The organism is Candidatus Saccharibacteria bacterium, assembly GCA_012965045.1.
GTDB lineage: Bacteria > Patescibacteriota > Saccharimonadia > Saccharimonadales > DTSZ01 > DTSZ01.
Genome location: DTSZ01000001.1, coordinates 488,152 through 545,822 on the forward strand (window position 1 = coordinate 488,152; position 57,671 = coordinate 545,822).

Here is a 57,671-nt window from a genome sequence, read left to right on the forward strand (position 1 = left end):
TTGGTCAACTATTGGACCGGGGTTGGTTTCTACGAATTCTTTCAAAAAATCTTTTATTCCGACCTTGCCGACAAAACAAATACCCATGCTTTCTTTTTTGCCGGCGGTTACTAAGCCACGTTTTTTAGCTTCGGCTTTTACGTCAGTTTTAAGCATGTCGCCAAGAGGAAACAACGTCTTTTGCAAGGCAACTTGCTCTACTCGGTATAAAAAGTATGTTTGATCCTTAAAATCATCACGAGCCTTAAAAAGACCATGTGTTCCGGATGCACTCTCTTTCTCTGACATCGATGAAATACGATGAAGATTTGATGCACGCAAGGAAGTGTGCAAATTAGCACTCTGACTGAGTACAGCAGAATCTGAAGAAGTAGTTCGCGATGAGTCGTGTGGCGCAGCCGGCTGTGCCGTGTTGGCAGACACGACGCTCAGAGGAAGAGAGCGGGCATAGTGTCCGGTTGCAATCAAATCAGCCCCTTGCTCCATAGCCGTATCAAAATATAATCTAAATTTAATCTCTTGATTACACATTACATCTGGATTTGGAGTTTCGCCGCGCTTGTAGGTGTCGAGCATGTAGTCCACCACCTTTTCGCGGTAATCATTCTGGAAATCAAACATTTCAAATGGAATACCCAGCTGCACCGCTACCCGCTTAGCGTCTTGGTAGTCGTCCCGCCACGGGCATTCCCAGCCGCCAATATCTTGAGCCCAGTTTTTCATAAAAACGCCAACCACGTCGTAGCCCTGCTCTTTTAATAATGCAGCGCTAACTGATGAATCTACACCGCCACTTAAACCGACGAATACTGTTTTCATAACAGAGATGAGTGTAGCACAAAACACCCACCTATATTTCTCGTCCATACCTCTCCCTCTCCTCACCCAACCGCTACCCAAAAGCTCTTGCACTAAAACTGATTTAAAACTGTTTTAAATCAGTTTTAGCGATAGATGACGGCTGCGGACTGTAACGTTGATGTTTAGTTACATGTTTTATATGGGTATATGCCTGGGGTTGTATCGGTCTACGCATAGTAAATGCCTAGCTATGTGTTTGGGTTTATAGGGTTTTTGCTTAGATGAGTGGCAGGGACTAAGGACGGCCGAGAACTCGATACACTTCATCGAGCGTTGTCTGGCCGAGTAATGCTTTTAGTAGTCCGTCTTGCACAATAGTTATCATGCCCTTCTCTACTGCAAAGTTATGAATATCAAGGGCTGAACCGGCTTGTTTTACAATAAAATCTGCCATGAGCTCGTCGACTTGCATTTGTTCAGCCACCACTACCCTGCCCTTGTAGCCAATATTATTACAGGTAGCGCAGCCATGGGCGGTATAGAGCCGTGGTTCGTGCATAGCTTTGCCTTTAATGGCGTCTGGTACAGTTTGCATATAGCCAAATAACTCTTTTAACTCTGCCTCATTTGGTTTTCGCGGCTGTTTACAAGCATCGCAGACTCTGCGCACCAATCGTTGAGCCATAACCAACCGAATAGCTGACGCCAGCATTGAATTTCGACCAATCATATCGGTTAAACGACTTACTGCGGCGGCTGCCGAATTAGCATGGAAGGTTGACACCACGAAATGGCCAGTTAACGAGGCTTGCAGTGCGGTCGCTGCGGTGTCTGGATCACGAATTTCGCCGACCATAATAATGTCTGGGTCTTCTCGGACCACGCTGCGCAAACGCCCAGCAAAGGAGTCACCGCGCGAGCTGTCGACAGGAATCTGCGTAACCCCCCGTAACTCATACTCCACCGGGTCTTCTAAGGTAACGATTTTGTTATTGTCGCTGCGTAGTTGATTTAGGATCGAATACAGCGTTGATGTTTTACCCGACCCGGTTGGACCAACAGACAGCAACAAACCATGCGGTTGTGCGACGATCGAGTCCACGACCGCTTGCTGGTGCGGCAGCATACCCAAATTTTCAAGGTTTAAATATTCTTCTTCGATGGTAAACAACCGTAAAACAATGTCGTCACCACCGACTGCTGGAATAATTTCAATACGAATATTAAGTGTTTTGGTCTGGCCGTTTTCATCCTCCACATCAGTGCTTATGTGACCAGTCTGGCCATACTCACTCATCACATTGGTGTCGCCCTTAATTTTAATATCACCAAGAATGCTGCGGTAAGCTAGGGCATCGATTTTGTCGACAGGCTGCAGCCGTCCGTCAATTCTAAACCGTATGCGGGCAAAATCGTCTTCTGGTTCTATATGAACGTCACTGGCATGAGCCCGAAAAGCTTTGGTCACCAAAAACTCCAGCCGTTTCTTGCCTTCGACCTTCATTAATGACTGATTTAAATCTTTAAGTGGGTCAATTTCTGGCTCATAGACTTGCTTGAAACGACTAAACATCTCTGCAAATCCAGTTTGAGAAATCATTCGTAGATCCAGGTTTTCGTTGATGTACCGCTGCTTTAAAGCGCGTAAATAGGTCTGCGGCGTCCGCTCGCTAAATGCCAAGCTAACCCCAAAATTTGTACGGCCGAGTGGAATTACTTTGTTCTCCTTTATCTCGGTATACGGTAGTAAATCTTCATTTACCTCTGGTTCAGGTAAGCTACGGGCATCGCTATACCGCGCGCCTATTCTATAGGCTAAGCGCTCTACTTGGTCTTCTTCTTGGTCTCGTTGGTACTGATTCATAAGCTTAATTCAAGGCTGCAATATAGCCGCTCAATTGGTCAAGGTCAAGCTGATCAGCAGACTGAATAAACACCAGTAGTTTATTTTTTGTAAATATAACCGTCTCAATGCCATCTAAAACTGACACCCCTCGGTAGGCGTGCACATCTTCGCCTACACTAATTTTTTCTGTGGCTGCAAAACCTTCAGCTAAGTCTTTTACGTTTGTATCGGGGTCACCTAAAAAATCGCTTGGCAGTGACTGCATGCTAACAGTTACGCCGACTCCGCCAATGGAATCGACAAAACTAGACACCCCTTTGTCAGGATCAAAACGAATGTTTTCTTCGGTAACTTCAGCAGTGGCTGGCAATAAGTAATCGGTCGGCTGCGCAGTGGCCGCAGCAGCCGAGCCAGTTGTGGCTGCTGTGTCGGAGGTTGAAGAAATTTCCGGCGTTAGCTCTTGACTAGACGATCCAGTAAGCGGTCCGTAAGCAACCCCTAAATAGACGACTAAAGCCGCTCCAGCGATATAGCCAAGGTGCTTAGCCTCAAATTTTAATACAATCCAGTCTGTTAGTTTTTTTAGTTGAGTTTTCGGCACAAAATTTTTTAGGTCTTTGGCCTGAGCTCTAAGTTCCTTGGTAGTTAATTTAGCCTTAGCTTTATAAAACTGCTTTAATTTGTCGGCGTCACCACTGTCTTTTAGGTCTTTTACAACCAGCTGGCGTACAGCTTTTTTAAAAGCTTTTTCGTCAGCATACAGCCAGCGCAGTGCCTTAATTTGTTGTTTATCTACCGCCATGTTTTTCTCTCGTTCAGTATGGTTTTATTTTAACACAAGCACCATCGCACCGAAGCTGGTTGGCTGGTACTGTTCAATTTTTTAAATGTCATAGTAAACCTCAATGACCATATGATCTGCTCGACCAGTATTTATACCTGTTAGGTTAAATAGCCTAAATTCTGCACCAAAGCTTGATGAATTAATGTCGTCAGGTGTCCAGGTCGTCCCCCACAATTCAGTGCTGTCACCTATCCAGACCATCTGGTCAACATCAGTTAATGTTGCTCCTGGATTTGATGATGCTGGTGTGCCGCCCTTGATCATGCGAACGCTATCGATCGACACATTGCCGCTGTCGGCAGTGTCAGACGCCTCAATGCCGACACGTATGCCAGTTATATCGGCAGAGGTTGGGATATTAAATCCAAAATCTGTTCCGCGCAGATAGTCAGTTGTGCCGACAGTGGCAAATATCGCCGTGGCATACGAATCGTCTGAATCATCTACATTAGATGCACTAGTCCAAGAGACATTGCCCGATGAATCAGTCGTGAATGTGCTACCACTAAATGGATCGCTGACTTCATTGGTAGTGAATGGAGTATCGAGCGGTTGCTTTTCACCACCAGTAAAGGTTTTACCATGCCGCAGGCGCTTGCTTGGGTCTGACGTAAAGAATAGCGACAAGTCGTCAATAGTTGGACCACGAGCAATGTCGTCTGGATAGCCATAGGTTCTTGAACTATCTATCTCGATTGTAAAATAAAAGTACCGAGCAAAGTTAGTGTTAGACCCAGCGCCGTCAAGCGGTAGATATGATTCTGGTTGACCAAGGGTAGCTTCACCGAAATCAGTATCAACACCCCAAGAGTTCGCTGCATCCGTCGAAGACCGATAGGCAACTTCCCAACGTGAACCGATTGAGTTATCGAGTCCGTTTAACAGCCATTTAGTTGGGAATACGTCAGTATCGGTGTCAATTAAACGCGAGTAGCGTGCAACTTGTGGTTGCGAGCGAACGCTACCGTAATAATGCTGGGTTGAGGTCAATTCACTGCCACACCCACCGCCAGATACGTACACCTTGCCGTCTGCATAAGCCACCGCTGAAGAATATCTGTCGCCAGTAAATTCAATGTTTGTTTGATACCACTCACCAATACCAGTTGGATTGTTGCCCGTAGCAATTGTTGTATTAGCACTCATTGGTGCGACGTAGGTATTGTTGGTGCATGTGCTAGTAGCCGATCGACCGCCAACAATATACATAAATCCATTAACAGCAAAACCCTCTGCATCGCTAACTTGCCGCGGCAAGTTAGTACTAAAAGTCCACGGGTCAAGCGTACCGTCGCTGTTTATTTGCGTGAACTGCACGTCGCTCAAGTAATTAGTCCCGTCATTACCGCCAATTACATACAGGTTGTTGGCGTAGGCAATGGCAGTTGCGCCACTCCGCGCCACGTCAAACTGGTCGGTGTCAGAGCTCCAAGCAGTGGTAATGTTTCCGCCACTACTAAGTTGCGGCGAAATGTAGATGGTATTTGTTTCTGAGTTTGAATCATCAAGGCCGCCAGTTACAAACAGACGGTCGTCCCAAACCGTGGCGCCATGGCGCGTTCTGTCACCAGGTAGTCCATTGGTTGCCGTCGCCCAAGTCGTAACGTCACCCGGACCACCGCCGTTGCCGGCAAAGTTACCAAAGTCCACCGACTGCACCCAGCCTTCTTGGTTATTGCCGCTGTAGCTTTTGTTCATGCTGATAGAGTTTGACGAATCATGATAATGACTCCAGCCCGCTGTACGCGAATAGGCTGTTCCTGTACCACTGTCTGAGTAGTAAAACAACGGGACTCGATAGCCTTCCGAAGTTGTTATATTACCAGCCGTCGACACATTCTCGCTGACAATGGCATTGTCGACTGATTGGCTAAAGCTGGTTCCATAATTTGCTTGGCTCACAAACTGGTAGTCAGTAGCTATGTTCGAGTGGGCCATGACATAGACTGTGTCATCACGTACATCAGCACCAGCTGAATGGTGTGAACCAAGGGCTACGGTTGTTTCTGAAGTATTTTCATTAACACCATCACCTAAAGTTAGAATCTTACCAAACGAACCATCACCTAAACCATTTTGCTCTGATGTACCGGGAGACTTCCACAGCCAGGTGTTATCGCGGGTGGTCGATGTAATAGACTGGGTTGTGTATTCACTGGTTGCGTCTGCCCCTGCACCACCAGCATTCCAGTTGTCAAAATCAACTTCTTGAACCGTCCAGTTACTCCCCCACTCCACCACATAGACTGTCACATCGGCTGCTGCGGCGGTGCCGGCACTACTGTCTCGTTCAATTCTAATTTGGTTAGTACTATTTTTGCTAATACGCACGCCAGCTGTGGGGCTGAAGTTATTTTGGTTTGATTCTGACGTACTCAACCCACCGCCAAGATAACCACCAAAGGGTACCGTTCGGCTGTTATGAGCAGATGCTAGGGTGGTGTCAGTTAATAAGTTACCATTGGCCAGCGACACGTCTAACACCTCGCTTAACTCAAAACCATCAGTTGTACAACTACTAACACATTCAACGACGGTGACAGAACCAACCCAATCCTCGGCACCGCTGCCTTTTTCTAAGCGAATTTCGTCGCTACTTGTTGTGGCCGTCAGATCGCCAAATGGATCGCCGTCTACCCGCACTTGTGAGTGGTCTGGTCCACTGGTATTACCTGAATCATCGCCACCAGCGACCATCACAAAATAATCAGACTCAAGGTCTTGCTCCAACGAGAGGGTGTAGGTTGTCCCCGTAAATTCACCACCTGCAATTTTATACTGTGTAGTACGTATTGTGTCCGGCGTAGCAGCGCTGGAGGTAGGGGTTGCGTAATAGACCTCGGCTTTTTCGTCGCCAGCGGTGTCTTCACCACCAATGTAATATAACGAACCACCAGCGGTTTCTAGCTGTCCATAGGCCCGAGCTGCAGGAAGCGCTGCTGTGGTGTCAGCCCACGGGCCAATAGTTCCGTCAGCCGCTAGTGTCGCAAACTGGACATTATTTGTGGCTGTGCCACTATTTTCGCCACCAGCTACATATATTTTTCCGTCTAAAATGGTTGCGGTAGAGCCTATTCGGCTGTTAAGAGTCTCAAAATCTCCCGTCGATTCTGTATAGTTCGCTGGCGCGCCAGAGTCGTTGTTATATAACTGAAAGGTTTGGATCGATGGCTCAAAACTCGAACAACCACCTGGGCTTGCACCATTATCACAACCACCAATAACGTAGGCGTATGAATTTGATACCGTCATACTCAAACCCCAACGTTGCGTAATCTCAATGTTAGATGTCGTATAGGGATCTATGCTGCCGTCGCTCACGTCAATTTTAGCCCATTCAATAAATGGCAAGGTTCCAGAACCTGCGTCGAATCCACCAACAGCGTATAAGTGTCCGTTGTAGCCAAAACCGCTACCGCGGCGGCGGGGGGTACTTAGTAGGTTCGGTTCTTCGTTCCATATACCACCACTTATGGCCACAATATTATTGCTATCATCAATCTGGGCAGATATTGTTTCGTCTCGGTCTCCGTTGTTTTCGTCAAGACCGCCAATAAGATATAGCCTGTTAGCATATAGCGTACCAGTATGAGCGCCGATGCCTTGATTGCCACCGGCTGCTGGGTCTGAGTCAATTTGTAATTGCCCCGATGTTGTACAACCACTCACCGCCCCCGAGGTAGCAATATTGCATTTATATGTTCGGGTTGAGTATCGATCGCCACCACTCGCAGAACAACCAGCGCCACTCGTCGCCTCACAGCCGCCAAGAATATACAGATTACCCGGAACCGACCCAGCATTATTAGGATTAGCGCGAGAAAACGCATAGACATACGCTACATCCTCGGCGCCAATACTTGTTAAGTCGTTACTGCTCCAACCCCCGTTAAGACTGCCGTCATCATTAACGTCGTTGTAGTATATGTCGGTATTATTACCACCTCCATCTAAGCCTCCTACAACATAAATACGATTATTGAAGGTTGTAACACCCGCAGCCGCAACTCCGCTGGTTCCATTTACACGATTTGAACTGTCAACGCACCATGCCCCTACCCGGGTATGAGGACAAACCGCTGGTTCGTTTAACGACCCGTCGCTCCCAACTTGAGTGTAGGATACATTGCCGCTCGCCCCCGTACAGGCAAAGTTAGTACAGCCACCAATGACATATAAATAGCCGTTCAAAATAGTGGTCACATTCAGCATCTGACCGCCCTGGCCAGAGCCATCGCCCGTCGGCGGAAGGTCACAGTCTTGCGGCGTTCCGCCAGAACACGACCCAACACCATCGGCATCGGTAACTCGCACAGTTGACACCTCGCCCGGAGGATTAATGACTGCCTTATCAACTGAACTTAACGACAAATTACATTCGCCACTCGTGTCATTCGGCAAACTACAGCCGCCGACTCTATAAATATTATTACTCCAAGCATGAAGCCCATAGCCTATGCGGTCATTTGTTATGGTGCTGATGGCGCTCCATTCGTTCAAACTACCGTCGGCGTTGATACTCGCTAGCTGCACCTCTGTTCCGACCGACTGGCAATTACTGCCACTCAGCGACGTACAGCCACCCATCAAATAAATGTACGCTCCAAAAATTGTAGTGTTCTTGCCACCAGCTGTGGACCGACCAGTAGTGAATCCATTCGTCTGCACCCAACTGCCGGCCATAGTTCCATCATCAGCGAGTTTTACGTAATGAACAGTGTCCAGCAGCGTGCCGTTTTGATTACCACCTAACACATACAGAAAGCCGTTATACACTTCTGCAGATAGTCCTTCACGGGCCGTCGGCAGCGCGTTCATACCAGTAGTTGTAATTGTACCCAAGGTGCCTGTTGGTTCGAAGTCAGCATAGCGTACTGTACTTATTCCTCCCGGCGAGGCATTTGTTTGACCGCCAAGAATATATAGCCGGTTATTGTAGGCTACTGCCGAGCTATAGCTCAGTTCTGTCGGCAAGGAGGTGTCCTGATACCAATATACCCAGTTAGCCTTATCTGGATCAGTTGGATGCCATAAGCTTGGTTCGCCATTTGCACCAAGCTTAGAAATATACACCGTAGATTGACGAGTGCCAGTGTCATCTTCGCCACCAATTACATATAAAAAGCCATTGTAAGCAACCATGCTAAAACCACGTCGTTCATCTGGTAAATCGTAATCAGCGTCTGTGCACCAGTCCGTACATACCCCAGCCCCTGGATTTGGACTTTCCAGTTCGCCGGTAGTGTCATTTATGCTCGCCCAATAGACAGAACTTTCGTAGGAATTGGTAACACTTGAATAATAGGTAATAAGCACTTTGCCGTCAGTACCGGCTGTTCCACTTGAGCTCGTAGCTCCACCCGTACCGCCTTGACCAGCAGAACCTCGGTCAGGGTCAGAAGAGTTTGCGGGTGTCGAACCGGTACCGCCTTCTGTAGAATCACTGCTGCCGGTTGTATAGTTTGATCCACCACCACCGCCACCACCGCCGGCATCACCAGCGCTCGAACCAGACCCGCCACCGCCGCCGTAGTATCCAGACCCGCCGCCGCCGCCAGCCCCGTAGCCATTAGCATTTGCGTCACCGTCACCACCGTCACCGCCGTTATTGGTACCGCCGTTATTTTTGCCGCCGTCAGCACCATTGCCGCTGCGACCATCTGCGCCATCGCCACCAGTCTCCGAGCCACCAGAAGAGCCAGAGTTGTTGCCGCCCGTACCACCGCTGCCGCCGGCACTGGTTGTGCCTCCACCACCGCCGCCGGCGTCACTCGAACTGTCACCATTGCTACCATCAACACCATCAGCGCCGCCACCCGGACCGCCATCCCCGCCATCTACAGAAGATGAGTTATCACCACCACCGCCACCACCGCCGCCAGCAGCTATAATTAGCGGAGTGCTACTTCGATTAACCTCTGAATGTCCACCACCACCGCCGCCGTCACCAGACAGCGAACCACTACCACCACTACTAAAGTCTCCTTCTTGACCAGCACCACCCACAACTACGTTTAAGGTTTCAGACGGTGTAACTGTAAGTGTTGTTGTTGAATATCCGCCACCGCCGCCGTCTCCACCATCACTAACATCACCACCACCACCGCCACCACCGCCAGCTCCCCAAGCTTTAACAGTAATCGTAGATACGCCAGCTGGCACATTAAAGGTGTCATTGCCTGCAGTTGTATATTCGGTTGTAGTTGGCGTGCCTGAACTATTCACGCCGCCTATCTGGTACACATAGCCACCAGCGACAGCGGTTCCGCCATCGAACCGGCTTTCATTCAGAGCCATAGTACTATCCCAAGTGTCGATTCGCGCTCCAGTGGTAAAGGCTTTCTGAATTAATTCGTTGCTAACGTCAAAATCGATATTAGTTTCGTTATTACCGCGCATTAGCTTGGCAGCGGTTTCAACGTAAATACTTGGGTCAATCGTTAATGGATAGTTGGCGTCTTTTAAACCACTAGACTTAAGTGTGATAATGTCGCCATCTAAGTCAAAATGAGACTGAGTGTTAGTGTGGCTCTTACCAGTCTCAACAATAAAAGGTGCTGGTATGGTAAAAATGATTTGATTTTTTTCACCGTTTTTTCGGGCATCCTCTAATAGCTGTTGGTCATCTTCAGTTTCAGCGGCTACGTCACCAAGCAACGCAGGGTTTACGCCGTAAATTCCAATCGACCCATCACTTTCAAGTCGCGCTTCTAGGCCTTCTGGTGTGTCTAGTTGGTACGAAAATTCAATATTATCAGACGGGTGGCTGTTTAAAATTATGTCTTCTTTAATGCCAATGGTAGCAGTGGTGTAAACCAAATGACCGTCAACATTTTCGATGTCATATAAAATTCTGTTGCCGTCGCGTGCACCCTCATTAATTTCAAAATTGGGGATGAGCGAAACTGTTTGAGAGGTATAGGGGTCGGTAACAGAAACTACGCCACTGGTGTCGCTTTTAATACTAGCTTTTATACGAGGTATGCCATAACTGGAGCTACTAAGGCCATCGCCTTGGTCGGCGGTATAGCTTTCATTGTATTCGTAGCTGCTGGTTTCTGGCTCGTAGGCAATATAGCTATTAAGCGAAGATTTTTGTTCTGGCAAAAGAGCCTCGGCCTGTTCGCTAAGACGTATGCTTTTTGGAGCCATGAACAGTGACACTAATATAGTTAAGGCAACAAACAACGCAAACACTACATTTAGCCCCACAAAAACGGTATTCTGTTTTAGTGATCTTCTTTTAAATTCTTTAAAGTCAAAATTATAGAATTTTCGGACGTATCTGTACGACCGAACAAATGCAAAAACCACCCAATCGTACACATCAATTGGACGAACTTTTTTTAAACGAGAAAGTTTATATAAAACCCTCTCTTTTAATTTTTTTACTACTCCCGATCCCCGCATTTTTTTACTACGTTTCTGTTGTTAAATGCTTATCGTTAGTTTACCAAAATTTACAGTAGTCGTAAACAGTAAAGACGGGGCAAGGATAGTCCTAACAAAGGGCGCTATTGTTAGAACTGTTCCTGCCCCGTCAATTTTGTTTTTGGTTTTATTATTTGTCTTTGTTTTACATGGTCATACCACCCCTTCTAATCGTTTGTGTATGTAAAGTTAATGTCGCTTACGTAGACTGCTTCGTTGTCACTAGCAATCATATTCAGTTTGAAAATTAATCGGTCGCCACCAGCAAAACTACAACTGTTTTCGTTCGCTGCGTGCGCCACAACTTGCCACGTGTCTGAAGCAGTTGTCACAGTTGTGTCACTGCCACATTCGGTAATTGCGCTGTCGGTACTTCTGAATAGTTCGTAAGTGACATCTGCTACGGTGTGATCAGTTGAGCGAGCCTCAAGCGTGATTGTGTCGTTGGTTAAGAAGCTGTCAAAGGTTTCTGGTAACTGGAAAGTAATGTAAATACTGTAGGTTTGGTCAGTAGCCTGTGGAGACGTCCATTCGTAGTAGTTACGAGCCTCACCGCTAGCACAGAAGCTAGTGTTTACACTGACGCCGCCGCCGTTACCACAGAAGTCTGCAGTCATTGTTCCGACACCATTACCGTTTAAGACCGCACCAGCGTATTCCGGAGTAAGGGTTATTACGTTGTTTGGAGGGCTACCACACGCACCCCAACCATCAGCCTCGTAACATTGAATTCGGCCAGTGACAGTGTCGTAATACATGCTTCCTAAGTATGCTTCGTTTCCGTCTGCAACTGGAGGAGCACTTGAGCGGTCAAGCGTAAACAATGTAACCGGGCCACCGTTTATTCCGCCACCGATTTGCACGTGGTCTGGCTCTGAAGTTGTGTCGTTTTCGACGACACTAAGGTTGTCTATGTAAAATTGCCTAGAAGTTCCGTCAGTGTGTCGAACAATAACAATTGGATCGGTAGCTGTGGTTGCATCCGTCGTAAATGTACAGGTGATCTTAGTAAAGCCAGTGGTAACTAGGGTTGTCCCACTGTAGTTTCCGCAAGAGACAGTATTTGAGCCACCATCTCGTGAGTACAAGACTTCAAGCGTTGAGAAGCTACCAGAGCTTGAAGTACCCGTGAACGAAACTTGGTATGTTGTATTAGTTAATGGGTTGGAGCTTAGACTGTTTTCGACACCAGAGTTCGCTCCAAAGGTCAACACCTCTACAGAGGCCAAGCCTGTGGCAATATTAGATGAGCTACCCACATACCGACTGACGACAGCAGAACCGTGATCAGACCAATCAGAAGTGAATGACGATGAATTTTCTGCGCCACCATTCGAAGCAAACTCAGGTGCAAGGTTGTTTACGCTAAACAAGTTGGTGCCAATAGAACTTTGGACTTCGAGAATACCACCGACGATCGGGGTTGTGTCGTTGTTTCGGATGGTAAGACCGTCTGCACTACCACCAGGAGAAGCTAGAACAATTTCTGCACCACCTGCACTTGTAGCAGTGTTGTCGTAGGCAGCCTGCAAGTCGGTTGAGCTAGACGCACCCGCAGCTGTCCAATCTGTACCGTTCCATACCATTGTCGCTGTAGTGCTTGGCTTTAATGTGACTTCGTTTCCGGTGCCGCCAGCGTTTACTACAAGGGTCATGTCGTAGCTACCAACGTTGGTTACGTATACCACGCGACCAGTTGTAGTGTTGGTTGGGTCGGTCAAGGTAGCTTCGTAGCCAGACGCATTACTGCTTATCAAAATCGTTCCGTAGCTGTCGATGTTGCTTTGGGTAATGTTGGCGCTACCAGTGAAGTTTTGGACAGCTGCCGCGTCAAATGCGGTGGTGTTAACAACTACCAACCCTTGTACGCCAGTACCAGTGCCGGCTCCACCACTTAGTACTACATCGCCGCCGTTAGCGTTGCCCGTTCCTGCAGCTGAGCCACCTTGTAGTTGTAGTTCTCCGCCAGCAAATGCGCTGCCGCCAGCTCCAGCATTTCCTGCACCAATTACTAAATTGTATCCAGCAGCGTTGGTGCCTGTTGTCTCTACTTTTATTGTCTTGTTCGCATCACCACTGAAAGATAAGTCGTAGCTTGGTCCGCTTGTTCCTAGGCCAACTCGACCATTGCTGTAATCAACAAAGAGTGAACCGTCACCCAAGCTAACGTCGCCGTCAGTTTCTACCCGTAATGAGTCATAGCCACTGGCTCCATCGTCCACATATAGTGTGAAGAAGCTCGCAGAAGAATCGAGACCAAGTTGATACCACGGGTCGCCAGCACTCGCAGCACCTGCACCTGAAAACTCTATCGTAGAGAGGCCATTGTCGTCAGAACGCTGCAGGCGAAGTCGAGCGTCTTGAGCACTACTGCCAGAACCCACCCCTTGGATATCAAGTTTGTAGTCTGTATCTGGAGCAGCTCCAATGCCGACATTGCCATTACCCGCAACCACAAAGTCAGTAGTGTTTACCTGGAAAGAGTTACCCGAACCAGTGTTGTCTACCTGAAGTGCGACATTATTATTAGTAGTGTCATGCTGGGTAACAATAAGTCCTATGTAATTTTCGCCGTCATCAGTGTCTACTCGTAATTTCGCACCGCCAACAAACTCTTCACCAATTGAAACTCGTCCACCGTTGGCGTTCAGTTGTACATTTCCACCTTGATTATTTATTTGTAAATCATCTCCGCTCGATGATTGCAAGAACACACCGCCAGAAGCATTAGACCCAACGAATAACGACGCACTAGCGGTTCCTTGTTGGAAGCTAGCAAGATAAGAGCTTGTGTCGCCAACATCAATTGCAGTGCTGCCGGTGTAGCCAATTTCTAAGCCTTCACCGCGGAAGTTGCCGGTAGTTGCGATACCAAGCCCAGAATTAGTTCCAAGCGCATCGACGACTTTAGCTGTGCTACTTTCTGTTTCTGCACCGGCAGCAAAGTCAGGCTCATATGTAGCACTGCTATCAAGTGTGACTTCTGGGCCGTACCCGTATACACGAATAACGCCAGGTGTAGTCGCACTGTTTACATAGATATCGAGTACCGATTCGTCGGCGTCGGTGTTTCTACCAACACGTACTTGTGTAACTGGCCCGTTGTTGTAGCTTAGATTTCGCAGCACTGTAACTGTACCAATCTCGTCGCCACCGCTGTAACGTCGGCCACTATACGTGAATTCTAAGCTTTGAATTTTATTGTCGTGATCCGCCTCGACTAAAATTCGACCGCTGTGGCTGCTGTTGCCAGTTGTAATAATTCGGTACCAACCTGTTTCTGTAGCTGTTGGTGTGAATTCTAGGTATTGCTCAACTAAGACACCGTCAATTTTGGTATCTCCACCAACCTGCAATGTGTAGCCAGTATCAACAGAATTGACACCGATACCAACAGTACGATTTGTAGTGTCTACAGTTAGTGCCCGTGTGCCACCGTTTTGTACGTAGAATGCGTTAGTACTGTCATTGCTCACTGCAACGCCGCCAGTAAATTCAGTGTTGCTGGCAACGTTAAACTGAGCGCCGCCAGAACCAAGGTCGATAGTGCCGTCACCTTGGATTGTTAGACGTGTAGTACTGTCTGTTCTAAATACAAGATCTTGCAATTCGTTGGTGCCGAGCGTTGCTGTGCCACCGAAAGTATTGCCACCGTTAACGAACGCTTCACCGTCTAGCGTTGCGTTCTGACAACTATCGATTTGACCGGCAGCATTTAGACACAGCAGTGAGTCGGTGTCGGCGTCGCCTGGAAGCGTACCAAGTTGAACGGTATCGTTTAAGTAAATTACTCCGGTGCCATTAGCTACAACCGTAAGATCTTCGTCTGTTCCAGTAGTTATGTCGGTTGCGACGCCGGTGAAAATTGCTTGGCCTGCGAGTGTACTGGTTCCAGATACTTCTAGATTTCCGTCAATATCAATGGTAGTTGCTACTAAATTAATGTCGCCAGCTGGCTGGATGACAAAGTCGTTCGATGCATTTAACTGACCGCCGTAAATATTATCAGTTCCCTGGTCGTTGATACCTGCAGTGTTGGTAAATAAATTGTCTGCTAAATAATTATCTTCAGCGGTAGCTGTCATTATGCTAATAGCGTAGCTGCCGTCTGCACTATCCTCCCGAATAAAGTTACCTACAACCACGTTATCGTCACTATTGCCTTCAATTTCTATGCTCGCAGTTTCCCCACTGTCGTAGGCGTCATTATTATGCAAGCTATTTCCGGTAACCGTATTGTGATATGAAGCATTCAAGCGCACACCTGCAAGATCGCTATCTTTTATCGAGTTGTTGCTAATGATATTGTATTGAGCGCCAGACGCTACAACGCCGTACCCCCCAGTATTAATTATTGTGTTCCCGTCTATGGTGTTGTACCTAGAACCATTACTTAAAAGGATAGCGTGATCTATAGGACCAATAACCCCTTCTATGAGGTTGTTTTGGATGAGGTTGTTATCGCTTCCGTACAAGAAGATAGCGTCTATTTGGACTGCGAAAAATTGGTTTCCGGATACTGTTATACGATCACTTGCTGTCAAGTCCACACCTTCACCACCAATGTCAAAAATAAAGCTGTTCTCAATGAGGGAATTAAAGGATGTGTCAGCTTCTATGGCATCACTGCCAACGTCATCGATTGTTACATTAGTTATAGTGAAGCCGTTAATGGCGGCGGTCCCCACACCCGATCCAACTGTATCGAATTCAATGCCTCCTATATTACTGGCTCCTCCCGTTTTATTACCATCTATCTTAAGATCACGAACAGTAATATCACTGTTACCGCTAACTTGGTCGGAGTTTTCGATTATATTAAATCCGCTTGCGCTATTTCCGACTGTGATCACACTTCCAGTGCCTACTCCTGAAAGAGTAGTGTTGGAAGGTACCGCGATTTGAGCATCAACGTCATAGGTACCAGCAAGTAGAAGAACCTTACCGCCACTTGCTGCAGTTAAGGCCGAATTAATTTCGTCTTCGTCACTGGTTCCGTCAGCTACGTAGTCAGCTGCATCTTTTTCGGCTTGGGTAGAGTCATTAGCGGCAACTATGGTGTATTCACCACTGTCTGCTTTCCATTTACCGTTAGCGTAAGTTAGTAGTTTGTCTGTTGTAGTGTCGAAGTAAACCATACCTTCGGTTGGGCTGGCTGGGCGAGATGCGGTGTTACCGCCGGTAATGGTAAGACTATTGCCGGCACCAAGCACAACGTCGCCGTTGAAAGTACTTGTTCCACCGTCAGCTACTGTTAGCACTGCACTACCACCGTCTTGGACAATGAATGAACCTGTTCCAGTAATGTCTACAGTAAAGTTAGTTGCTTCACTAACAGTAAGGTCAATGTCTCCACCAGCATCGTCAGCCACAATGGTGTTGCCGCCGTCGTAAGCTACTTGCAGAGTAACAGTAGAGGCAGTTAGGAAGGTAGAGTTACAACTTGCCAGTTGACCAGAGCTGTTTCGACACACCACTGCGTCGTTGTCGGCTGCGGCTGCAGTGTAGCTTACTGTTCCGTTAACAGTAAGTGCACTGTTGGCTAGTTGTAATAGATCAGTATCGGCAGCGATTCCAATGTCGCCACCTTCTACTTCTAGGTTGCCACTGAGTGCGGTAATTGCAGCAGTAATGTCTATTGTGCCGTTAGTGCTATTACTAATGACTTCGTCGTTTTCGAGAGTGATGTCTCCACCTTGAACGTCAAGTGCACCGGTGATGTCTACGTTCGCACCGAGGGTAATGTCGCCAGCTGGTTGGATTAGGTAGTCGCCGGTGGTTTGGTCTTGTATTTGACCGCCATAAATGGTGCCGGTGCCGCTATCGTTGATAGTCCAATCGTCGTCACCGTCACTATCCGAAACGTAGTTATCGGCAATGTAGTTGTTGTCTGAGCTAGCATTAAAAATATTAATGCCATAACAGTCAGTGTTACATTCAGTGTCTAATACACGGTTGCTAGTAATCTGGTTATTATCAGAGTTATTAATATAGATTGCATTAAATCTGCTAGCTCCGCCGCTTACATTCGAAAGGTTGCCGGTGATGACGTTTGAATCACTGGTGTCGAGACGTATTGCTTCGTTTGTAGAGCTGTAAATACTGTTTCCAGATATAACGTTGAAGTCGTTGCTGCCAGCAAGATACATTCCACGGTTGCTACCATCTACGGTGTTGCTGCTGACGCTGTTGTTTTCTGAAGATGAGAAGTAGAGTCCATTACCCGTTACGTTTAACACCGTGTTGCCTGTGATAGTGTTGCTATCTGCATTAGCAAAATGCATTCCGTCTGTACTGTCAGCTACAGTGTTACCAGTAATAGTGTTGTTGTCAGAAGCAACGTAGAAACCTCGACTGCCACCTTCGGCATAGTTATCGGTAAAGGTGTTGCTTGTACTTGTAACAGTAACCGTATATTGGTACGTAGTGTTGTTTATAGAGGCGTTGTTCGTTATAGAGTTACTCACACTAGTGCTCGTTAGCGTAATACCTTCAGCGTTATTAATAACTGTACTGCCCGACACACGACTGTTGTCGCTCGCAACAAGTTGGATACCGTTGTTCCTAAAGTCTTGTACGTGCACGTTACTAATATTTGCCCCCAAACGACTACTAGCAAGATCTCCTACTCCGTTAAAATAAATACCACGTTGCGTCCCCACCGTATTCAAATCATCACGGCCATCGAGCTTTAGGTCACGGATAGTTACGCCAGTACCAGTTGTAGTGTCGCTGTTTTCAATTAGGTTGTCGGTGGCGTCTATGTCAGCTAGCTCAATGACTGTTCCATTACCAACACCAGCCAAAGTAGTGTTGTTAGGTATAAGGATGGTTCCATCAGCTACGTAGGTACCAGCAAGTAGAAGAACCTTACCGCCACTTGCTGCAGTTAAGGCCGAATTAATTTCGTCTTCGTCACTGGTTCCGTCAGCTACGTAGTCAGCTGCATCTTTTTCGGCTTGGGTAGAGTCATTAGCGGCAACTATGGTGTATTCACCACTGTCTGCTTTCCATTTACCGTTAGCGTAAGTTAGTAGTTTGTCTGTTGTAGTGTCGAAGTAAACCATACCTTCGGTTGGGCTGGCTGGGCGAGATGCGGTGTTACCGCCGGTAATGGTAAGACTATTGCCGGCACCAAGCACAACGTCGCCGTTGAAAGTACTTGTTCCACCGTCAGCTACTGTTAGCACTGCACTACCACCGTCTTGGACAATGAATGAACCTGTTCCAGTAATGTCTACAGTAAAGTTAGTTGCTTCACTAACAGTAAGGTCAATGTCTCCACCAGCATCGTCAGCCACAATGGTGTTGCCGCCGTCGTAAGCACCCTGAAGGTTAAAGTTGGCAGTGCTTAGGAATGTAGAACTACAAGCCGCGAGTTGGTTAGATGTGTTTCTACAGACCACGGAGTCGTTGTCGGCAGCGGCAAGAGTTGCTACCTGAACTGTGTCATTAAGGATAATTTCACCAGTACCATTAGCGACCACCGTTAGGTTCTCGTCGGTACCTGTAGTTATGTCCGTAACAACACCACTAATAGTCAATGAACCAGTGTCGAGTGTAAGGCTGTCTGCAGTCAGAGCATCTTGTATATCCACGTTGCCACCTGAGCTGTTGATAGTAAGATCTCCGTCGCTTGCGGTTGTAAGATCTGTGTAGTTGGCGGCTGAACCATCTGCGTCATTGTAAGTAAGACGCAAGTTACTGCCTGTAGCTGAATTTATTTCGACTTGGCTATCTGGGCCGTTAGTACCTATACCGACGCTTCCGCCGCCATCAATGACCAGCACATCTGTAGTATCGGTTTGGTTGTAGACTCTAAATTTGCCGTTATTGTTTCCAAGCCTATACTCATCTCCTGCGGTGTCGGTAAATCTAATTTCTGGAACGGTGCCAGAAAGATGAAGTAATTGCTGTGGGCTGGACGTCCCAATCCCTATCCTCTCATTAGTTGTATCTACATTTAAGATCGGTGTGCCGCCATCGGCATCCAAGAACTGATAAGCCGTAGTTGAATCCGTTCCGTTCTGGAGCGTAAAGTTGTTGCCAGCGAAAGTCTTCGCCCCAGCAAAGGTTTGGGTGCCGGTTGAGACGAGTCCGGGGTAGGTTGCATCAGCCGTTTGCAGGAATAGTTCGTTCGCAGAAATAACGCCACCATTGGCATTCTTAGAAGCGCCATTTAAGGTACCAACTGCAGTAGCACCACTGCCCGCACCGTCAATGTTTGTGCCAACCCACACAGTTCCGTTCCAAATAAATGCTTGGCTGCGTTGACTGTTTATTGTTACGCCGTACATAGCAAAGCTTTCGGTACCGACGTTGTTAACATACACAACGCGACCACCTGTTGTGACGGTTGGATCTGGCAATGTTAGCGTTTGACCAGATGTAGTCTGATTAACATTTAGCGTACTGGCAATATCTACTGAATTTGCAGCCGTTTCTACATCGCCGCCACCGCTTACGTCGCTAATTGTGATCGCCGTAAATAAGCTACTGCCAGCGTTGGTGAATTGGTTGCCTGCAGTTACCGACAGGTCGCCGTCAAACGTCGAATTACCAGTAACCGTTAGTACGCCCGCATTCGTAAGAGTAAGAATATCGCTACCGCCATTTTGCAGCTGAAGTAAATTACCAGTGTTAGTTTTGTTAATAAATATGCTGCTATTCGTAGTGTTGTCAGTTTGTGCGCTGCCTTGAGCCAGTTGAACGAAGTCTGTTGAATCTAAGTTGTCTAGCGTATCAGCGTTATCAGCTTGGAAGGCATACGGGCTAGCAGAGAATCTCATGAATGGATCCATTTCGCCGTCGTAGCTGGCAGCACCACCACTGCCACCAATGTCGACAGTCAGCCACAAAGTATCTTCGGTGAAGTCGACGCCAGACAGTGACGTTAGTGATCCAAGTTGTACCGTAAAGTAACCATTTTCTACCCGAACAAGATTTCCGGTAGAGTGAGCCTCTGTCCATTCCAGTGTTTCATCGCCGCCGCCAAGATTACCGTCGCCGCCAGAATAGATTCTAAATCGAATGTGATAGTCGCCATCAGGAACAATTCCCTGCGCAGAGTTGCGTAAGCGACCCTGGAAGGTGAATTGTTCGTTAATGGCAGTTGCGGAGTGAGGGGCTAGTGCTACGAGAGCAGTCATTACAGAAAGAGCAACCAAAAGCACCCCTACACTGCCCAGGTAGCGGGCGCTTGCTACTGAGCAGTGTATGAATGCCTTAGTTTCTGAAAACGCAAAAACACTACCTTTAACCAAGGTAGTTAATGCATGTGCTAGTGATGAGAAAATTGTTCTCATTAACCTCTTTTTACAAAAGACAGGTCAAATGAGAGCGCCCAAGGTATTATCTAAAATCTAAAAAAGACTACTTGGCTGGCAATAGCCAACCTCATAGTCTTTCCCCGAAATGATAACTCATGCGCGCCCTGCATGTGATACCTACTTTTTCTCTTTTTATTTTACTCCGCCTCAATCCGTAAACTTTTTTTAGATTTTTGTTTATATCTTTATAAGTTTTTTATTTGGATATAAGGATGACATTATTTAAGCATATTCACTTTGGTAAAGCAATGACTTTATGCTTACTTTTCCACAGTTTGAATTTATATAGATCAAATGATTGATATCAACTTACTATAATAGTTACTTCTAAGCGTGTGACTGCTTGAATCCGCGGCTGCCGATTAGGTTGCCGCCATGACGTTGTTTGTGCTTGTCTGACCAGCGCTGGAAGGATCTACCGATAACAAACGCTACGAACACGCAGACGACAAGCGCGTAGATTGGCCACAAGACGTACTGGTCACGTACCACAACATTGGCATTCGGGTCGGCCTCTTGGGTTATGCCACCTACTGCAGGGCCGTTAACAATAGTTAAAACCTGCACAAAAGCCAATCGTCCATCTGCATCTGTCGCCTTTACAGTTACAGAATACGTGCCGGACTGATCATAGACATGAGTTGGATTGAATTCACCGCTATCATCTAAGCTCAACAGGGTATCCTCGCTTCCGTCGCCCCAATCGATTGATATAGCGTACGGGGCAACACCGCCGCTTACTGATAACGGCCAGGTAATTTCGTCGCCGGGGTTTACACCCCGCGCACCAAAGTTAGATGTAATGACAAACGGCGATATAGTAGCGATATTTTGCCCGACATCAACACCACCATCTTGCGGTTGGTAGTTGACTATAACCGGAGCAGAATCTGGCCCCTGTTGGTTAAGAGCATCAAAGGTGCTGGCAATTATGGTATTTAATCCTGGCAGTAAGTCGATTTGTAACTGGAAGGTACCATCTTCCAGACAAAGCACTGACCCAGCAAAGGCACCGTTACGACTGATTTGAATAATAGTCCCCGGTACACATTCACCACGAACAGCTGTAGGAGTGGAGACAAGTACTTCTTGTTGAGAAGGTACATCAATAACTGCTGGAATATCTGGCGGCGGCCCTGGCACGGTGCCTGTTAAACCAACTGATCCGCTTTGAGGATTTTCAACTGTCTGCGCGTTGACATTAGTGAGCGGAATAATAAAAACCCCGACAAACACTAATAGCACGAGTAGCATGTGAGCTAGCTCGTGCCATAGTTTTGTGTGTTTAGTGTATTCGTGTTGCATTTTTGTTTATACGCTTATGCTATACAGCATACCACACTAGTAAAGTTGCTTAGAATCGTCGTGATTTGTTTTGGACTTTTTTAGCATATGACTTAAGGAATAGTCGGCCGCCACCAATAATCACAATCAAACCACCGACAACACCAAGGATAATCGGCCACGGTAACACCCAAAAGGTTTCATTGACTGCAATAATATCACCACCATCACCATACGATAGGTTGCCCGCTATGGTATAGCGACCAAATTGATATTTTTCTGACAAATCATTTTCGAACCGACGAATACTGTCTGGCAGGGCAAAGCCGCGCCGAGTGTTGTCGCTATTAAACTCTACTACCTCTTTGACGTTGCCGACAAAGTTAGAAACTTCAATCCTACCAAACGGAGCTGCGTGAGTGTTACCATTATTTTGAATACGAGCAACAATTTGATCTGGGCTTGCTGTAAAGAACGATCCCAATTCTCCATCTTTAGCTGCACCGATTTCTAGTAGACTCAGGTTCTCTACCTCTTCGCCTGCTACGTTTAGAAGAACGATAGTACCAACACTTGCTGCAAGTGTTACATCTTGATCTGGGTCTGCTTCATTGGCAGCTGTAAATCTTACAATTCCATAATGTCCGCCAGGTGTAGCGTTAGTTGGTACATCCAAGGTGACTGGGATATCTATAGTCTCGTCTGGTTGTAGCGTAAAGCTGTCAATTGGCTGGAAGTATGTTCTAATACCAAACTCATTTGGTTCTGTTGATTCCTTAACGATAATTTGCGGCGTACCACTCTCATCTTCTGATGGTAAGAAGTCATTAAAGTTAACCACTACCGTTAATGGGTTGGCTGTGACATTTTTAACTGTAATAGGGTTCTGGAGTGTTATCCTCTGCCCTGGCTCGGCTTCCGCCTCCTCGACAAGTGTCGACAGCGCAAGACCATTCCCTTGACTGTTCTGTCCGTTTGCTAAAGATGTAAATCCGAAAATACTTACTGTTGCTATCACTACCATCAACATCATTTTCTGTAGCACAGATAGACGTGAAACCATTTTTCCTCCATTTTATTTATCAACTTCTGATAACTATAGCTAAACTACTTACGCTAAGCAAGAATATCAATTAATAACAGTTGGTTTTAAAACGTGGCCGTAGCTACATATGTAAGCGTTGTTGAATATATACCCTTTGGCTGGTTTTCGGGAATATTAACAATGTAGCTGGCTGTGAAGGTTTTTCTGTCGCTTGGGATTGGGCTGACAGCAACAGTATCACCAGATATGAACTTATATACATTGGGTGTGTTGTAGTTACTGGCAACAGTTGCCGTACCCGGGCCAGCTGGCTCTAAACCAACGACTGGTTGTGTGTTTGCGCGAAGGTTGAGCCCAAACTGCTTCGTGCCTGTTTGACTTGCCGTCGGGGACGCCATGTTTGTAATTGTATTATTTCCAGATGTCATTGTAGTGCCAAGGACAGAAACTGCATACCCAAACTCGGCATTGGTATAGGCTAAGAATTTTGAAGTGCCAGTTTTTGTGGTGTTACTTGATAACTCACCAAAACTCAGCTGAAATCCTGTAGCGGTACCACAATCATTGGCTAGGATTGTCGTACCAACACAAAATGTCAAAAACGGCGGAACATACGCTTGAATGTTAAAGCGAGTATTAAGCGCGAAAGCTAATCCACCTTGGTCAACCACATTACCGGTGATGCGACCATCAGTACTATCATAGGTCCGTATTCGAACATAATGAGATCCCGCTGTATCTGGATTTATCAAGTTCCCAAAATCGAAACTGGTCGTTGCGACGGTCGTATTTTGGGCGGCTACTCTATTTACAACAATGTAGTTGTTGTCAGTATATGTACCGTTATACGTACTCGGGTGAACCACAAAACTATCAGCTATAGGCTGGTCTGCCTCGCCTGATTGGTCGTCTATTGAAGCATTAGTCACATCGATACCGCTCGGCGCAGTACAAGGTTCTGAAGGTATTGGACTGTTTGAGCAATATTCAAATTCAATTGATCCTACATTCCCCCCAAGTTCAAGGTCGAACGTATAATCGTGGTTTACAGCTAGCTGGCTCGGCGTCGATGAAGATAGCTCTATGGATCGATCACCAATATCAGCCGCTGTGACATGTTTTGCGAAATACGGAAACGGCACACTTGAAATCAAGAGTGCCGTTATTCCGATACTTGCTAGTGTTTGTGCAAGTCTATGTCGCATTACTATTCAATCTTAGAAGCTTGAAGTAGCTATGTAAACAATTGAGGTGTTATACACACCAGTAGGTGTTGTAATTGCAGCCGTACCACCAAAGTCAATTACTAACATTTCGTCGTCTAACACTGTAGAGCTTGAAGCAATTGTGTCAGCTGTTAGGTCGTTAGCAACGAATGTGTATTGAGCAGGTGTATCGTATTCTGCGTCTTCAGCTAGGTTCGAAGTCGTACCGTTGGTTACGTCAATTGATGAAATTGTCATACCAAAGTTTTCAGTACCAGCTACGATCGCTGCTTCTGTAGCACCAACTGCGTTAATACAGCCGTTCACTTGCGAGGCGGCGCCGTCAGTACAGTCTGCACCATTCTTAGAAAGGTAGCCGTCGTTGGTGTCGTTTGCACCACCAACACCACCACCGCCGTCGTCGTTGACGTCTTGGCCAGCGTCGGCGAAGTAGCTAATAGTTGCACCATTAGCAGCGTTGGTTCTAATCATGGCATAGGCGTTACTGTCTTCGGCTGAAGCAGTGTTAACGCTTGTTGAATCTAAGACACCCATGTCAATGTCATTGCCGCTTATGTCATCACAGTCGTTTGTGGTCGCTGCGTCAGTATCACCGACACAGAACTCTAAGACTTCCTGAACTCGAGCTGTAATAGTTAGCGTGTCAACAGTACTCATTGCGATACCGCCGTCATCTTCGTAAGAAGACGTTAAGTCTTGTGCATCAGCATCATTGTCTGCGTACAAACGAGCATAGAATGAACCAAAGTTGTTGGCACCAGCGGTGTCACTTGGGTTAATAATGTCCGCAGTTGCATCAACAGGAGAAAGAGTTATACGTACATATCGTTCAGTTGAATAGTTTGCACTTGTTGAATGTTCAATTACAAGCGTTGTTCCGTCTGATCGAAGCGTGTCAGTTATAGCTTCTTCATCAAAACTCCAGTCAGCAGAGACATCAGTTGGAGATGCAAAACCAGAGTTGTCGTCCGTTTCAACAGTTAGGGTGACGTTGTCTGACACATCACCGTCGTTGTCGGTGTCAAAGTCCGGTACATCTAAACCTTCGGTAGCAGTACAAGCGTCAGATGGAATTGGACTGTTAGAACAGAACTCAAGCGTATATCCTTCAAAGTCAGCCACGGTCGTTGTGTCGCCCGGGTTGAAGTAAAACTCGTGAGTATAGGTAACTCCAACCGCACTAACGCGGCTATCTGAGATCGCGATAGATCGTTGGTCTAATTGCGCTGCGTCAACGCGTTGAGCGCTGAGCATAAATGGTGCGAAGCTAGCAAAAACTAATGCAGCTATCTGCAACCACGCAGCAACAGACGAATTTAAATTAATATTGAAGTGTTTCATGACAGACATGTCTCCTTATTTGTTTTTGTTTTAGCTAGGGTACTATCTAATTTAACACAAGCATTTCACTAATAACAACTATTTATCCACAGGTACAGTAGTGAAACAGAAAGAACGACCAGGTCTTGGTCGTTCTTGTATCCGTTAGATGGAGGTGGATATTGAAAGCTAGAATACTGCGGTAGCAATATACACGATAGACGTATTGTATACGCCAGTCGGTGTAGTGATGTTTGCCGTACCACCAAAGTCAATTACTAACATTTCGTCGTCTAACACTGTAGAGCTTGAAGCAATTGTGTCAGCTGTTAGGTCGTTAGCAACGAATGTGTATTGAGCAGGTGTATCGTATTCTGCGTCTTCAGCTAGGTTCGAAGTCGTACCGTTGGTTACGTCAATTGATGAAATTGTCATACCAAAGTTTTCAGTACCAGCTACGATCGCTGCTTCTGTAGCACCAACTGCGTTAATACAGCCGTTCACTTGCGAGGCGGCGCCGTCAGTACAGTCTGCACCATTCTTAGAAAGGTAGCCGTCGTTGGTGTCGTTTGCACCACCAACACCACCACCGCCGTCGTCGTTGACGTCTTGGCCAGCGTCGGCGAAGTAGCTAATAGTTGCACCATTAGCAGCGTTGGTTCTAATCATGGCATAGGCGTTACTGTCTTCGGCTGAAGCAGTGTTAACGCTTGTTGAATCTAAGACACCCATGTCAATGTCATTGCCGCTTATGTCATCACAGTCGTTTGTGGTCGCTGCGTCAGTATCACCGACACAGAACTCTAAGACTTCCTGAACTCGAGCTGTAATAGTTAGCGTGTCAACAGTACTCATTGCGATACCGCCGTCATCTTCGTAAGAAGACGTTAAGTCTTGTGCATCAGCATCATTGTCTGCGTACAAACGAGCATAGAATGAACCAAAGTTGTTGGCACCAGCGGTGTCACTTGGGTTAATAATGTCCGCAGTTGCATCAACAGGAGAAAGAGTTATACGTACATATCGTTCAGTTGAATAGTTTGCACTTGTTGAATGTTCAATTACAAGCGTTGTTCCGTCTGATCGAAGCGTGTCAGTTATAGCTTCTTCATCAAAACTCCAGTCAGCAGAGACATCAGTTGGAGATGCAAAACCAGAGTTGTCGTCCGTTTCAACAGTTAGGGTGACGTTGTCTGACACATCACCGTCGTTGTCGGTGTCAAAGTCCGGTACATCTAAACCTTCGGTAGCAGTACAAGCGTCAGATGGAATTGGACTGTTAGAACAGAACTCAAGCGTATATCCTTCAAAGTCAGCCACGGTCGTTGTGTCGCCCGGGTTGAAGTAAAACTCGTGAGTATAGGTAACTCCAACCGCACTAACGCGGCTATCTGAGATCGCGATAGATCGTTGGTCTAATTGCGCTGCGTCAACGCGTTGAGCGCTGAGCATAAATGGTGCGAAGCTAGCAAAAACTAATGCAGCTATCTGCAACCACGCAGCAACAGACGAATTTAAATTAATATTGAAGTGTTTCATTTTGAAACTCCTTAATTTTTGTTTTTATTTTTTAAACCCACGCCTCAAAGGCATTGTTTTTTTATTTTTGCCTACGTGTAGTTACTTTTTACCATAAGTGTTTTATAAAAAGCAAATTATTTTAATACGTAGCTGTGGCTACTAAAATATGATCCATTGAAAATTCTCCACCTTCTGTTAATGGACCCGCGTTTGCAATATAGCTAATTGTAAAGTCTGTTTGCCCAGTTGATTCAGTTGATTCAGCGATGGTTTCTCCAACGTTGTATCTAAATTGGTTAGCCGTACCATAGCCAGCCGCAACGGTAGCAAAACTAAAACTGGCATCCGGAACCTGAGTAGGGTCAGCGCCGAAGGTTGTTGGGCTCGTATTAGCAACTAAGTTCATGCCGAACTGCTCGGTGCCCGTAGAAGATGGCCCTGTTGATGTCATTGGGTCAAGTGTGGCTGGGCCATTGGAAGGTGGTTGGCTAAGCGTTTGCACCACCACGCCGTCGGCATTATAAGCACCAACACTAAACGTTGCTGTGCCCGTACCAGTAGTAGATGTATCAATAAGCCCCAATCCTACTTCGCCACCGTTGACTGTAAACAACAGTGTTGGCTCAGCGTCCGTCGTAAAGCCAGCCAATAAGTTATAGCTAGCAGAGCTCGATTCGCCAGCCCCAATATCACCAAGATTACCTTGCAAGTTGTAGCCGGAGGAGTTTGCGTCACTGGTGCCAGCCGGACCAATAAAAAACTCGCCAAGATTATAGCTATTAGAGCTTGGCGCCTGTGCCAAGACGCTATTAATCGAGTTTAATGCAACTAGTAAAGCAATAAAAACGTATCTGGAAACCCTATTAAACATAAGAACATTGTGCATTGAACTGTCGAATCAATCAACCTAACTTGCAAGCTAACAGGCATAAGCAGTATTATTAATGTAATCGAGGAGTATTGTAAGAGGTGGCGGAAGAAGAAACAAAAACAACTGATAATTCGAATGAGCCAACTGGCGAGCAAAAACCTGGCTTAGATTCGCAGGTAGCGCTCGATTCTTTTGATAAAAAGGAAGAAAAGAAAAAGAAGGGCTTTTTAAGTAACTTTAAAACCTTTAATCCGTTCTTTATAGCAATTGGCGGGATCTTTGTCGTTGTTTTAGTTGTACTAATTATTGTTTTTACTGGCAGTGAACCAGACACTTTTATAGGAGCAGACTTAAGCGAAGACGAACTAACCTCATTGATATCTGACAGCAGCGAAAATGAATCAACCGGCCAAGTTCTGCGAATTGGCCCAGCTACAGAATTTTCTCAAGACGTATCAGTGCTCCAAGATGTCGAAATCGTTGGTAACTTAGTTGTAGCAGGTGAAATCATTAGTGCAAATTCATCGCTGGCTGGACAAAACGCCGAAGACCCAACACAGGCTGGCGGCGACGACTTGCAAGTTGACGGCGACGCACTATTTTCTGGAAACATCGCCACTCAAGGGTCATTAACAGTTAACGGTACACTTACTGTTAATAGCTCTATAACTGCTACATCAATTACAGCCACAACCATAAATTCTACTGGCGACGCCACATTCTCGCGCCACATAGTGTCTAACGCCACGCTGGTTGTAGTTTCAACTGGATCTGCCGCAGGTTCTGGCGGAACAACATCTGCTAGTGGAAACGACATTGCTGGTACGGTCACAATCAATACTGGTAGCGCCACAACAGCCGGCGTTTTAGCAAACATTGGCTTCCAGCAAGCCTATGGCAGCACGCCGAGCGTAGTTATTACTCCAGTCACCTCAGCAGCCGCCTTAACAGAGTATTTTGTAACCAGAACTACCACAGGATTTACTATCCAAACAAACATTGCACCACCTATCGGCTCTACACTACAGTTTGATTACCATATTATTGAATAAACTAAATACGAATTACGCCGTAGGCGCTTAATATACCAACCGCAAAGACAACGATCACAAGCATTGTTACTTGTAGTAAGCTGCGGTATACAGCTTTTTTCGATAGAGGGTTACGACCAATAGAAACCAAAGCTGTTCGAATAGCCCCAAGAAGCAACGCAACTGAGACAATGGTGCTAACCAAAATCAATATAACCGCACCAATAATTTTAGTCGTCGACACCGGTTTACCGGCTAGACTTTCACCAAGGCGTGTAACGAATGCCGGCAGTAAGCTCGCAGACCCTTCTGGTTGAACCTGAATCTGAATAGTCCCCAGCGCAACCTCGCGCGATGAACCATCTTCAAGTTCGACGGTTTTACGGCTCTTTGCGTCCTCTGTGCCGGCAAAATCTTGCAAAGCAGTTCCAATACTAGCTTTATCGGTAGAAGCCCGTTGCGCAACGCCAGAGATCGGAGAAATAGACAATTGATCGCCAGCTTTAATCGGCCCGTTAGCGTCACTTACAAAGGCCATAGCTTGGCCGAGGGTCGTTACAAATAAATTGTCATCTTGGTTTTGCAAGCGAATACTATTGTCGCTAATTGATGTCACGACTCCAAAGAGTTTCTCGGCATTGGTTGGTGCTGGTTCAACTGTTCGATCTGCTTCGTTTTTTAAAACTACAATGGTGCCGGGTGGTATTTCGGTTTCTGACTTATACGATGCTGACACATTAGCTTGAGCAACAACTAACCCAGTCGATGCCAATAGCCCAACGAGAACCAATAGGTACGGAATAGTAAACTGTTTAATATGTTTTTTCATTTTTGATTGCCTGTACCTATAGTAGCGTAAAATAAGTGGTTGACAATAGTTATGCGTAATAAACTACTGTTAAACGTCGACAAAAACTGTTACCGCATTCGCATTAACATGAATCACGCCAAACTCAACGGGTATTTTTTCTTCGTGGTCTTTGTCTTTGCGAACCAACACTTCACACGGCTCTAAAATAGATAAAAAGTTTGCATGGCCACCTAAAATATCGAACGGACCGGTTTTATTTAAGGCGCTGACGCTCTCGGCCTCACCTTCATAAAACACCTCAAATTGTGACTGCACTTTTACTTTGAGAACTGCATCAATATTTTTAGTATTTTTTTGCTCATACGCTTGGTCGTAACTCACTGGTTAGTTCTCATTTCACCGTTTACAATTTTCATTTCTCTCTACTCTCTACTCTCTACTCTCTACTCTCTACTTAAGTAGCCTAGACTACTATTTCTTCAATCCCTTGTAAGGTTTGGTCGAGCTCAAAAAACTGTCCTTTTCGTCCGTTTAAACTTTCGGTAACAAAAAAATCTTGAGTAAAGAATTCGATTAGTTTCTTGGCTTTATTATAGTCAGCTCTGTCACCGGCACTCAGTTCGTTTTCACCGATGATGGCAATAATGTTTTTCAACGATTCATACTTTTGCAGAATGGCTTTCACTCGCCCAGCTAGCTGATAGTGACGCTCACCAACAATGTCTGGTGACAGTAGCGATGAGTTGGTTCGAATAATGTCTACCGCAGGGCGTATGCCTTGTTCGGCAACTTTACGACTTAGCACAATAACGCTGTCCAACTCGTGACTGATCATCTGTACCGCTGGGTCAGAAATATCGTCAGCTGGAACGTAAATAGTTTGTACAGCGGTGATTGATCCGTTGCTGTTAGAGCTCAAACGGTCTTGCAGTGATTTAATGTCAGAATAAATGGTGGACTGGTAGCCACCTTGGCTCGGCACCTGCCCCAAAATGGTTGATAGCTCGTTTCGAGCCTGCACATACCGGTAAATGTTGTCCGCAAAAAACAGAATGTCTTTTTTCTCCTCGTCGCGGAAATACTCAGCCAAAGTCACAGCGGCGGTGGCGATCAATGACCGCATACCCGGGTTCTCGTTCATTTGCCCGAAGTACATGGCGGTATTTTGCAGTAGTTTTCGTTCTTTTAGGGTTTCATACAACTCGTGACCCTCACGAATACGCTCACCTATACCGGCGAACATCGCCAAGCCAGAGCCAGACTTCGACACGTTGTTAATCATCTCCATGGTAAGGACCGTCTTCCCAACACCGGCACCACCGACAATACCAATTTTTCGTCCTTTAACGAATGGGGTAAAGAAATCAAGCACCTTAATACCGGTGATTAAGATTTCTGGTTTTTGGATACCAGCTTCACCCGACTTCCCAGTAGCTCCGTAAATAGGGCGTGTTTCGGTCATGTCGACTTCTGGGCCGTCGTCCATCGGTTGACCGAGGGCGTTAAATATCCGCCCCAAGGTGTGCATTCCAACCGGCACTTCAATGCCTTTCATGGTTCGTTTGGCCGCCATGCCTTTATACAAGGCTTTGTCGCCTTTAAGATTCAAGCAGACCGCCACGGTTTGGCTTGTAAATGACCTGACTTGTAGTGGTGGTTTTGTGTCGCAGTCGGCTTCTAGAAGTTCGTACAAATTCGGCATTTCATCGACAAATTCGACTTCTACCATTAAGCCTTTAATAGATCTAATCGTGCCTGCACTCATCTTATGACTCCGCCAATCGCATAGAGTTAGTGATTTCTTTTAGGCGCTCGTCGGCAATCGCTCGTTTTGCACGAGAAAAGGTTAGTCGCAGTTCGGCTGAAGACTCTTTAGCTTTGTCGTTTGCAGCTGACATCGCTTTAAATCGCGATGCATACTGAGCCAGCTTTGATTCTAGAATAATTTGGGCTAAGGCCACACCAAGCATGGTTGACTCCAAATAACCGATTACTTCTGCCACCGATGGTTCAAAAATATAGGTTTGATCGGCGATTATATCCTCGTCGTCCTCAACATCTTCACTCAAATTCTTAACAGCAGCTTGCAAGCTTAGACGCTTAACGTCTTGAACTGTCAGCGACACATAGGTTTGGTAAAACGCGGTTGTCTTAGGGTACTTAATCACCTCCTGAATAATTGGCGTTACTTCAATGTTTTCGTCGTCTTTTGGTAGTTTCACATACTTTTCAATACTTACGCCGCGCTGCGACAATTGCACCGCGCCGTGGTGACCAATAACGATAATGTCGGCTTTATCCTTGTCGTACTGCGTTAACATCCACTCAATAAGCTTTTGGTCAATGTCACCACTAAAGCCACCTTCGGCCGTGATGACAATAAATAGTTCTTTTTCTTTGGTTGGTTTAACCGTAAATTCACTAATATCGTCGTCGGTTCGAAGCTTGGTATATAGACGCCATAGATCATCAAAAAAACCCTTACTAGCTAATACTTGGTTCTTGACCTTGGCAATCTGCATACTAGCAATGGTTGAAAACACATTCGACAATTTCGAAATGGTGCCAATCTGCTCAATCTCTGTGCCAATCTGTGCTAAACTGCTCATTTTTTAACCTCTACCACGACTGCTTTAGAGATTTCTTCAATTATTTTTTTATAGGACGCTTCATCAGTTGCTTGCGATGCTTTTTCGTTGGCCAATTTTTTGAGGTCATTAATATCTAGCAGGGTTTTTGTATCGGTGTTTAAAACAATATCCAGCATTATTTCTTGTGCCATAAGGCTATAGGCGTCGTTAATGCCCTGTGTAAACAACTCGGTTATTCGCTTACCCATCTCTAGATCAGATTGGGCTTCCAAGGCCAACTCAGAACCAAAGTGCGCAAATTCAGCAGCTTGGTGATAGGCGGCAAGCCGTTTTAGGGCAACTGTCGCCAAAGTTTTGTGGTTTTTGGTCTGACCAAGGCCACCAACACGTGACACACTTAAACCAGTGTTCACAGCTGGCTTTATTCCCGACCTAAAAATATCCAAATCAAAAATAATCTGTCCGTCAGTAATCGACATAATGTTGGTTGGCAGGTAAGCAGTTGCGTCGCCACCTGGCACCAACACGACTGGAATCGACGACAACGTTTTGCCGTTACTAGCAACGCGCCCAGCCCGTTCTAAAAGGCTCGAATGAGCAAAGAACATGTCTCCTGGATAGGAATCTCGACCAGGGCTAACACCGGACAACAGTGAAATTTCTCGATATATTTGCGCATGAGTAGTGAGGTCATCATACATAATTATGACGTCGCGGTTTTCTTCCAGCCATAAGTGTTCGGCCATAGCACACGCCACATAGGGGGTTAGATACGAGGTGACTAATGAATCAAAAATAGTCGACACAACAACGATGACGTTCTCCATTGCACCTTGCTCTTCGAGTTTTTGTAGCAGTGCGTCAATTTCGGCTTTTCGCTTTGCGACTAGCGCTAACACTACAATTCGATCAGTGTTTTTTTGGTTTATCGCAATTTGCGACAAAAAAGTCGACTTACCAGACTTGCTGTCACCCAAAATTGCAATACGCTGACCAAGCACCACTGGGAATAGCGTGTCAACTAAAGTCACGCCAGTTTCAAGCGGATCGGCTAGTTCTTGACGCTTAATAAGTGGCGGTGCTTCCCGAAACACCGGCCAGACTCCGTCTGGTGCAATGGCTTCTTTACCATCAAGTGGCTGACCAGTTGGCGAGACCACTCGTCCAATAAAATCCTTACCAATTTTTGCGACAAGCTCATGGTGCTGTAGCACCACCGACATACCTGGTTTGACTGGATTAGTACCAAGATGCAACAGCACAACGTGATCGGTTCGCACTTCGCGTACCAAGCCTTTGCTGCCATCTTCAAACATAACCAGCGCATTCAATTGAATTGGCTGTAACCCTTTTGCACGAACCAAAAAATCCTCAACAGCTATAACTTCACCCAGGACCTTTTGACGCTCGACTAAATTTTTAAAGTGTTTGTCGCTCATGCCGTTACCTTTGTTGATCCTGCCCGTAGTTTTTCACCAAGGGCTAATGGGGAATTGTGAAGAATTGTTCGCCACGAATGGTCGTAGCGTTGGCGGTCGGTCGTAAGCAAAAAACCACCAGCTATTTGCGGTTGGACAGAATATAAAATAATTGCTGACTGGTCGAGCTTACCACGCACCCATTCTATAAGTTCTTGCATAAAATCTGACTCAGGCTCACCAGCAAAAACGAACCGTAACACCGGCGCATGGTCAACTAAATAGCGAAGTTCACTAATGATTGCATCGATCCCGCTTTCATTCAGCTCAAGGCCTTCGTTTTCTTCTACGAACACCCGTAAACGCTCCGTTGGCTTAAGCGCCGCTACGGTTGAACCTTCAATAGACCGAGCAATAATATTTTCGCGTAAGGCTTCGACCTCACGAATCGTCTCAATAATGTCTCGTCGAGTAACGATCCGTTTAGGCAGTTTTAGTAGGGTTTTTTGTTTTGTGTTTTGGCTCATCGCACGCTTCGTATATCCTCTAGTATTGCTGCTTTTTGATCTTCAAGGTGCTGGAAAATAAACTCAGATTGACTACTCATGTCAACCTCTTCGCTTAAGGCTTCGATCAAGTAATGGTTAACCACACTTGCCATGTCTTTATCGAGTTTTGTAAGCATTTCTTTCTTTTGTCGATCAACTTGTTCTTGCATTTCTTTCTGCAATACCGCTCGCTGCTCTTCCATGGCTTGTTGAGTCTTTGTAATCGATTCAATCGCCACCTGCTTAGCATCTTCAATAGACTTGGTGTAGGTTTTGAATTCTTCGTTTAAAGCTTTTTTAAGCGATTCACGCATATATTCGTTCAACTGACTTGCCGTTAGGTGTAAGTCTTGTTGCATAAACATAGCGTTTTCGTTAATTATTTTTTCGAAATAAAGCCGGCCACGGTTACGCAGTTCTTCTCTAAATTCTTCAGAAAAAACTCGCTCTACTTCTTTTTTTGTCAGTTCAATTCGTGAATTATATTCACCAATCTGAATATGCATGCGCCGCAAACTTAGCGCTAGCCACACAAAAGCCCCTAATACGCTCAACACTGCCAGTACGACAAAAATTGCTACTTGTCCGTCCATGAGCGAGAAATTCCCACCTGTTTATCTTACAAAAAGTATACCGCTTGTGGTTCCAGATTCAAAGTGCTTCGCTTAACTGAATTGGCCTACTGTCGCCGCCTACTAAATCTTGAGCGCCACTAATAGCGATTTTTGTGGCTTCTGTAAGCGTTAAATACCACCCTCGCGGCGTTACCCACCAGCGCGATCGGCGCCAGTTTTCGTCCTTAGCCGAGTAATTAATCTGCACGACAGATTCATCGACTACACGATCAAATTCAATCGAGGCTCGTCGCTGATGATAGGGTGATGTGACCAGTATATAACTGCGAATTTCTTCGCTGGCGATTATTTCAGCAACATGACGAGCATTTTCTTTGGTGTTACGCGATGTTTCATCCACAAAAATTACGTCTGGACTAATACCGTCGGCTATTGCGAGTTGTTTCATGACTGCTGCATTTGAGGGGCTTGAAGGGTCATCGGCTGCGCCAGAAAATATCAAATAATCACCCCAACCCTCTTCGTATAGCTCAATGGCTTTTTCAAAACGTAAACCTTGGTCGCCACTAATTGCAACAATGGCGTCAGCTGGCCGCAATTGCTCTTGTGGGGCTAGCCAATACCCAAGAATTGCCAGCCCAGCTACGCATATTAAAAAGAAGGTCCCGATTTTGTGAAATAAATGAAAAATCAGCACTTAAACCAAACCTTTTAGGGTGTCGAGTAGGTAGTTAACATCCTCATTCGTAGTCTGTCGCCCCATGGCAATCCTAATAGTGCTTTGCGCTTCTGCTTTTGATAGACCAATTGCACTCAAGCTCTGCGATGGCTCGCCGCTAGCAGCATTACAGGCTGACCCACGGCCAAGCTCAATGCCAGCTTCGTCTAACTCCATCACTAAGCGCTCGGCGTCTACTCCATCAAAATGGACACTGGTTAATGAAGGTACTCGTCGAGCCTTGGCGATATGCATGGTAGCGGTAGGTATGTGCTGTAATCCCTGTCGAAGCCGAGTATCAAGTTTTTCTAAACGCTCGTTCTCTGATTGTCTAGATTCTTGGGCAATTTTTAAGGACTCTGCCATCGCCACTGCCCCAGCAACATTCTGTGTTCCAGGACGTAAGCCGTGTTCGTGCTCTCCGCCAAAAAACAACGGCGAAATCTCAGTACCACGAGCCACATATAGTACCCCGACTTGCTTCGGCCCATATAATTTTGCTGCGCTCAAGCTCATGGCATCCACACCAAGTGCAGAAACGTTAACGGATAAATAGTTAGCAGTCTGAGCAGCATCGGTATGCAGAAGCAGTGGTGTGTTGTTGCCCGATTGTATTCGTTGGTGGCGAACAGTTCGAATATGGCTAGCAATTGCTTTTAAATCTTGAATGGTGCCAAATTCGTTGTGAACATGAATGACGCTAATAGCCACGGTATTGTCGCGTATAAGTGCATGAAGTGCATCGAGTTGAATGTGGCCGTTGCTGTCGACGGGGGCAATATCAAAACTAAGCTGGCCGCGTTCTTGCAACCCTTCAATTACACCCCGCACTGATTCATGTTCGACGGCACTGATAATAAAATGGCTGTTTGGGTAGCGTAGAGCAATGCCTTGTAAGAAAATATTGTTAGCTTCAGTAACTCCAGCTGTAAAGCTAATTGTTTGGCTTTGGGCGCCTAGCAATGCGGCAATATCATGGCGGGCCGTATTGAGGGTTTTTTTGGCATCTTGTGCCCGCAAATAGGTGGCCGATGGATTGTAAAAATCATCAACTAAATATGGCTCCATTGCCGAAAAAACTCGGCTATCGAGCGGGGTTGCAGCTGCATAATCAAAATAATAAGTTTTCACTAATTATATTTTAGCGTACATCTCGTTTACATTGCGATAATAAGCCTTAACTGCGTCTTCGAATCGATTGAATTCTTCGCCGCGCAAAACGTTATCGGCGTAACCAACTTGTCGAGAAATGACGTACGATGGACTATCTTCAGGTTTAATTTTAAATGTAACCACCGCTGGCTCACCCACTGGGAACTGGCGTCGGAACATCCATGTGTTCTTGTCTACGCAAAAAAACGTAACTGTTTGGCCTTGAGGTTGTTCTCCAAATACTTCACCACCAACTTCTGACTCTTTTTCGCGGAATAGAACCCGAGCTTCTGGATCGGGTATTTTTGGTTCAGAAATGTTTCTAAAACCGTTAAGAATCCTAGACACCAATGATCCTTTAGTGTAATCACGCCCACCGTATCGACTGATTGCTTCTTCGCGTTGTGACAGTACAGAATTAGCTAATAAAACAATGTCGCTACATCTGTTGGTTAGCATGGCTTCTTCAAAACTGCCATCGCTAGCGTGCTGACTTATTTGCTGTCGCAGGGCATTTTGGTGATCGGATTCAGGATCAACTAAAGCAGATTGAGCCATTGCTTCATCTTGGCGCTGATTAACTGTGTGTGGGCTTGCAAACCTCTGCTCCACATAGCCACCGATAGGTGTTGGTTCCCGCACAACTCCTTCTTGGCTCTCTTCTGGTCTATCGATGGTTTGATTGTTCATATATTTAGTAATCTTTTGGCGTTGTTAGTTGTTGACTGCGCGATCTGCTCCCAAGATTCGTCTCGGATTTCTGCGATTCGCTGTGCCACCTCCACCACATATTTTGGCTCGTTTACTTTACCACGAAATGGCTTAGGTGTCAAAAATGGTGCATCTGTTTCTAGCAGCATTTTATCCAACGGACAGGCTTTAAGTGCAGCGAGCTGTTTATCGTCTTTTGTGAAACTCATAATTCCGTTAAAAGCGATGTATAAATTCCGTGCTAGTGCTTGATCAAGTTCAGTCTTTGTTGCCGAAAAGCTATGTATTGCACCCCGAAGTCCAGAATATTCATCAAAAATTGGCCAAAATTCAGTAAAGGCACTGCGAATATGAAACAGTAGCGGCAGGTTAGTTTCGGTAGCCAATTGCAAATGCCAGCGCAGCGCTGCTTCTTGGGCAGTTTTATCAGAATTATTGTAGTAATAATCAAGGCCGCATTCACCTATGGCAACTACAGAATCTTCATCCGTTAATGATCGAATACTTTCTTTTTCTGAGTCGCCAAACGTATCAGCATCATGAGGATGCTGGGCAACAGCTGCCCATACGTCATGCTCAGCAGCAAATGCCGCCGCCTCCTGACTGTCTTTTGCGGTAGTTCCAATACAAACGACTGTCTGTACTCCAGCCTGAAAAGCTCGGTCTAGTACTACAGTGCCGTTTTCAAAAAACTCAGTATCGTGTATGTGGCAATGGGTATCAATCATATTAGCAATATACTATCATTTGCTTTTTTTAGTAATTGTTCTACACTATAGTTTGTGAAATTTTAGGATCAAATGGAGAATCTCAAGAAAACTACGGCAACATTGGTAGCAGCAGGTGCTATCTTAGGCGCTGGTTGTTCAGAGCCTGCTAGCAATACCAAAGACATACAGCAAATACACACCGCGCTGCATGCCAGTGGTGAGCTAAATGCTACGTTAAAAGACAGACAATGCGAAGATCTATCAGGTGCGTATACTGCCAATAACCAAACCGAATATTACTTCCGGTCAGTAACGCCGTCTGCAATTACCGAACTGGGCATGCTGGCAAGTACTATCACCCTTGTTACAGAGCAAATGCCTGACACTTTTGACCCTATCACGTTTAGTGAAATTGAGGAGTTTGTGACGAGCAATTCAACCAGTACCGATTTGGGTGATGGCACGTTTTACCAATGCACCGACACTTACTATGGCGCGACAATCGAAGATATAACTATTGGATACAATGATTGAGAAAGCACCAAAAACTCGTGTGTCTCTGGCTGCTGCCATGCTGGTTTTAGCTGGCTGCGCTCCAAGTGCTCCCCGATCACCAGCCGAAATTGAAGCCTTGCAGTATTTAGCTGGCAGCACTGACCGTTCGGTCGAATTTGCGGGTGAATGCGGAACTGAGCAAGTTGCTCTAACAGACGACATATACGTAACCGATCAAAACAGCATTACGTATATGGAAAATAAAATTGTCTCCGTAGGTTCAATGATAATTGCGGGCGGGATAACCGGTGAAATTACCTGCACTCAGCTAGACGCTAATACAGCACGACTTACAGTCGGCAACTTTGGACTGGTAGAAGATTAATTCCTGCTTGGCTCAGGCGTATATAGATACTTTTTAGGAAAGAGCGGTTGGTCGAGCCTTTGAACCACTCCACTGTTAAACACCGCTTTTACTTTCGCGGCTGTGTCTGGCAGCGCTGGCTCTAATAGTCGCACCGCTTGCAACAGTGAATTAACAGCGCTGGCTAGCACCTGCTGTAAATGGTCTTTGCTGTTAACTTCTTTAGAAATTTCCCACGGTTTTGTTTCTTCAAGATACTGGTTAACACCGCTAATTAAATTCCAACCAATTTCTATAGCTTGATCAAACTTAAAATTTTGCACTGCTTCGTGATACAAGCCTTCGTCATGTTCACTTTGCTGCATATCACCAATAATTCCATCTTGGTAGCGTAGAATCATGGCACTAAGTCGCTGCACTAAATTCCCAAGATCATTGGCTAGCTCACCGTTATAGGCTCTCTCAAATCGTTGCCAGCTAAAATCACCGTCATCGGTTGTCGACACATGTCTCAGCAAATAGTAGCGCAGTGCATCCGCGCCATATTGTTCAACAACCTCCAGCGGATCGACGACATTGTCTAAGCTTTTACTCATTTTTTGTCCATCAACAGTTAAAAACCCGTTGATGATTATTTGCTTCGATGGCGGTAAACCAGCCGACAATAACATTGCCTGCCACATTGCACTTTGTTGACGCAGGTTGTCTTTACCGGCAATTTGGGTTCCTGGCCAAAAGGCCCTGTAGCTGTCATCAGGCCAACCGAGGGTAGAGATGTAATTAACAAGCGCGTCAAACCACACATACATAACGTGGTCTTTGTCGTGTGGCACTGGCACTCCCCATGGCATTTTTTCCTTAAGTCGTGAAATAGAAAAATCTTGTAAGCCACGTTCAACAAACGATGTTATTTCTTTCATGCGAGACTGTGGGTATACAAAATTTGGATTTTCTTGATACAACTCCAGCAGTGCTTGTTGGTATTTCGAAAACCTAAAAAAGTAATTTTCTTCTTCTTTGAATTCAATCTCTCTACCCGGGTGCAATGGACACTGACCATTAACAAGCTCTGAGTCAGTTTTTTCTAACTCACACCCAACACAATACTTAACTGCATATTCTTTTTTGTAGATATCACCATTGTCGTAGCAGCGTTTCCAAAACTCTTGAGCTGCTTTTTTATGATCAGGATTTGTGGTTCGAATAAAGTTAGTGACACTTAAATTGAGCGGTTCTTGTAGGTCAACAAACGTCTGGGCATTTGTATCGACAAATTCCTGAGTACTAACTCCAGCTTCTTTTGCATTGTCGTGGATTTTTTGGCCATGCTCGTCGGTGCCGGTATTGAATATAACTTCATCGCCGATCATACGATGGTATCGAGCAAGCATGTCTGCTCGAATAATTTCGAGCGCAAATCCAACATGGGGCTTCGCGTTTACGTAGGGTAGGGTGGTCGTAATATAGTAATTTGCCATGTAGCTATGCTAACAGATGTAGGCTCGAGCTACTAGAGTTAAGTATGAAAAACTTTAGGGCTTTTTTAATAAGTCTTCAGCATCAACTTGAATATCTTCATCAGCTTCGTGAACACGTACTGGCTCTTTTCGTTTTCGTCGCCAGACAATAAATCCATAGACACTAGCCGCTACGACAACCGCCAAAACAATTGCCGGTATAAACGATAGATTTGAATCTGCTTCAGCAACAACATCAACCGCGTCATTCTGCAATAAACCTACTCCGACCGTGCTTGGACCCCAACTAGCCGAACCCAGTGCTAACCGCCAACGGGTCATTTCTTGTAGTGGAGCAAGTGAGCCTAAGCGGTAGGCGTTACCACCGTCTTCATAGCCAACACCATCCACAACTGCACCGGCAAGCATGGTTATTGTCGTTTTTGTAAACGATAGCCCAGGAAGTAGTAAATACTTGGTTTGAGCTACCAATGGAATGAAGTCGTCGGGCAGGTCAGGTGTTTCGTTTAAAGCCAGTAGCTGTACCGTGTTATGGTTTTTTGGAGGTTTTTCGCTATCAATACCGCGGATAAATTCGGCAACATGAAACCCGTCACTAACCCCAAATTGCTCATACATTGTGTTCATTGCTGGATCAGCTGTCATCCAGCCTGTGCCCGGCAAATATACTTCCGCCCAATAATGTTGCGTTGGATTTTCTAATGCTTGAGCGCCGTTATGGGTGAGTGTTCCAGCAATTAACCGAGCAGGTAGGCCGCTAGCTCGAACATCGGCAATAAAACTATTCAGTACATCCAGGTAGCTATCGCTGTTAGTTTGGCTTGCTGCTTCAGTCGCTGCTTCATACAGTGTTTCAATAGTTGCTTTGGCCGTGTCCTGGGTTTGTTCTTGCCCGCTAGCCCATAAACCAGTCTGAGAAACATACGCTTCAAGGGTGCCCGGGACTTCATCAACTCCACGATCGTCATCAATTGCATAGCGCACGCTCCGCACAGTAGCAACTGCCGATGCTTCAACCTTAACGGATCGTTTTGGCCCCAAATTGTACATGGCAATTATATTGCCGTCGGTGTCTAAATGAATCGTTGTCGGCTTAGGGCTAATGTCCTCAATATGAACTACTTGCTGATTAGTGTCTGGCGCTAATACAACTTGCTTAGTTTGCCACCAAAAACTAGTGTTTTTTAGCTCTTCACTCCAGTTAAGTCGATAACTTTGGGTAGTAGCAAAATCTAATAGTACTGACGTGGTGCGGGCTTCGTCGAACCGAAAAACATAGGTCTGCATGCCGCCACCAACACTCGAATCATCGGCCTGCGTGCCTATTGCGACTGGCACTCCAAGGGTTAGTGGGGCAGTGATTTCTACCTGCTCAGTCACGTTCTGAGTGCTGTAATCTAAAGCAGCCACAGCGATGGTTTTCAATTCCCCATCTCCCAGCAACGACGTTGTGTCGTAGCTTAATTCGGCTTGCCAGCTAGCACTTGGAGGAGTGAATAAAACCTCGACAATATCGACTGTAAATGGGCCACGCTGTACTTGAGTTGCTTCAAGATCATACTCAACCGCAGTACCGTCAATCTCAACGCTCAGATTATTAGCTTCCTTCGTAGGCAGCGGAAAGCGAACCACGCCGTCTCCTGTTGATGCAGCTTCAACAGTCTGCACGACAGTCTGGGTGTCGTCTTCTGCAATAGTTATAGCAGTCGTAATATCAAGACTAGAAAGCTCAGCGGCATGCACCGATTGGTTAAAACCACCAAAAGCTAGCAGAAAAACAAAGGCCGTAAGAAATTTTTTCATTATGTATAGTCTAAACCAAAGCACAACCAAGATAAACTAAAGCTTTACAGCTTTTCAGCCAAACTGCACCAATCATCTACAGAAAGCTCTTGGGCTCGAACATTTGGACCCCATCCTAAACTTTCTATTATTGTAGCTATGTGGTCTTTTGGCATGTGCAGCCCACCGCTTAACGAATTAACTAGTTTTTTACGTCGTTCACCAAAACCAGCTTTAACGACTCTAAAAAATTGTTTGTTATCAATATCATCGCGAGTGGGTTGTGGAATTAGCTGCACAATCTGTGAATCTACTTTTGGCGGAGGAGTGAATAACCCGGCAGGGACTTCTGGACCCAAACTACAATCAGCATAAAACTGAGCGGCTACGCTCAATATCGACATTTTGCCAGGCTCAGCCACAATTCGCTGTGCCACCTCCTTTTGGATCAGTAGTCCAATTGCCGTTGGTTGATTTTTTAGCTCCAGTAAATTACGAATTAACTTAGATGTCAGGTAGTAGGGGATATTGCCAACAACCTTAAAGTTTTTAAATTTACTAAAATCAAACTGCAAAATATCTTCGTTTACAATCGAAATATCCTCAGTACTAAACTTTTTCTGTAAATCGGCAGCTAACATACTATCAAATTCAACAGCAGTAACTGTGGCCCCACGCGACAGTAACTCCTCGCTCAAAGTTCCTAAGCCGGGACCGATCTCAATTACCGTATCGCCAGCTTCTACCTGCCCAGCATCCGCAACAGCCCGCAAGCTTGGTTCGTCAAACAACCAGTGTTGACCAAGTGACTTATTAGGCATCGCCAAATTTTCCAAACCACTCTTCTGCGCGTTCAATAATCTTTCTTTGCTGCTTCATTGGTCCATCAAGTCGTTCTTTAGCTTCCTTAAACGTAAACCACAATGCTTCGTCATGCTCTGGATCAATTGGCTTATCTAAATCGTTCTGCCATTCAAATAAGTAATAGTGGGTGGACTTTATCATGGGGAATTTTTTTAAACTCAAAACTCTATCTTCCTGCGCTCCTAGATATGCTAATGGCTTTGATGATGTTGCGGTTTCTTCAGACACCTCCCTTGTGGCTGTTTGCTCAAGGTTCTCGCCGTTTTCTACAGTTCCTTTTGGTAAATGAAACTCTGGTCCCTCAATCTCATGCTTTCTCAATAAGATAGCCTCTTTGATTCCACCATTCTCTCTAAAAACAAGCCCCCCGGCTGACACGTGAAAAGGGTTGTTTGGATCTGCATGAAGACTAATTAAGCCAGACGGTCCATTCATAGTTTTTTGTTGCCCACTTCCAAACCATTCCTCAGCCCGCGCAATAATATCTTCTTCTTGCTTTGGCTGTTTAGATAATTTTTGTATAGCTTCATCCGCCGGCAACCAAACCACCTCATCATGTTCATCATCCATAGCATCTGCGTCACGATCTATATACTCCATTAAGTAGTAGTGAGTTGCGCGGTCGATAGTAATATGAATCGTAAAACTCCGCTGAATTGCGCCCAAATAAGCAATTGGTTTTGCAGTTATACCTGACTCTTCTTTAACTTCGCGAAGAGCCGCTTGTTCTAGATTTTCATCACCATCTACTCTGCCTTTTGTTAGGTTGTAGGTTTCGGTGTCTGCATCAAATTTATAGCCTCGTCGAATTAAAATTGCGTATACGCGTTGGTCGTTTTCTACTTTATATACAACACCGCCAGCATTTACTTGATACGGCCAGTCTGGTGATGCGTGTAAATTTATTGCCACTTAATCCTCTAAAGTAAGTAGCGGTAGCCCAATTTCTGGATCAATCTGACGCTGCAACGATTTATCAAATGTTTGAATGTAGACTTCGCAGGTTCCACCGACAATCAATTCATTAATATGACCGCCGCGTGGTTTATTGTTGCTGTCGGTAACGACACCGTGTAAATGCAGCGCTACTTTATCACCAATTCGCGACACGTTACCTTGCAAACTAACCAGCTCGCGTACGTCCTTAACAGATCTAAAAATATACTTTTTCCTGCTCAAGTTGTAATAACCAACTCGTGCTTTGGTGGCTCCGCCGATGCCACTAATCCAACCCGCTTCTACACTATTCTGTTCACAAAATTCAGTTAGTTTTTGCACTAACTCCTCACCTAATTCGAGTCTAATCATCCAGCCAGTCGGTGTTTGCGTCGATTTCATATATTAAGAAGAGTATAACAGGATTCATCCACAATCATTACTCTGCTACAACACATTCCTGCTCTTTACACAATAATTTCGACATGCTCAAAAAAATAAAAAAAACCACTCCCCTGCCCCAGCTTGTAAAAAATTATTTTAAAATAGTTATTAAATAGTTATTAAATTATTTTAAATTAATTTTAAACTTGTTTTAAAATAATTTTTTTAGTACAATAGAGCAGTAGTGATGCAGGCGTGAGACTCAGGGATTACTCCCCTACTTCACACAAACAAAAACCCCGTTTGGGCGCAAAAATATGTAACCGTTTTAATCCCTATTAAGAAATTAATTGTTTAGGAGCACTTCCCTCTATGGGTCGATCAACACTCGAAAACCGTAATCAACGCACGTTAACTAAAACCGCCAGCGGCAGCTATGTCCTCACCCTGCCAATCGAACTCGTCCGCGAACTTAACTGGAAAGACGGACAAAAAGTACAGGTCAGTAAATCTGGTAAAAAATTAGTGGTGGTTGATTAAGCCAATTTCCATAAATATCTAAAAAACTGCTGTCTTAGCACTGCACTTGGAAAAGTATGGTCTGCCTATTTCTTTGCATTCTAGAAAAAAGGTAGTGTCTTCATACACCCCTCCAGTTACAGATTCCAAATTACCATCATTGCAGCCATAGTAATTTCCAAGGTCACCATATGCTCTACCGACAGCACCACTTCTAAGTCTGCAAATTATATTTTTATCGTTATCTAAAACAACCAACCATGGCAAATCTTTATTATTACTATTATCTGTTTCTTGCTCCTCGCCGATGGTAATAAAACGCCTTTCAATGTTTTCGCTAGCAACTTTAATCACAACATCTTCTTTTGAGTCTTCTATGTTATTCGGGCAATAGAGGGTCTCTACCTCTGCCCCAATATTTTCTATGATGAAACAAGGATCATATAAAAAATTTTCATCAGTAGCACATCGGTACGCATCGGATCGCCCAGAGAGCAACGAACCCCAGCAAAGCTCTCCGTTCGAAAAATCACTCACAAATGAATCGGCGGCAGGTGGAGAGTAATTAACAATCTCAGTTTGAACAGGCTCTGAAAACCTAGTTTGTATTTTATTTAGTTCGTTTACTGCAGCAGGCAGTGAAACTAGAAATGCAAGTATAGCAACCGAGAAGTTGAGTATGTTAATTCTTTTTTGCGTCAACATTATTACCTACACTCCCAAAGGCCAGCAGAACCATCTCGCCACATTCCCATTGTGACGTTCGCATTCGCAACAGGGTCAAACACTGAAGCACCTTCATAACCGTACTTTGCTGCACGTGCTGGCCAATAACCTTCAACATGTTGATACAAACCGGATGGATGTGTCCCTGTTGAAGGTTCCGTATAGTTATAGTTGACTGCGTAAGGATTGAATGTACTTTCACAGCGTGCAATACGAATTGCACGCTCTAAATCTATGTCGTATTTAGATGCAGCATCTTTTATGATGCGTAATATATCTTGATCCGCTCCTTGCGGGATCTTGCCACCGCGAACGATTACTTTATGCTGAACCTCTTTAACAATCGAATCCGAAACCAGCTTTCGCGATACTTCTTGGCCGTTATGCAGACTCACCTCGTAAGTTACGAGTCGAGTTCCGTTTTCGCCGGCTGATTTTTCTTCGTACAGCCCAAATGGTTTGTTGTAGTCTGTAATGGTTTTTACTTCAAACGGAATAGATTCTTCAATACTTACAACCTGGCTGCCAACCCGAACGATTTCTATGTTCATACTCTCTTTTACATGAGTACCAAGACTTGGACGAGTAAAATCTTGATCGCGCAGCGTTATACCGTATTCATCTAAAACTTGCTGGACTGTTTTAGTATGTGTACGCGCGTCAACAGTTTGGCCGTCGACAACAATCTTAACCTGAGTTGCTTTGTCGATAGTAACCTGATTACCAGCAAAGTCATGCAGCAGAAAGTCGTCAATTACCGACGCCGTTACAATGTCTTTACTGTGCAGGTCAAACCCAGCATGCTCCGCCACCAAGCGAGGGTTATGATATGCACTGTGCACCACTGTAGTTTCGCTCCCGTCAGACACTAAAACAGGTTTGGCTCGATAAACATTTATGTTGAATGTGGACAGGTTAATTGCGGACTCTTTAGCTGGCTCTACAAGGTCCCCTTCTTGAAGAGTAATTTCCATTTTTTCAAGCGCTTCACCAACAGTTGCTGCACTCGATACGATTGTTTCGTATTCGCCGTCGGCATAGACAGTGATAAGGCTTTTGTCGGATGCAACGAGTTGCTGGCTATTTGGGTATACAAATAAACTAATGGCAAGTGCAAACAAGCAAATCCACAGTGCAGGCGACCGCAAACTAGATCGAATCAGGTGTCGAATTATTGTATCTACCCTTTTATTATTTAAGCTGTTGATGTGAGTTGGTTTTAACGTAGGATTTTTTTGTTGTACTAATCTTAGCTGGCTTAGCGTTTAACCTCAAGGGTTTTCATCACAACATCTACTAGTTCGTCACGGCGACGCGGAACTCCTTCAAGTTCGAACCAACGGGATTCCCTAATTTCTGTTTTATTGGCCTTATATTTAAGACTGTCGATAGCGGTGGCATAGACTACATACGACTCTTTATACAATCCGAATTGTTTTTTTTCAGTACTGAACCGCGTTAATTTGTTGTCGCCGATATCAATACTAAGCTCTTCTTGTATTTCTCGTTTAGCCGCTGTTGCTGGGCGCTCGCCTTTTTTAAGCCCGCCGCCTGGTAGTGTCCAGTTGTCATCGCCTAACCGATTTTTTATTAGTAAAATGCGTCTTTCGCAAATAAGCGCAACCCGAACACGGCGTGTTGAAAGCGGCACAATAGATTGGGCCAACCGAACACATTTGTAGGTAATAGCATAAATACTCATATTTTTTGAAGGGGCGCGAAGGCAAGGTTTAATGTCTTTTTACCACCGCGGCTGAAGTTAATTGTAGCAACTTCACCGTCTAGCTCCACAACTGTTCCACTGCCAAAAACTGGGTGCATAACCGCCTGACCAGGCAAGATATCAATTTTAACTTCTGGTTCGTAGTCGGGTGTTGGTTGGTTAAATTGCGGCAAAGCTGGCGCATTGGTCTGGGCGTCAATTTCACTTAAAAAGCGTGACGGTGGATTGTGCTGCGATGTGCCATACAGCAACCGTGAAGAGGCATGAAACAGATGTAATTCTTCCTTAGCCCGAGTCATGCCGACATAGCACAAGCGACGCTCTTCTTCCATTTCTTCAACGTCATATAAAGCTCGGCTGTGCGGAAAAATGGTTTCTTCCATTCCTGCCATAAAAACCACCGGAAACTCTAAGCCTTTAGCGGCATGCAGAGTCATTAGTGTTACTGCATCGGCATTTTCGTCATAGCTATCGATATCGCTCACTAAAGCAACTTCTTCTAAAAATCCGGCTAAGCCGAGGTCTTTATATTCGCGAGCCACAGAAATAAGTTCTTTCACGTTTTCTATGCGGTCTTGAGCTTGCACACTGCCGTCGTCTAGAAAATCAAGATAGCCCACTCTGTTTACGGTAAGTTCAACTAATTGATCGAGTGGTGTGTTTTCGGCGTGCAGAGCCTTTAAATTAGACAGTGTTTGCGCAAACCCCTCAAGGGCAGTAACTGCGCGGTTTTGTAAGCCTGGAGTCTGAGCTACGTGGTTGAGTGCCTCATGCAGGGTAGTTGGTGAGTCAAATTGCAGCCCTAACGCACCGCTGTCTTGGACACTCGAACTGTCGATCCAATTAAAAAAACGCTGCAAACTTGTTTTGCCAATGCCGCGGGTCGGGACGTTGACCACTCGCTCAAAACTGGCGCGATCGTTGGGCTGATGAATAAGCCGCAAATAGGCTAAGATGTCTTTGATTTCTTTTCGTTCATAAAAACGTGTACCGCCAACAATTCGATAGGGAATGTTATACCGCACAAACGATTCTTCTAGCGTTCTGGACTGAGCGTTGGTGCGGTATAAAACTGCATAATCATTAAGTTTTCGTGCTCCGAGATCATTGTGAGAGCGGATCATACGGATCATCATTTCACCTTCGTGGCGTTCATTCATTGCTTGGTGAACTTGCACCGGCTCACCCACTGCACCATCTGTCCAAAGCTTCTTTTTGGAACGCTGCTGGTTCTTGTCAATAATCTGATGAGCTGCGTCTAAGATTGCTTTAGTAGAACGGTAATTTTGCTCTAACTTAATGACTTCAACGTCTCTATAGTCGCGCTCAAAGTTAAGAATGTTACGAAAATCAGCACCGCGCCAACTGTAAATACTCTGCCAGTCATCGCCGACAACACAAATATTATTGTGTGCTCGTGATAATAGTTTGGTCAGCTCATATTGGGCGCTGTTGGTGTCCTGATATTCGTCAACCATAATGTACTTAAATCGATCTTGCAGGGTGCTGAGCGTTTTTGATGATGTTTTAAGTAGTCGCACGGTCTGCATAATAAGATCGTCAAAGTCCAGTGCGACAGCGTTTTTTAGAATTTGGGTATACACCGGAAACACCTGCGCTGCTTTTTTTTGAGTGGGTGTAGAAGCGGTTGACTCATATTGGTGGGCGTCGATTAATTCGTTCTTTGCTGAACTGATTAAATTACTGATTGAACGGGCGCTGTATTCTTTTTCAGATATTCCCACCACTTGCATGGCTTGCTTGATGGCACTTTGCGAATCAGAGGAATCGTAGATAGTGTAACTACGCGGAATGCCGATCTCTTCACCAAACTCACGCAGTAAACGAACACAAATACCGTGGAAGGTCCCTAAATACGGCATAAAAGATCGCCCCATGTTTTCACTCATGCCTAAGAGTTCAGCAACTCGTTCGCGCATTTCACCGGCTGCTTTATTAGTAAAGGTCACCGACAGTATTTGGTTAGGCTGTATGTGTTTTTCGTTGATTAAATAGGCAATTCGATGAGTAAGGGTTTTGGTCTTACCGCTCCCAGCGCCAGCTAGTATAAGCACCGGCCCTTCTGTTTTCAGGACAGCTCTTTGTTGGTCTTTGTTTAATTGACTCAAGTAGTCGTGCATTAGGGACTATTGTAGCAATTCGTATGCTATTTGGCCGTTGTAGTTACTACAGTTGTGTATAAGCGTAATACGCACCCGCGATTGCACACAGTACCACTACTAGTACAAGGGTTTTGCCGAGCGGGAAGCTTTTTTGAGCACTAACATTTTTCGGCCCTTTTTTAAGTTTTTTGGGGTCGATTTTGTAATTTTTTTGGGGCACGGGTTTAGCGATTCTAGCGTTTTCATGCTCTGCAGGTTTGGCTGCTTGATCCTCGCCAGTCTTAGCTAGTTCGGCCACTGTAGGCTGTGAGTACGCAGCTGTCGCTGAGTTAGTTTCTGGCTGCTCGGCAGGCATAGATTCGTCGGGCTGAGGGTCGGCTGTGATTTCTGGAGTTGACGTAGCATCACTGACTGGATCTTCAGCTGGTTTAGTAGAAATGGGTTCGATTATATTTTTTCGTACAACTACTGGTTCATCTGTAGCGGCCTTAGTCTCTTCAGTCTCCACAGCCTCCTCAGTATCATCGCTATCATCTTGCTCATCGGCCTCATCGACAATTATTTTCGATGACGTTTTTTTAATTTCTACTGGCTCGCTAGCCTCTACTGACGCTTCTGGTTCTGCATTCACCTCTGTATCTGTTTCAGGTGTTTTTTCGTCAGATGAATCACTGTCATGAGAGTCTAGCTGCTGGGCGGCTTGCTCGGCTAGCTCCTCAACGCTCGATTTTCCTGGCTCAATGTTCACAACTTTTTCTTGTGTCGACTCTTCGCTGTCATCAACACTTACTGTAATCTTTTTTTCTTCACTAGCCACCCTAGACCTCCTTGGTACTTAGAATCATGTCACCAAATTGTTGATAATTTAGACTAGCGCCACCGATGAGCGCTCCATCGACACCAGAAATTTTAAGAATGTCTGCGATATTAGAGGGATTAACACTTCCGCCATATAAAACTCTTGTGTTGGTAGCAACGTGTCCACCAAATACTTCTCGAATGTTGTCTCTGATCACCCTAATTGCCGACTTAATATCGTCAGGTCGAGGCACAAGACCGGAGCCTATCGCCCACACTGGCTCATAAGCAACGACAAAACCATTGGCAAGATCTTGCGGTGTTAGCATGGTGAGCGCCACGTTAATTTGGCTATGGAGAACTCTGTTGGTAAAGCCCTCTTGCCTGTCTACGATAGATTCACCAACGCACAAAACTGGCACTAAGTCATGACGAACAACCGCAGCAAGCTTTTTAGCTATTAGGTCGTCTTTTTCGCCATAAATATGTCGTCGTTCAGAGTGACCAATAATTACGTAGTCAACAATGCCCTTTACCATTAAGCCAGATGTTTCGCCGGTATGGGCTCCTTCGTCAAATTGGCTGATGTTTTGTGCAGCAAGCTTGATGGAGCTAGAGTGAAGCTGTAATTTTAGTGGTTGCAGACTAATGAAACTTGGTGCAATTACTACCTCGGCTTCGCGCGGAAAGTGCTCTACGTACTTTTCTAATCGAATCAAAAAGTGGCTGGCTTGCTGCACTGTATTGTGCATTTTCCAGTTAGCTATAATCAATTTTTTAGGTTTGCCCGCCATATCTTACCCCTAAGTGTAACTGCTTATGCTTGAATATTCTAGTTATTGACGAAGCGCTTCCACTGCTGGCAATTTTTTGCCGCTCAATAGTTCTAAGCTTGCGCCGCCGCCAGTTGAAACATGGCTAAATTTATGAGCAAGTCCAGCGTTATTTACAAATTCAGCAGTATCACCGCCACCTACAATTACTTCGGCATCAAGATTCGCTAGAAATTGAGCAACTTCAATTGATCCTTTAGCGTAAGCTGGATTTTCTATATATCCCAATGGCCCGTTCCAAATAACTGTTTTTGCTGTTGCCAGCCGTTGTTTGGTTTTTTCAATGCTGCGATGTCCGAAATCTAAAATTAAATCGTTATGAGCAACATGATTCACGGCAACTTCTCGACGATGAGTATCATTAACACCTATTCCTACAGCTACGTCCTGATCTGGTAGTACTAATTGTGTTTTTTGTTTACTGAGCCGTTTTTTAATGGCTGCGAGCGTAGATTCCTCGCCTTCTTCGAACACACTCGCGCCTATTTCTAGCCCACCAAAACTACTGTCTTGCAAGAAAGTATTTGCCATTGCCCCGCCGACAACCAACAGATCCGCTTTTGCGATAAATCGTTCGATCATATCTATTTTGTCCGCGATCTTAGCTCCGCCAATAATTGCAGCAAATGGCGTAGCAGGATCATCAATGACTTGTGTGAGTGTTGTAACTTCTTTTTCTAGTAATAGGCCCCTGTAACTCGGCAAAAGTTTGGCTATAGCATCAGTGGACGCAACCTTCCTATGGGCCACCCCAAAAGCATCCTGTACAAATACCTCGCCGAGTTTTGCCAGTTGTTTTGCAAACTCAACGTCATTGTCGGCTTCACCCGACCAATTACGAAGGTTTTCGTATAGAATAATTCGCTGCGCACTTGGCGAATTGTCAGAAATGTCTGTCCGAAACTCGACTTTTTCCGACAAAAGATCTTCTAGTACATCTTTAACTGACCGAAGTGATTCGTTATCTGCAAGCTGGCCTGGAGTTGGTCGGCCTAAGTGAGCAATAAGTGCTAAGCTGTTATTGTGTTCTAATAGCTGTTGTATGGTGGGTATAGCAGCTTTGATTCGAAAGTCATCTAATACCTTACCTTCTGACGAAATCGGAACATTAAAGTCAACTCGCACTAAAACTGTTGAATTTTGTACGTCCTGACAGTTTTGCATTGTGTCTGCGTTCAATTAATTAACAGTAAACTGTTCAACGCGGAGTCCGTCGATTACAGATTCGTTTACAGCAGCTTCCCCGCCGACTACAAACAATTGAACAGCCTTTAGTCGTTTTAGTTCTTTTGAAGTTCGGTCTGAATACGTGCTGTTGTTAACAAGTAAGATTGGTAAGCCGCCGCTTCCCTGAGATAGCACGCTAGCACTCAACATGTCTGGTGCTGAGTAACCGTTTACGATTACGGCTGAGCCTTGGTGTGATAGGTAATTGCGGCGTGATACAGCCACGGCCGTTTCTAGTCGTGATTCACCAGCAAGTTGTGCAATATCTTTATAGCGGAAGAACTCAATACTAGACATGTCTTCACATTCTTGGGTAGTTGATGAAAATCCAGGTCGTCCTACTGGAGCGGCAATGCCTTCAAGAGCTGGAACGTCAACCGCTTCCGGGCCACCAACCACAATCACTTTTGTGTCGTTAGTACCGAGTCGACAAATTTCATTTATTACTACGTCTTGAGCGCTGTCTTTGTCGGTAATTAAGACTGGAACATTTGTGCCATTATTGGCAATCATTATGTCAGCGTACGATGATGCTGATGCTAAGTAGATAACATCTTGTGAGCCGTCAGATGGGAAAAGTTTTCGAGTGATTTTAGTGGCAGTTTCATAGCGGTTTGCCCCGCCCAAACGCGACTGTTTGCTGCTTGAGGTCGCCAAAGCATCGGCGGCATTTGCTTGGACAGTGACAGAGACAGCAGCAGAGCCACCAACCGTAATCAACTCTGGACTGGTATTTGCTCCAGCAATTCGCTGTAATTCTGTTCGTGTTTCTGTTGGTAATGTATCGGCCTCAACCAGTAGTATGGTCGTAGAACCGTTAGCAAAGCTCGATGCTAACCCCATATCAATCTCTGAGCCGCCATTTACAATTACAACCCGGTCAATAGCCCCTGGGTTTGGAAATGTTTTCTTAGACACGTCGGCTGCGGTTGCATAGCGGTTTGAGCCACTGTATCGATATGGAGGGTATGCGTCAGATTCACATAAACCTTCTCGTACACAGCTGTCAAACTCGGCTATTTGCTCGGACTCGACGTCATTTACAGATGCTTCATCGGCAATATTTTGCGATACTTCAATTTCAATTTGTTCTAATCGTTCATCGGTTAAAACTGTGTCAGCATCCTCAACGTATTTTGAGGCTTGAGTCACAAGCTCGCTTGGTGCAACCGCTTCTTCAATTGTTGCATCGACAGATGCTGGTAGGTTTTCAGATAGGTTTGCATTGCTGTCGTCGGAACCACCCAGCGTAATAATGCTGACGATTCCCGCCACTACCACAAGTGCAGCAATACCTATAACGACAAATTTATTATTCTTTTTATTTGTTGGCTCAGGACCAGACGGAACTCCACCAAAGTTCTGTGTTGGCACATTTTGATTATTTGGATCCATTATGTTTCCTATTTTTTAGCTTATGCTTAATAGTGTGCCAGTAATTTCTATAATTGCAAACTCTTAAGATAGGCGTCGGACTTTAATGGTGTCGGTTCCGCCAATTTCGCCAGGATATTTACCAGACGTAATAACCACCACATCGTCTTTAGCAAGAATGTCATTTTTGCGAAGCCAGTCTGTCATGCGCTCCCCCACCTGTCGGCTTTGAGCTCGAACGTAACTTTTACCGCCGTAAACTAGCGCCAGTTGGTTAGCAACTTGCTGGTCGTGGGTAACCATAATAATCGGCATATTTGGTCGATGGCTAGCAAGGCTACGGGCTGTGTTGCCGCTTGCGGTCTCGGCTACAATTGCAGCTGCTTGCACTTGGTGCGCTAATGTCATAACAGCAGAGCTGATAGAACTTTGAATCGAATGATCTTCATCAATTAAATAGCGTGGCTCGACTGGTGCGTTGTCTTCGGTATAGCGAATAATTCGCTTCATATATTTTATAGAATCTTCTGGAAAATCACCGCTGGCGGTTTCGTCGCTTAACATAACGGCGTCTGTGCCCAAAATAACCGCCGTAGCGACATCTGACACCTCGGCCCGGGTCGGCGACGGAGCGTCGGTCATGCTCGCTAACATTTGAGTAGCAACAATACTGACTTTGCCGTGCTTCTGACATAAACCAATAATTTGTCGTTGCACAATCGGCACAGATTCTGGCTCGGTTTCGGTAGCTAAGTCACCACGAGCGACCATCACACCGTCAGACTCTTTTACAATTTCTTCAAGGTTTTGCGTGGCAGCTTTAGTTTCCACCTTAGTAATTACTTTAGCGTTGGAGCCAAGTTTTTTAAGTTCTTTCTTTAAAAGCCGAACGTCGTCGGCAGTTTGGACAAAGCTAAGCGCGACGTAATCTACGTCGTGTTCTTGACCAAAGCGAAGGTCTTCACGGTCTTTTTTAGTTAAAATGTCGCCTTCAAGATCGGTGTCTGGTAGGTTGATTCCTTTTCGACTACTAAATTTACCGTCATTTCGAATTTTGGCCTTTATAACACCGTTTTTTACATGCATAACTTCGGCATGCACCCGACCGTCGGCGATCAACATTCTGTCGCCAGCTTTTACTTTTTGAGTTAAGTCATATTGAATTGGAAGCTCATCGCTATCTTCAGCCTGTTCTTTTCCATACACACAGCTAATTGTGTTGCCAGCTTTTACTTCTATTTCGTCATTTAGTAGGCCAAAACGAATTTTTGGACCTTGTAAATCTTGTACAACTGCCACTGGTTTGCCAACAGTGCGGGCAGCGCTGCGTATCCAGGCTATTTGTTGAACTCGCTCTTGAAATGTACCGTGCGAAAAATTAAGTCGAATACCGTTTGCGCCGTTTTTAATCAGATTCTCAATCGATTTTCTGGAATTGGTTGACGGACCAACCGTGGCTAAAATTTTTGTACGTTTGTAGGAATGGATTGGTGTTTCTTTACTCATACTTTGTAGTCTACAAGGTAACGATTTTAGTATCTAGTTAAGTTTTTTGCTTTTTACTTTTAGGTGTACGTAAGTCAACGCAATCGCTCCAAGCGTTAATGCGCTAATAGCTAGCTGAATGCTACGATCTTGCTCGGCTCTATCAAGCGTGCCGCAATCGTTTAAGGGCCTTTTTTGTTCTGAATATTCATTTTCCCAGTCAATTACGGTGTTTTCTGTCTCGCAGTTTTGAATCTCACATTCAATGGTGTCTTCTTCGCAATAAATAACACTTAGAGCCTGCGTCGGCGAATAGATAGTGACTACAATGAGCAATGAAACGAGTAATTTAAGCATGAGGTTAGTATAGCAGCTAGCGTTTAGATGCGGGCTCATACATACAGACAGACACCTGCACTTGGTGGTTAGAATCTTTGCTTTTTATATGTCTACTGAAATATTAAAAAATACGATCTATCCACAGATTATGTAAAGAAATCAACAGAACCTTTACGCTCAGAAGCTTATAATGGTTTTTGAAATAAAGGGGGATTTTTAATGCATCATACCAATGCAGTTCGCACGAGCTGGCTTAAACTAACCGCCACTGCGACAACAGTACTGGCTTTAATGTTATCAATGACAAACTCGGTAGGAGCAACTCATTTAATTAATTATCAGTCAGTGCCGTTTACGCCTGATGAGATTTCTAATAACTGGGTAGTTGATCGAGCGACACCATCAGGTGGCCACGGGTCCGTTTCTTATGCTGATCGAGATAATGTAATGGAAATGAATATTGATGTTGAGAACAGAAGCGAACTTGGTGGATTCTACTTCACTGAGGGTTTGCAGCGCGACCTCGCTGACGAAACATTCGCACTCAGCAACGATCTATTTGTTGAATCCAGCTGGTCAGAAATTGATGTACGCGCTGGACTATGGGGAGTAGGAAACAATGCCGGTGATGATGTGTCAGCTTACCCAATAACAGAATTTACAACTGCAGGAGAAGGTGATTTCACTGGTTGGAGAGTATGGGACGGCGTGCTCGGAGGTTGGACAAATCTACCAGAAGTTGAATACAAATCAGATGAATGGAATAGTCTACAAATTATATTAAATAATGACACTCTGATGTTTGATCATTACATAAATGGCGAACTAGTTGCTGCAACAACCGCTGGTGACTCTGTTGATTTCGGATCAATAATCCTAAACAACTTTAACTACGGCTCAGAAGCATCTAACTACAGCGTTCATTGGAGTGAGTTTGCATTTGCTACTGATATATATGAATCACCAGTATCAAAAAACGAGTGTAAAAAAGGCGGATACGAAACGTTTGGATTTAGTAACCAAGGTCAATGTATTCAATACGTAAATACTGGTAAAGACAGTCGCTAAGTCGTCGCGTAACTCCTTAAAAAACCGAGCTAGCTAGAGCTCGGTTTTTTAATTGGTGACCCTAACCTGCCTGCCGGTAGGAAGGGAAAATATCTAACGATATAATCTGCGTAACTTTTCGAAGCTAGGAGGTAGCTTCTGTGAGAGCACTTGATTATCTGAACTCTAGAGTTCGTGCTCTCTTCGAGAGCTAACCACGAAAAAACCCACCGCAAGGGTGGGCATTTTCGTGGTGACCCCAAGGAGGATCGAACTCCTATTTTCAGGATGAAAACCTGATGTCCTAACCATTAGACGATGGGGCCAATTTACTCGGGAAATACTATCATTTTCACCTCTGTTTCGCAAGATTAAAAATTTACAAGCCAGCGTTGTCGATTATTATGTAGGTTATGAACAAAAATATAAAACTACTACTCACTGCCAACTATTGGCATACATTTGGCTTTACTCTGCTATCGCCTCTGTATGCCGTGTACGTAACACAGCAACTAAACGGCTCGGAATTCGAAATTGGCCTGTCCTACTCGGTCTATGGATTCTCGGCAGGCATTTTAATGATTATTGCGGGCCGTGTAGAAGATTCAATCTCTAAATACGCCAAACAGATTTTAACCTTTGGCTACGTCCTCTTAGCAATTGCTTCATTTGGCTATTTGCTGGTGGATAGCATTTACCAACTTATGTTTTTGCAAATGATATACGCAATGGCCGTTGCCATATACGTGCCTATGTCAAAAACCTTGTTCTCGAAACTGGAAGACGACGGCAAAGAGTCGTCAGAATGGGCGATCATGGATGGCGGCAACTTTTTAATTATCGGTTTCTCGTCTTTAATTGGAGGCTACTTATTGGCAAACTATTCCTTTGATGTGATCTTTATCGGCATGGGCATAAGCCAATTATTTGCAGCCCTATTAGTTTCTCGGGTGGCGCCTTCTAGAATATAAAGTCGAGGCAGTAGCTAATCAGTATATATGTTGTATCTAGCCCTTAAGGAGTGAGTGCCTCGGCATATTCAACAATAGAACGGGCTAAGTCTTGATACGTACGATTTCGTAAATTTCTATCTGTTATATCTGGTGTAGTTATTTGCAGCTCTGCCTGCTCTAAAACTGCTCCGGTATTTAGGGGTGGCAATGCTCCATTTAATTCCGCATTTCTCAACACCATAAATTTGTCGTAGTCTACTGTATCGCCTAATCGGCCCCGAAGTTTCATGCGATTAAATTCAGTCTGTGGGTCAGGTGCATGCACCCCAACAATCACACCCCTGTCACTAATAACACCCGCTGTGTCATCAGGATCTCGTAACCCATCAACTACACAGCCAATTGCATTAGCAGCTCGGGCCTCTTTTATAGCTTGCC

General features: G+C 45.2%; 44 protein-coding genes and 1 tRNA gene (2 of these 45 only partly in view). 6 read left to right on the forward strand and 39 right to left on the reverse strand.

What is annotated here, in order from left to right:
* The 11 genes from EYO12_02530 to EYO12_02580 all read right to left on the reverse strand — a co-directional run.
* Positions 1–867, reverse strand: partial view of a tRNA-specific 2-thiouridylase gene (locus tag EYO12_02530; protein HIA91970.1) — the 5' portion only. Its footprint begins 384 nt before the window's first position; the window shows 867 of its 1,251 coding nt (coding positions 1–867); it begins with the start codon at positions 865–867; the stop codon falls past the left edge of the window.
* A gap of 229 nt (positions 868–1,096) precedes the next feature.
* A complete protein-coding gene (locus EYO12_02535) occupies positions 1,097–2,665 on the reverse strand; it encodes a type II/IV secretion system protein (protein HIA91971.1) in 1,569 nt (522 codons plus the stop codon).
* Positions 2,666–2,669: 4 nt separating this feature from the next.
* Positions 2,670–3,449, reverse strand: coding sequence for a hypothetical protein (locus EYO12_02540; GenBank protein HIA91972.1), 780 nt, complete (start codon positions 3,447–3,449; stop codon positions 2,670–2,672).
* Between the two features lie 81 nt (positions 3,450–3,530).
* A complete protein-coding gene (locus EYO12_02545) occupies positions 3,531–10,901 on the reverse strand; it encodes a hypothetical protein (protein HIA91973.1) in 7,371 nt (2,456 codons plus the stop codon).
* Positions 10,902–11,089: 188 nt separating this feature from the next.
* Positions 11,090–20,227, reverse strand: a complete 9,138-nt coding sequence (locus EYO12_02550) for a hypothetical protein (protein HIA91974.1) — start codon at positions 20,225–20,227, stop codon at positions 11,090–11,092.
* A gap of 351 nt (positions 20,228–20,578) precedes the next feature.
* Positions 20,579–21,556: a PKD domain-containing protein gene (locus tag EYO12_02555; protein HIA91975.1), complete on the reverse strand. Its 978-nt coding sequence runs from the start codon at positions 21,554–21,556 to the stop codon at positions 20,579–20,581.
* Positions 21,557–21,605: 49 nt separating this feature from the next.
* Positions 21,606–22,598 carry a hypothetical protein gene (locus EYO12_02560; GenBank protein ID HIA91976.1) on the reverse strand — a complete coding sequence of 331 codons (993 nt, stop codon included), beginning with the start codon at positions 22,596–22,598 and terminating at the stop codon, positions 21,606–21,608.
* An 86-nt stretch (positions 22,599–22,684) separates the two neighbouring features.
* A complete protein-coding gene (locus EYO12_02565) occupies positions 22,685–23,785 on the reverse strand; it encodes a hypothetical protein (protein HIA91977.1) in 1,101 nt (366 codons plus the stop codon).
* A 12-nt stretch (positions 23,786–23,797) separates the two neighbouring features.
* Entirely contained in the window at positions 23,798–25,147 is a 1,350-nt protein-coding gene (locus EYO12_02570; GenBank protein ID HIA91978.1) for a hypothetical protein, read from the reverse strand.
* Positions 25,148–25,315: 168 nt separating this feature from the next.
* A complete protein-coding gene (locus tag EYO12_02575) occupies positions 25,316–26,665 on the reverse strand; it encodes a hypothetical protein (GenBank protein HIA91979.1) in 1,350 nt (449 codons plus the stop codon).
* 121 nt (positions 26,666–26,786) lie between these two features.
* On the reverse strand, positions 26,787–27,518 hold the full coding sequence (locus tag EYO12_02580) for a hypothetical protein (GenBank protein ID HIA91980.1): 732 nt from the start codon (positions 27,516–27,518) through the stop codon (positions 26,787–26,789).
* 98 nt (positions 27,519–27,616) lie between these two features.
* Between EYO12_02580 and EYO12_02585 the strand changes: the two genes are divergently transcribed.
* Positions 27,617–28,570, forward strand: a complete 954-nt coding sequence (locus tag EYO12_02585) for a hypothetical protein (protein HIA91981.1) — start codon at positions 27,617–27,619, stop codon at positions 28,568–28,570.
* A gap of 1 nt (position 28,571) precedes the next feature.
* Here the strand turns inward: EYO12_02585 and EYO12_02590 are convergent, their stop codons facing one another.
* The 11 genes from EYO12_02590 to EYO12_02640 all read right to left on the reverse strand — a co-directional run bounded on the left by EYO12_02590 (position 28,572) and on the right by EYO12_02640 (position 37,801).
* Complete coding sequence (locus tag EYO12_02590) at positions 28,572–29,378, reverse strand: hypothetical protein (GenBank protein HIA91982.1); 807 nt, start codon at positions 29,376–29,378, stop codon at positions 28,572–28,574.
* A gap of 69 nt (positions 29,379–29,447) precedes the next feature.
* Positions 29,448–29,741: a hypothetical protein gene (locus EYO12_02595; protein ID HIA91983.1), complete on the reverse strand. Its 294-nt coding sequence runs from the start codon at positions 29,739–29,741 to the stop codon at positions 29,448–29,450.
* A gap of 82 nt (positions 29,742–29,823) precedes the next feature.
* Positions 29,824–31,125 (reverse strand): F0F1 ATP synthase subunit beta, encoded by a 1,302-nt coding sequence (locus EYO12_02600; protein HIA91984.1) that lies wholly within the window; start codon positions 31,123–31,125, stop codon positions 29,824–29,826.
* A gap of 1 nt (position 31,126) precedes the next feature.
* Complete coding sequence (locus EYO12_02605; protein HIA91985.1) at positions 31,127–31,969, reverse strand: hypothetical protein; 843 nt, start codon at positions 31,967–31,969, stop codon at positions 31,127–31,129.
* Entirely contained in the window at positions 31,966–33,390 is a 1,425-nt protein-coding gene (locus EYO12_02610) for a sodium-transporting two-sector ATPase (protein ID HIA91986.1), read from the reverse strand. The genes EYO12_02605 and EYO12_02610 overlap by 4 nt, the downstream gene beginning before the upstream one ends.
* The gene (locus EYO12_02615) at positions 33,387–33,896 is read right to left on the reverse strand and encodes a hypothetical protein (GenBank protein HIA91987.1); all 510 of its coding nucleotides are present in this window, start codon (positions 33,894–33,896) and stop codon (positions 33,387–33,389) included. The genes EYO12_02610 and EYO12_02615 overlap by 4 nt, the downstream gene beginning before the upstream one ends.
* On the reverse strand, positions 33,893–34,510 hold the full coding sequence (locus EYO12_02620) for a hypothetical protein (protein HIA91988.1): 618 nt from the start codon (positions 34,508–34,510) through the stop codon (positions 33,893–33,895). Before EYO12_02620 ends, EYO12_02615 begins: the two co-directional genes overlap by 4 nt.
* Positions 34,511–34,568: 58 nt before the next feature.
* Positions 34,569–35,189: a YdcF family protein gene (locus tag EYO12_02625; protein HIA91989.1), complete on the reverse strand. Its 621-nt coding sequence runs from the start codon at positions 35,187–35,189 to the stop codon at positions 34,569–34,571.
* A complete protein-coding gene (locus tag EYO12_02630) occupies positions 35,190–36,341 on the reverse strand; it encodes a cysteine desulfurase (GenBank protein HIA91990.1) in 1,152 nt (383 codons plus the stop codon).
* A gap of 3 nt (positions 36,342–36,344) precedes the next feature.
* On the reverse strand, positions 36,345–37,052 hold the full coding sequence (locus EYO12_02635; protein ID HIA91991.1) for a hypothetical protein: 708 nt from the start codon (positions 37,050–37,052) through the stop codon (positions 36,345–36,347).
* The gene (locus tag EYO12_02640) at positions 37,049–37,801 is read right to left on the reverse strand and encodes a TatD family deoxyribonuclease (GenBank protein ID HIA91992.1); all 753 of its coding nucleotides are present in this window, start codon (positions 37,799–37,801) and stop codon (positions 37,049–37,051) included. The genes EYO12_02635 and EYO12_02640 overlap by 4 nt, the downstream gene beginning before the upstream one ends.
* Positions 37,802–37,873: 72 nt before the next feature.
* On the opposite strand from EYO12_02640, the gene EYO12_02645 reads away from it, so the two are divergent.
* Positions 37,874–38,317, forward strand: coding sequence for a hypothetical protein (locus EYO12_02645; protein HIA91993.1), 444 nt, complete (start codon positions 37,874–37,876; stop codon positions 38,315–38,317).
* On the forward strand, positions 38,310–38,663 hold the full coding sequence (locus EYO12_02650; protein HIA91994.1) for a hypothetical protein: 354 nt from the start codon (positions 38,310–38,312) through the stop codon (positions 38,661–38,663). The genes EYO12_02645 and EYO12_02650 overlap by 8 nt, the downstream gene beginning before the upstream one ends.
* Here the strand turns inward: EYO12_02650 and EYO12_02655 are convergent.
* Genes EYO12_02655 through EYO12_02675 form a run of 5 tightly spaced genes read right to left on the reverse strand, consistent with a single transcriptional unit; the run spans position 38,660 to position 44,104 of the window.
* Positions 38,660–40,120 carry a methionine--tRNA ligase gene (locus EYO12_02655; protein HIA91995.1) on the reverse strand — a complete coding sequence of 487 codons (1,461 nt, stop codon included), beginning with the start codon at positions 40,118–40,120 and terminating at the stop codon, positions 38,660–38,662. The two genes, EYO12_02650 and EYO12_02655, sit on opposite strands and share 4 nt — an antisense overlap.
* 54 nt (positions 40,121–40,174) lie before the next feature.
* Positions 40,175–41,923: a hypothetical protein gene (locus EYO12_02660; GenBank protein ID HIA91996.1), complete on the reverse strand. Its 1,749-nt coding sequence runs from the start codon at positions 41,921–41,923 to the stop codon at positions 40,175–40,177.
* A 44-nt stretch (positions 41,924–41,967) separates the two neighbouring features.
* A complete protein-coding gene (gene rsmA / locus EYO12_02665) occupies positions 41,968–42,723 on the reverse strand; it encodes a ribosomal RNA small subunit methyltransferase A (protein ID HIA91997.1) in 756 nt (251 codons plus the stop codon).
* Complete coding sequence (locus tag EYO12_02670; GenBank protein HIA91998.1) at positions 42,716–43,678, reverse strand: NUDIX domain-containing protein; 963 nt, start codon at positions 43,676–43,678, stop codon at positions 42,716–42,718. Before EYO12_02670 ends, rsmA begins: the two co-directional genes overlap by 8 nt.
* The gene (locus tag EYO12_02675; GenBank protein ID HIA91999.1) at positions 43,679–44,104 is read right to left on the reverse strand and encodes a DNA-binding protein; all 426 of its coding nucleotides are present in this window, start codon (positions 44,102–44,104) and stop codon (positions 43,679–43,681) included.
* A gap of 354 nt (positions 44,105–44,458) precedes the next feature.
* Between EYO12_02675 and EYO12_02680 the strand changes: the two genes are divergently transcribed.
* Positions 44,459–44,626 (forward strand): AbrB/MazE/SpoVT family DNA-binding domain-containing protein, encoded by a 168-nt coding sequence (locus EYO12_02680; GenBank protein ID HIA92000.1) that lies wholly within the window; start codon positions 44,459–44,461, stop codon positions 44,624–44,626.
* A gap of 18 nt (positions 44,627–44,644) precedes the next feature.
* Here EYO12_02680 and EYO12_02685 read toward each other — a convergent pair whose 3' ends face one another.
* The 10 genes from EYO12_02685 to EYO12_02730 all read right to left on the reverse strand — a co-directional run bounded on the left by EYO12_02685 (position 44,645) and on the right by EYO12_02730 (position 55,251).
* Complete coding sequence (locus EYO12_02685) at positions 44,645–45,310, reverse strand: hypothetical protein (protein HIA92001.1); 666 nt, start codon at positions 45,308–45,310, stop codon at positions 44,645–44,647.
* 2 nt (positions 45,311–45,312) lie between these two features.
* Positions 45,313–46,452: a DUF348 domain-containing protein gene (locus EYO12_02690; protein ID HIA92002.1), complete on the reverse strand. Its 1,140-nt coding sequence runs from the start codon at positions 46,450–46,452 to the stop codon at positions 45,313–45,315.
* 137 nt (positions 46,453–46,589) lie between these two features.
* Entirely contained in the window at positions 46,590–47,033 is a 444-nt protein-coding gene (locus EYO12_02695; protein ID HIA92003.1) for an NUDIX hydrolase, read from the reverse strand.
* Complete coding sequence (locus tag EYO12_02700) at positions 47,030–49,195, reverse strand: ATP-dependent DNA helicase PcrA (protein HIA92004.1); 2,166 nt, start codon at positions 49,193–49,195, stop codon at positions 47,030–47,032. Before EYO12_02700 ends, EYO12_02695 begins: the two co-directional genes overlap by 4 nt.
* A gap of 46 nt (positions 49,196–49,241) precedes the next feature.
* Positions 49,242–49,994, reverse strand: a complete 753-nt coding sequence (locus tag EYO12_02705) for a hypothetical protein (protein ID HIA92005.1) — start codon at positions 49,992–49,994, stop codon at positions 49,242–49,244.
* 1 nt (position 49,995) lies between these two features.
* Positions 49,996–50,769 (reverse strand): triose-phosphate isomerase, encoded by a 774-nt coding sequence (locus tag EYO12_02710; GenBank protein HIA92006.1) that lies wholly within the window; start codon positions 50,767–50,769, stop codon positions 49,996–49,998.
* A gap of 42 nt (positions 50,770–50,811) precedes the next feature.
* Positions 50,812–51,987, reverse strand: coding sequence for a phosphoglycerate kinase (locus EYO12_02715; protein HIA92007.1), 1,176 nt, complete (start codon positions 51,985–51,987; stop codon positions 50,812–50,814).
* Entirely contained in the window at positions 51,988–53,430 is a 1,443-nt protein-coding gene (locus tag EYO12_02720; GenBank protein ID HIA92008.1) for a cell wall-binding repeat-containing protein, read from the reverse strand.
* A 63-nt stretch (positions 53,431–53,493) separates the two neighbouring features.
* Positions 53,494–54,915, reverse strand: a complete 1,422-nt coding sequence (gene pyk / locus EYO12_02725; GenBank protein HIA92009.1) for a pyruvate kinase — start codon at positions 54,913–54,915, stop codon at positions 53,494–53,496.
* Positions 54,916–54,948: 33 nt separating this feature from the next.
* A complete protein-coding gene (locus tag EYO12_02730; protein ID HIA92010.1) occupies positions 54,949–55,251 on the reverse strand; it encodes a hypothetical protein in 303 nt (100 codons plus the stop codon).
* A gap of 282 nt (positions 55,252–55,533) precedes the next feature.
* Here EYO12_02730 and EYO12_02735 point away from each other — a divergent pair, with 282 nt between their 5' ends.
* Entirely contained in the window at positions 55,534–56,301 is a 768-nt protein-coding gene (locus tag EYO12_02735) for a hypothetical protein (protein ID HIA92011.1), read from the forward strand.
* 230 nt (positions 56,302–56,531) lie between these two features.
* Here EYO12_02735 and EYO12_02740 read toward each other — a convergent pair.
* Positions 56,532–56,606 (reverse strand) — tRNA-Glu (locus tag EYO12_02740).
* A gap of 87 nt (positions 56,607–56,693) precedes the next feature.
* Between EYO12_02740 and EYO12_02745 the strand changes: the two genes are divergently transcribed.
* Positions 56,694–57,251, forward strand: coding sequence for an MFS transporter (locus EYO12_02745; GenBank protein ID HIA92012.1), 558 nt, complete (start codon positions 56,694–56,696; stop codon positions 57,249–57,251).
* A gap of 43 nt (positions 57,252–57,294) precedes the next feature.
* Here the strand turns inward: EYO12_02745 and EYO12_02750 are convergent, their stop codons facing one another.
* On the reverse strand, positions 57,295–57,671 hold the 3' portion of the coding sequence (locus EYO12_02750) for a hypothetical protein (GenBank protein HIA92013.1). The gene runs 220 nt beyond the window's last position; the window shows 377 of its 597 coding nt (coding positions 221–597); its start codon lies beyond the right edge, outside the window; the stop codon is at positions 57,295–57,297.

Excerpts from the sequence above, each read along its gene's own strand:
- EYO12_02730 (HIA92010.1), bottom strand. The coding sequence starts at position 55,251 with ATGCTTAAATTACTCGTTTCATTGCTCATTGTAGTCACTATCTATTCG.
- EYO12_02735 (HIA92011.1), top strand. The coding sequence starts at position 55,534 with ATGACAAACTCGGTAGGAGCAACTCATTTAATTAATTATCAGTCAGTG.
- EYO12_02565 (HIA91977.1), bottom strand. The coding sequence starts at position 23,785 with ATGCGACATAGACTTGCACAAACACTAGCAAGTATCGGAATAACGGCA.
- EYO12_02720 (HIA92008.1), bottom strand. The coding sequence starts at position 53,430 with ATGGATCCAAATAATCAAAATGTGCCAACACAGAACTTTGGTGGAGTT.
- EYO12_02580 (HIA91980.1), bottom strand. The coding sequence starts at position 27,518 with ATGTTTAATAGGGTTTCCAGATACGTTTTTATTGCTTTACTAGTTGCA.
- EYO12_02660 (HIA91996.1), bottom strand. The coding sequence starts at position 41,923 with ATGAAAAAATTTCTTACGGCCTTTGTTTTTCTGCTAGCTTTTGGTGGT.
- EYO12_02600 (HIA91984.1), bottom strand. The coding sequence starts at position 31,125 with ATGAGTGCAGGCACGATTAGATCTATTAAAGGCTTAATGGTAGAAGTC.
- EYO12_02545 (HIA91973.1), bottom strand. The coding sequence starts at position 10,901 with ATGCGGGGATCGGGAGTAGTAAAAAAATTAAAAGAGAGGGTTTTATAT.
- EYO12_02675 (HIA91999.1), bottom strand. The coding sequence starts at position 44,104 with ATGAAATCGACGCAAACACCGACTGGCTGGATGATTAGACTCGAATTA.
- EYO12_02710 (HIA92006.1), bottom strand. The coding sequence starts at position 50,769 with ATGGCGGGCAAACCTAAAAAATTGATTATAGCTAACTGGAAAATGCAC.
- EYO12_02535 (HIA91971.1), bottom strand. The coding sequence starts at position 2,665 with ATGAATCAGTACCAACGAGACCAAGAAGAAGACCAAGTAGAGCGCTTA.
- EYO12_02640 (HIA91992.1), bottom strand. The coding sequence starts at position 37,801 with ATGATTGATACCCATTGCCACATACACGATACTGAGTTTTTTGAAAAC.
- EYO12_02745 (HIA92012.1), top strand. The coding sequence starts at position 56,694 with ATGAACAAAAATATAAAACTACTACTCACTGCCAACTATTGGCATACA.
- EYO12_02610 (HIA91986.1), bottom strand. The coding sequence starts at position 33,390 with ATGAGCGACAAACACTTTAAAAATTTAGTCGAGCGTCAAAAGGTCCTG.
- EYO12_02605 (HIA91985.1), bottom strand. The coding sequence starts at position 31,969 with ATGAGCAGTTTAGCACAGATTGGCACAGAGATTGAGCAGATTGGCACC.
- EYO12_02635 (HIA91991.1), bottom strand. The coding sequence starts at position 37,052 with ATGAACAATCAAACCATCGATAGACCAGAAGAGAGCCAAGAAGGAGTT.
- EYO12_02650 (HIA91994.1), top strand. The coding sequence starts at position 38,310 with ATGATTGAGAAAGCACCAAAAACTCGTGTGTCTCTGGCTGCTGCCATG.
- EYO12_02620 (HIA91988.1), bottom strand. The coding sequence starts at position 34,510 with ATGGACGGACAAGTAGCAATTTTTGTCGTACTGGCAGTGTTGAGCGTA.
- EYO12_02590 (HIA91982.1), bottom strand. The coding sequence starts at position 29,378 with ATGAAAAAACATATTAAACAGTTTACTATTCCGTACCTATTGGTTCTC.
- EYO12_02645 (HIA91993.1), top strand. The coding sequence starts at position 37,874 with ATGGAGAATCTCAAGAAAACTACGGCAACATTGGTAGCAGCAGGTGCT.
- pyk (HIA92009.1), bottom strand. The coding sequence starts at position 54,915 with ATGAGTAAAGAAACACCAATCCATTCCTACAAACGTACAAAAATTTTA.
- EYO12_02575 (HIA91979.1), bottom strand. The coding sequence starts at position 26,665 with ATGAAACACTTCAATATTAATTTAAATTCGTCTGTTGCTGCGTGGTTG.
- EYO12_02540 (HIA91972.1), bottom strand. The coding sequence starts at position 3,449 with ATGGCGGTAGATAAACAACAAATTAAGGCACTGCGCTGGCTGTATGCT.
- EYO12_02555 (HIA91975.1), bottom strand. The coding sequence starts at position 21,556 with ATGCAACACGAATACACTAAACACACAAAACTATGGCACGAGCTAGCT.
- EYO12_02570 (HIA91978.1), bottom strand. The coding sequence starts at position 25,147 with ATGAAACACTTCAATATTAATTTAAATTCGTCTGTTGCTGCGTGGTTG.
- EYO12_02680 (HIA92000.1), top strand. The coding sequence starts at position 44,459 with ATGGGTCGATCAACACTCGAAAACCGTAATCAACGCACGTTAACTAAA.
- EYO12_02560 (HIA91976.1), bottom strand. The coding sequence starts at position 22,598 with ATGGTTTCACGTCTATCTGTGCTACAGAAAATGATGTTGATGGTAGTG.
- EYO12_02685 (HIA92001.1), bottom strand. The coding sequence starts at position 45,310 with ATGTTGACGCAAAAAAGAATTAACATACTCAACTTCTCGGTTGCTATA.
- rsmA (HIA91997.1), bottom strand. The coding sequence starts at position 42,723 with ATGCCTAATAAGTCACTTGGTCAACACTGGTTGTTTGACGAACCAAGC.
- EYO12_02550 (HIA91974.1), bottom strand. The coding sequence starts at position 20,227 with ATGAGAACAATTTTCTCATCACTAGCACATGCATTAACTACCTTGGTT.
- EYO12_02655 (HIA91995.1), bottom strand. The coding sequence starts at position 40,120 with ATGGCAAATTACTATATTACGACCACCCTACCCTACGTAAACGCGAAG.
- EYO12_02615 (HIA91987.1), bottom strand. The coding sequence starts at position 33,896 with ATGAGCCAAAACACAAAACAAAAAACCCTACTAAAACTGCCTAAACGG.
- EYO12_02700 (HIA92004.1), bottom strand. The coding sequence starts at position 49,195 with ATGCACGACTACTTGAGTCAATTAAACAAAGACCAACAAAGAGCTGTC.
- EYO12_02695 (HIA92003.1), bottom strand. The coding sequence starts at position 47,033 with ATGAGTATTTATGCTATTACCTACAAATGTGTTCGGTTGGCCCAATCT.